Below are 54,039 nucleotides of genomic sequence, written 5' to 3' on the forward strand. Positions count from 1 at the left end.
GCGCGGTAACGGTCATATCGCCGCCGACTACGCCAGTGGAGTTTGCAGCTTCACCCACCGCGACCTTCCCTTGTGAACGCTCCATTGGATTGCGTGGTTGTGCGGGGTCTGCGCCTCTGGGCCCACGTGGGGGTGCTCGAGCATGAGCGGCAAATGGGCCAGTGGTTTGAGCTTGATTTCAGCCTGGGGTGCAACCTCTCTGCTGCTGCAGCAGCAGATGGCTTGGAGCAAAGCCTCGACTACAGCCTGGCGATCCAGGCCCTGCAGCTTGACGCTTCCAGGGTCCGTTGTCTCACCTTGGAGCATTGGAGCGACAAGATTTTTGAGGTGCTGGAAGATCTCTACGGCTCTGTGCCGATCTGGTTGGAATTGCGTAAATGCCAGGCCCCGGTGCCTGGCTTCTGCGGCATCGTGGCGGTGCAACGTTCAAGGCGTTGGCCGTCATGAGTCGTCCGCTTGTGCTCCTGCATGGGTTGTGGGACACGCCACGGCTGTTCAGGCGCCTCGAGGAGGAGCTGCTGCGACGCAGCCCGCAGCTGGAGATGTTTGCCCCCCACCTTCCCCATCGGTTTGGCGCGGTGCCGATCCGTGAGCTTGCCGCCCGGCTGGCTGACCTGATCGAGGCCCGCTTCGGTCAGGTCACGCCCTTGGATCTGTTTGGGTTTTCGATGGGTGGGTTGATCGGCCGCACCTGGCTGCAGGAGCACAGGGGCTGCCGCCGCACGCGCCGTTTTGTTTGCTTGGGCAGCCCTCAGAACGGCACGCTCACGGCTCAGCTGGTTCCCCGCGAGCTGTTGGCCGGGATCGCAGACATGAAAATCGGCAGTGTTTTATTGCGCGAGCTGCAGCGGGATCAGGCCCTGCTCGAGCCTGTGGAGTGCCACAGCTTATTTACCCCTACCGATATCACTGTGTTTCCCGGTTGGCGTGCCGTGTTGCCCCTGGGTAGCCGCCGGCCGTTGCCGGTGCTCACCCATCGCCAGCTGATCATGGATCCACGTGCGGTGCGTGCTGTCGCTGATGTTCTGCTGGCACCTTGATTTACAACAGACGCTTGCAGTGTGATTGCCAGGCTGCCATGGCTTGATTACGAAAGAAGCAGATCGCGCCAATGCATCATGTGTTTCTCGGCCTCAGCGAGTTTCACGGCATCCGCTGTTTTGATGCCCCTAGGCCTTTACAGCACCCATTTAGCCCGCACCAACAAGCAGCCCAACTACGTGCCCCTGGCTCTGGTGCCCTTCTTCTTCGGGGTTCAACAGTTTGTGGAGGGGCTCGAGTGGACGGCCCTCGATCAAGGCCGCATTGAACCGCTCACAACCCTGGCGGGGTTGGGCTTCCTCTTTTTCGCCTATTGCTTTTGGATGATCTGGATTCCGTGGAGCGCCTGGTCGATCAGTCGCAGCACTGATTCCCGGGGTCTGCAGAACCGGCTGCGTTGGGTTGCAATCGTGAGCACCGTGCTCGGCACTGCGTTTTATCTGCCGGTGTTGTTCAATCCGCCCGCTGTGCAGCCTGCCGTGCACAGCACTGGGCGGTTGCTCTACGACGTGTCCAATCTGCACAGCATCGTTCATAACTTTGTGAATACCCAACCGGTTGGTGAGTTGCTGTACTGGGGGTTCATCGTGCTGCCGCTGTTGGCTGTGGCCGATCGGGCTGTGAAGTTGTTTGGTGTGCTGATCTTTGTCTCGATCTTTCTCACCTGGCTTACCTATAGCGCAACCTTTAACTCTGTATGGTGCTTCTACTGCGCTGTTCTCTCGATTGTGGTGATCTGGATCGTGAATCGCCCGCAACTACGCTCCGCCGGTGCCTGAGGCCTGTGTGCTCTGGTCTGTTGTGGTGCTGTGGTTTTAGTGGAGTTTGAGCGAATCCTCGATGGCCTTGGTGGCTGGTTGATCCATGCCGACCTTGGTCTTGGGCTTCTGCTGGTGGTGGGATTGTCGATGTCTCTTTCCCATGTTTTTGCTCTCTTCGCCAACCGGCTCAGCACCCGTCAGATCCTTTGGCGGGTTCTATTGGATGCGCTTGTGCTCGCCGTAGCGGTGCTGTTGAGCAGCTCAATCGACATGGTGTTGCTCCGGTTGTATGCCTCCAACCCAGTGCATCCGAGCGCATTTGTTGATGGTATTGCCACCTGTCTTCTGCCGGCCTGTTTCTACGTTTGTGTGGCAGCTCCTTACATCGGCGAAACCATTGGCTTTGTGATCTGGGTGTTGACGCACCTGAACGTGGTTACTTTTGTGCATGTGCGTTTTGGCTTGCCCTGGGATCAGAGTTTGCTGCTGTGCACGCCTGGCTATGTGTTTGCTCTGGTGTTGGTGGCTTTGCTGTTTCGCCAGGGCTGGCAACGCAGCTACGCCATGTTGGCGTCGGAGCTCGCTGAGCCATGAACCAGGCCGGGCGCATCCAGCAGTGGAGCCAGCGGTTCAACCTGAGGTTGTTGATCCTGGTGTTGGCCATCGGCCTAGGCGTGAATGTGCTTGGGGTTGGACATCTGCTGGTGGCCTTCCGCTGGATGCTTTCCCCGGCTGATCTGCAGCTGTTGGTACAGCTCGGCGGTCTGTTGCTGTTGGTGTTGATCCCAGCAGCGGGTATCTACTCCTTGGTGAGCGAATTCGCCTTCTGGGAAGGCTGGCTGCAGGGCTTACCCACTCCGGCCAGCTTGTTTGAACCAGCGGTTGCTAGAGCGACCACTCATGACTGTTTCTTGGTGTATCTCGATGGCATTCACCAGCTGGAGCGTGATCACCCACCGCGCGTCTCCGACTTCCTGGCCTTGCTTGAGCAGCGCTTACCAGCAGATACCTTGCTCGTGCGGGGGCTGGAAACCTACACAGTGATGCCCGTAGCACTGGCAGAGGATGCGGGAAGCGCTTGGTTTTGGAGGCGTTTGTTTGCGCTGCAGGAGCACTACCCCAATCCATTGGTTCAGTTGATCGCAGCTGTGTTAGTACAGGCCAATAATGTGATCAAAGTGGGGATTTCTTCGGATCGCCGCTATGGACCAATCCTGAATTACGAGCTAGCCCTCAAAATCAGCTTGCGTTTAGCTGAAGCTGGTTTTCGGCCTGATTGCGGTTGTCGTATCGCACTGACCGGCTACAGCGGCGGTGCCGAGATGGCGATGGGTGTGGCCGACTACCTGCGCCGGATCACTCGGGCGCAGGTGAGCATCATCAGTTTCTGTGGGGTGTTCAGTGGCAACCAGGTGTTGCAGCAGTTGGCAGGCATCACCATGATCGTGGGTAGCAAAGATCCAGTGGCGGCTTTTGGACGCTTCGCTTACCCAGGTCGTTCACCACTGCTACCGCTGTCGAACTGGAATAAATCACTGGCTGCTGGCAGAATCGAACGCTGCGAAATAGCGGGCATGAACCACAATGGGATTCATGGACCCTTCTCGGATGCTTTTCGCTTGCGGGTGATCAAGTCGATCCTGGCGGCGCTTCAGCACTGAGCTGCTGTATGAGAGCGAATGGGCTGCTGCGCGGCTGGCACAGCAACATCCGCGCGCGTGCCTCTGTAGCTGCCACCCCATGCAGGCTGCCGTCGTGGGGTAAAGCGAGCAATGCCTCACTGTAGGGCGACAGCCAGCAACCCGCCTCCCGCTCCAGCTGGGCTGCGCGCTTGATCAGTCGTTCACGCCAGATCCCACCCATCAGCACCGGATAGAGCTGGCACCGACCTTCCATCACCTGTTGAATCAGGGCTGAGCTGTCGATGCAGAAACCCAACGCGCCGTAGCCGCCCCGCAGCAAGTGGCGATCACTCGCCTCCTGGTTGTGCACCATGGCGATCACCTCGCACAGCTCAGCGAGTTGCTGCAGTCGTTCTCCTTGATAGGTCTCCCCCAAGTAACGAACGGTCCCGTTACAGCGGCTGTTTTGCCATGGGCGCTCCAGATCATTGAGGGCTTCCCAGCCGCACAGCCCTTCGGTTCCCTGGTAGTACTGCAGCCTCAACAGCGCATCGCCGCCACTTAGCTCCAGTTCCAGGCAGCTGTGGGGCAGCAGTGAGCGCATCTCCTGGCCATCGCGTCCGAGCAGGCCGCAGCGAATGGGCAGGGCCAGCGGCACCTGACTCCAGCTGCCATCCTCAAGAGGGAGGCTGGCACCAAGACCAAAACTGGCCACACTGCAACGCAGCCGTGCCTGGGCCTGCCAGCCCCGCTCCTGCAGGTGTTTCAGCCAGGCGCCGCTGGTGCTGCAGCCATCAATGCTCCAATTGTCGCCGCCCAGTCGGTTGGCTGCCAGCCGGTTGAGCACCTGGGCACACACCCGGTTGCGTTCACGTGCATTGGCCGATTGTTCGTGGCTGAGGCCGGCGTTGTGCCAGAGCAACCCACCACTGAGCTGGCTGCCGGCTGGCGCTGGCAGCAGCTGCTCTGGTGTATCGGTGGTGATGTTGAGCAGAAGATCGAGCTGTTGCGGTAGCCCAGCACCCCCTTCACTGCTCCATAACGCCAGCGCATCGTTCGCCTCTGCAGGAGCCTCTGGCCACAGATGGGGGAGATCATCGGCCAAGGCCCCCAGCAGAGCGGGCGTCAGCAGGCTTCGCTCCAGCAAACCACCCAAGGCCTTCAAGCGGCCTGGCAGTTGTGCTGGCGCTAGCTTCCAGGGGCGGGGTAACAGCCAGAGCAGCGGCAGCAGCTGGGGTTTGCGCAGCTGTTCGGCTAGGCGTTTGAGCCAATCCGCCCGGCTTAGCCCTGATCGGAACACGCTCAGCTCGAGCGCCTGCTCGAAGTTGATGAGCGGTACGTCACAGGGCCATCCCTCTACCAGGGCCAAGGGATCCGAGTCGCCAAGCAGGAGAGCCATGCCGCCCTGAAGCTCTCCCCATGCTGCGCTGAATCAGTTCACACTGCCACCAGCCCTGAATGGCGAATCAGGGCTTCGCTACTCGGCTGCCGGCCGCGGAAAGCCTCGAAGACTTGCTTGGGATCGAGGCTTCCCCCAAGGCTGAGCACTGTGTCGCGGAAGCGTCTGCCTGTGTCTTGAATTTGCTCTTCGTTGGCAAGGCCAACCTCCTCGAAAGCGCTGAACGCATCAGCGCTCAGCACCTCGGCCCATTTGTAGGAGTAATAGCCCGCGGCGTAGCCGCCAGCAAAGATGTGACCGAAGGAGCAGAGGAAGGCGTCTTCATCGATCGGTGTGAGCACCGTGGTGGTTGAAGCGATTTGCCGGCGCAATTGCTCAGGGCTCTGACCACAATCTGCATGCCATTGGCTGTGGAGTTGTAAGTCCACCAGAGCAAAGTGCACCTGACGCAGGGTGGCTGAACCGCCCATGAAGGTGCGGGCCGCCAGCAGTTTGCGGTACTCGTCCTCAGGCAGGGATTCACCGCTCTGCCAGTGGCGCGCCATGCCCATCAAGGTGGTGCGGTCGTAGCACCAGTTCTCCATAAACTGGCTGGGCAGCTCCACGGCATCCCACTCCACCCCATTGATGCCAGCCGCCTGGGGACGCTCCACTGTGGTGAGCATGTGCTGCAGACCATGGCCGAACTCGTGGAAGAGGGTCTCCACCTCTTCAAAGCTCATCAGGCTGGGAGTCTCGCCGACCGGCGGGCTTTGGTTGCAAATCAGATACGCCACCGGCAGCACTGGTGTGCCGTCGCTGCTGCGGGATCGCACCAGGCATTCATCCATCCAGGCACCACCACGCTTGCTGCCTGGGCGGCTGTAGGGATCGAGGTAGAAGGCGGCCAGGGTCTCGCCGGCGCCTGATGGCGCCTGCTGCCCCTCCCGGATGCGGAAGTAGCGCACGTCGCTGTGCCAGACCGGCGCCTCGCCATCGGCGGCTTCAATCGTGATGCCAAACAGGCGGCTGCACAGATCAAACAGGCCCTCCAGCACCAGGGGTAACGGGAAGTAAGGCCGAAGCGCTTCGCTGTCGAGCTCGAAGCTTTCTTGGCGCAGCTTTTCGGCCCAATAGCTCACATCCCAGGGCTTCAGATCAGCGGCCTCGGCGGCGCCGTGGCGGCGGGCGCAGCTGGCGAGAGCCTCGAGTTCCTGCTGGGCCACCGGGTAGGCAGCTGCCCGCAACTCCTCCAGCAAGGCTTCAACAGCGGATTCGGAGTTCGCCATTTTGGCGGCAAGGCTCACTTCGGCCCAGTTCGCATAGCCCAGGCGCCTGGCCTGTTCACCCCGCAGGATGAGGATACGCTCGATCAGGGGCCAGTTGTTGAGTGGATGGCCGGCCTGGCCAGACGCGCGGCTGACATGCGCCCGATACACCTGCTCGCGCAGGCTTCGCTGGCGGCTGTACTGAAGAAAGGGCGCATAGCGCGGCATGTCGAGCCCGAGCAGCCAGGGGCCCGCCTCGGGCGTGGCGTCGCTGTCACCCGCTTGGCGGGCCGCCTGCGCCAACTGGTCCAGCAGGCTGGCGGGCAGGCCATCCACGTCCTCCGGTTGGCTGAGCTTGAGGGTCCAGCTGTTGGTGGCATCGAGGACTTGATTGCCGAAACGGGTGGAGAGTTCCGCCAGTTCCTGGCTGGCTTGATTGAAGGCTTCCTGCTCGCTTCCATCGAGCCCTACACCGCGCAGCTGCATGTCCCGTAGTTCGGCCGCGAGGATGCGTTGCTGCGCAGAATCCAGCTGTTCGTTCTGCTTCTGCAGCTGCTCTAGGGCCTGATAGATCACCTGGCTCTGGCCAGCGCGGTTGCCGAATTGCACCACTGCTGCTTGTTGGGCTGCGTGGGCCTCCCGCAGCTCCGGGCTGTTGCACACCCCGTTGAGGTGGCTCACCACTCCCCAGCTCCAGCGAAGCCGCTCCCCAAGCCGCTGCAGGGGATCCATCACAGCGCTCCAGCTCAGGCAAACGCCGCTATCCAGTGCGGTGCCGAGCTTCTGCTCCAGTGTGGTGAGTTCGGTATTGAGTTGCTCGATCAGCTCCGGAATGTGGGCGCTCACCGCTTGAGGGGTGATCGCCTCGAACAGGGGCAGGCCTTGGCCCCGCAGGATCTCGGGGCGGGCTGCTGTGGAGCTGCTCATGGGGCTGAGGATGGGCTCGGGGTTGTGCCGAAGTCCATTTCAGCCTGCGGATGACCCGAGCCGCTGTTCAGCCGAGGGCGGGAAGCCGAAGTGCCACCACGGCATATTGCGCCAGGTTGTCGGAGAGAGCGGTGGTAGAGGCCTCATAAAGATCAATGGCCACCCGAGGCCAGAAGCCGATCACCAGGGTGGGCACGAGCAGGGTGAGGCCGATCACGAGCTCGCGGGGCTTCATGTCTCCCAGGACGGCTAGAGCCGGAATCCTTGGTCCGAAGAACACACGCCGGCACAGGCTCAGCAGATACACCGGGGTGAGCACCACGCCAATGGCTGCCAGCACTACAGCGATCACACGGAAGCCCACTGTGAAGTCAGCATTGCTGGTGAGGCCGAGAAACACAGTGATCTCGCTCACGAAGCCGCTCATCCCCGGCAGCGCCAGTGATGCCAGGGAGCTGGCCAGAAAGAAGGCGAAGGTGATGGGAAGCACCTTGGCCAGGCCGCCCATGTTTGGGATGGACAGCGTCTTGGTGCGCTCGTAGAACACGCCAGTGACAAAGAACATCGCGGCGGCGATGAGGCCGTGGCTAATCATCTGAAGCATGGCGCCACTCATGCCAAGGCTGTCGATGGCGCCAATGCCCAGCAGCACGAAGCCCATGTGACTGACCGAGCTGCAGGCGATTCGCCGCTTCACGTTGTCTTGTGCGAAGGCGTTGAGGGCGCCATAGACGATGTTCACGATGCCGAGCACCACCAGAGCAGGCGCGAGCTGGAGGTGGGCTTCCGGCAGCATCTGCACGTTGAAGCGCAGCAAGGCATAGCCCCCCATCTTCAGCAGCACGCCCGCCAGCAGCATCGAGACCGGCGCATTCGCCTCTCCATGGGCATCGGGCAGCCACGTGTGGAGAGGGAACATCGGCAGCTTCACACCGAAGCCCACCAGGAAGCCGAGATAGCAAAGAAGGCCGAAGGTGCCGCCGGGTGAGCGTGCGATCAGCTCGCTCAGGTTCAGGGTGAAGGGTCCGTTGAGAGCCAGCGCCAAACCGCTCACGAGGATGAGTAGGGAGGCGGTGGCTGTGTAGAGGATGAACTTGGTGGCGGCGTACTGACGCTGCTGGCCGCCCCAGATCGCGATCAGCAGGTACACCGGTACCAGCTCCAATTCCCAGGCCAAGAAGAACAGGAGAAAATCTTGGGAGAGAAACACCAACGCCTGGGCTGAGGCCTGCACCAGCAGCAGGGCGAAATAGAGGCGTGTTTTCTTCTGGATGTCCCAGCTGGCCGCCACCGAAAGCAGGGTGACGAGTCCGGAGAGCACAACAAGGGGAGCCGAGAGTCCGTCGGTGGCGAGCGACCACTCCAAACCAATCGACGGAACCCAGGCAAACCGTTCCACCAGCTGTAGGCCCGCGACGGAGCCGTCGTAGTGCTGGCTGAACACATAGAGCATCAGGCCTAGATCCACCAGCAAGGTGACCAGGGCGATGGTGCGCGGCAGCTTGGGGTCGGTGCCGTCACCGGGTAGCACCATCAGCAGAGGTGCAACGGCGACCGGCAACAAGGCAATCAGGCTCAGCCAGGGGAAGCCGTTTGAAGCGGTGAGCAGGCCTTGAGCCAAGGCTGAATCACCGAAGGCAGAACTTGAAAGTGTTGTGGACGCGGCCAGAAGGGGCAGTGTGGCGTCCATGAAGACCTCATCCCAGTGATGGCTGCTCCCATCCCCCGATCAGGCCATGAGAGAGCTGAATCTAACAGCTGGGTATTTCTACTTAGGGCTTTGGAGCTTCAGTCGGGAATGGCCTTCCATCGGCTGCCGCTCTGCTGTAACTGCAGCACCTCCGAGCGTGAAGCCACCCCTTCCATTTCCCAAGCTCGCACCATGGCACGCCGCACTGCGCCGGCATGATCCCGGTTGGCTAGCGCCAGGATGCTGGGGCCGGCGCCACTGATCGCGCATCCCCAGGCACCGGCTTTGATGGCCGCCTCGTGAACCTGCCGGCCACCCTGGATCAGGCCCCAGCGGTAGGGCTCGTGGATGCGGTCATGCATGCCATCGGCAATCAGATCGCCATTGCCCGTCCTTAGGCCCTGTAGGAGCAGAGTGAGTGAGCCGAGGTTGGTAACCGCATCGGCGATGGAGATCGTCTTTGGCATGACCCGCCTTGCTTCGCTGGTGGAGAGGCGGATCGATGGGATGGCCACCACCGCCAGCACCTCCGGAGACCATTCGCAGCGCACCACCCGCCAGCGATGGGAGGCCGCCTTAGCAGTCATGCACAGCCCGCCCAACAGTGAGGGAACCACGTTGTCGGGATGGCCTTCGATATCGATCGCCAGCTCCAGCAACTTTTCGCGGCTCAGGGGTTCGTGAATCAGGGCATTGGCCCCCATCAGGCCTGCAACGATGGCTGTGGCGCTGCTGCCCAAGCCACGGGCTGGAGGGACCGCAAGCCGCACACGGGCCTCGATCGCAATGGGCTGCTCGCCCGCTTCCTTCCATACCCGCTGAGCGGCGCGATACACCAAGTTGTCGGGACCACCCCGCAGGTGGGAGCCTTCACTTCCTTCAATCACCAGCTCGAAGCGCTCACCATCGCCTTCGATGCAGCGCATCTCAAAGCGGTTGTTGAGATCCAGGGCGGCCCCCAGACAATCAAAGCCGGGGCCCAGGTTGGCTGTCGTGGCGGGAACATCCACCACAACCCCCTGGCCGATGCGGGGGCGGACCATACGGTCGGTTCTGCTGGGGCCAGTGTCCCACTCAGCCCATCAGCATCCGGGCGCGGCAGGCCGCACTGAAGAGCCCGGCCTCCGGATCGGTGAGGGCGAGCACGGGAACCTGTTCGAGCACCGGGCTGAGCCGACCCTTCTGCAGCAGCGGGCCCAGAAAGGCCTCGGATCGCAGTTCCTCCAGCAGTTTTCCCGCCGTACCCCCTCCCACCCACAGGCCACCGCTGCAGAGGGTCTGCAGGGCCAGGTCACCGGCGGTGCTGCCGTAGGCGCCGAGCCACAGATCCATGGCGCGGCGGGCCAGGGGATCACCAGCAGCCGCCGCACTGGCGGTGGCCGCGGGGCGGTCATTGCTGTCGATGCTCGCCAGGGGATGGCCTGCGGCGGCTGGATCGGTGGCCAGCAACCAGCGCATCACTTCCCCCAGGCCCGTGCCGCTCACCACCCGCTCGATCGAGACCCGCCCGATCTGCAGATCCTGTTTGAGCCAGCATTTCAGCTGCCATTCGGCCTCGTTGCGCGGTGCGAATTCCGCGTGGGAGGCCTCACTGGCCATGGCCTGCAGCCCCTGAGCGGTGGGCACACCGATCGCCACGCCCAGCCCCGTGCCGGCACCGAGGATCGCCACAGGAGCCTGGGGATCAGCGCCTCCCGCTGCAGGCTTCAGCAGGGTGTGTTGATCGGCTTGCACATGGGGTAGTCCGTAGATCAGCACGGCGAAATCATTCACCAGATCCACCTGCTCCAACCCGCAGCGGCTGGCCAGGGCTGTCTGCTCCAGCTGCCAGGGGAGGTTGGTGAGCTTCACCCGGCCTTGCCGCACGGGCCCGGCCACGGCGAAGCAGGCGTGGCTCGGGCGGCTCGGTGCGGGTTCAGCGGCCAGGAAATGATTCACCAGCTCGGCGAAATCGGCCCAGTCCGCCGACACGAAGCGTTCAGTGCGCTGCTGGCGGAGTTGGCCGCCATCGAGCGTGTAGATCGCCAGAAGCGTTTTGGTGCCGCCGATGTCGCCGGCCAGGAGGGTGGTCATCAGCCCAGGGGCAGACCTGCACTCCGATCCTGATTGGCGCGGCCCGCAGCCGCCACTAGATCAGCCACGGCCACGCTGCCGAGATCGCCATCACGCCGGCTGCGCAGGCTGATTTGGCCGCTCTCGGCCTCTTTGGCACCGATCACACCCAGCACTGGGATCTTCATCTGTTCGCCATTGCGAATCAGCTTGCCGAGGCGATCACCGGAATGGTCAATGCTGGCTCGCACGCCGGCGGCCTGGAGCTCGGCGGCCACCCCCGCGGCGTACTCACGCACCTCATCGGTGACCGGCAACAACCGGATCTGCTCGGGGGCGAGCCAGAAGGGGAAATCGCCGGCGTAGTTCTCGGTCATGATCCCGAAGAACCGCTCCAGCGACCCGAAGATGGCCCGGTGGATCATGATCGGCCGCTGACGCGTGCCATCGGCGGCCACGTACTCGAGATCAAACCGCTCCGGCAGGTTGAAATCGAGCTGGATGGTGGAGCACTGCCACATCCGGCCGATGGCGTCCTCGATCTTGAGGTCGATCTTCGGGCCGTAGAAGGCGCCACCGCCTTCGTCGATCTTGTAGGCCCAGCCCTTGCGATCCAGAGCTTCGATCAGGCCTTGGGTGGCCAGCTCCCAGACGGCGTCTTCACCGATCGATTTCTCAGGCCGGGTCGAGAGGTTGATCTCGTAGTGGCGGAAATCAAACGTGGAGAGGATCTGCTCGGTGAGGTTGAGGATCGCCAGGATTTCATCGCTGATCTGCCCCGGCAGACAGAACACGTGGGCATCGTCCTGGGTGAAGCCGCGCACGCGCATCAGGCCGTGCATCACACCGGGCCGCTCGTAGCGATACACCGTGCCCAGCTCGGCCCAGCGGATCGGCAGCTCCCGGTAGCTGCGCAGGGTGCTGGCGTAGGTGAGCACGTGGAACGGGCAGTTCATCGGCTTGAGCTGGTATTCCCGCTCATCCACCTGCATCGGCCCAAACATGCTCTCGCTGTAGAAGTCGAGGTGGCCGGAGGTTTTCCACAGGCTGATGTCGGCCACATGGGGTGTGTAGAGCAGCTCGTAGCCGGCGGCAAAGTGCAGGTCGCGCCACAGGTTCTCGATCAACAAGCGCATGCGGGCGCCGCGGGGGTGCCAGAACACCAGGCCAGCGCCGGCTTCGTCTTCGATGGAGAACAGATCGAGATCGGTGCCGATGCGGCGGTGATCGCGGCGGAGGGCCTCTTCCTTGCGGCGCTTGTATTCAGCCAGCTGTTCCGGGGTTTGCCAGGCCGTGCCGTAGATGCGCTGCAGTTGGGCGTTGTTTTCATCACCGCGCCAGTAGGCACCGGCCACGCTTTCCAGCTCAAAGGCCTTGGCATTGAGCTCGCCCGTGGTGGCCACGTGGGGGCCGGCGCAGAGGTCCCACCACTCCTTACCCAGGGTGTAGAGGGTGATCGGTTCGTTGATGCCCGCGAGGATTTCGAGCTTGTAGGGCTCGTTCTGGGCCTTGATCTTGGTCTCGGCTTCCGCGCGGCTCACCTCAAGGCGCTCGAGCGGAAGCTTTTGATTGATGATCTTGATCATCTCCTTCTTGATGGCCTTGAGATCGGCCTCGGTGAAGGGATCTGGGTTGTCGAAGTCGTAATAGAAGCCGTTCTCAGTCCACGGGCCGATCGTCACCTGCGCCTTAGGGAAGAGCCGCTGTACCGCCATGGCCATCACATGGCTCATCGAGTGGCGGATGCGAAGCAGCTGCTCGCTTTCGCTGGTTTTCGGCAGGTGGATGGTCGCCGCCTCCGCCGCCTCACCCGTGGCCGTGGTGGTTGCGACGCTGCCCGAGGAGCTTGATGCGGCTGAGCGGGTCGCGGTCACGGCGGTGGGATAGCAACCCCGATCCTACGCAGGGGATTTGGGGCCATTCCTAGGGTGATCGAGTGATGGATCCTTCCTTCCCGCCGACGCCGCCCTCGGAACCGGATTCAGAGCCGGCCCAGCTTCTCGACCACTTGCTCCAGTCGCTCTTCGACGACTTCTGCTTTTGGTTCGAGCGGGGGCTCGTTCTGCTCGATCTCACCCCTGAGAAGCTTTTGCCAGCCTCTGAACAGCAGGCCTTACGCCAACGGCTGGAGGAAGCGCTGCAGGCAATCGCGGCGACCCGAGCTTTGCGGGCGGCCTGCTCTACACCGATGGCGGTGGATATGGATGCCATGGCGCCCTGGCACCGCCTGATGATGCGCGTCTGGAACCTCTCGGCGATGCTGCGCATCGCTGGTGTGACTCTGCCGCCGGAGGTTCGTCCTCCGTCTCAGGCCTGATCGCTCAGTTGTTGCAAGTTGCTGCTGAAGAAGCGCTGTAGGTCTTCTGCTTGCTTCACCGGCTGGCCATAGGCACTGCGGCCGGCCAGGTTGGGAAAGGAGGCCCACTCCTTGGCCAGAACAGCCATGGCTTCACGGGTGAGGCCCTGTTGATCGATGTGATCGAGCATGCCGCGTCGATCCACCAGATAGAGAGCAGCCTGGTCTTGGCTGCGGGGATCGAAGCTGTTGAGCTCCAGCTTTGTGGCGGCCTCACGCCAGGTACCCGGCAGGAACTGATAGGCACCGGCAGCTGCACTGGTGTATCGCTTCACCACCACCACTTCAGGATGGCGGGCGAGGCTCTTGAAGCGACCGCCACCGTAGAGGGTGCGGTAGCCCTCCTGGCCCTGCTTCCAGGTGCCTTCGGCAAACCGGATCGTGTTGAGCAGAGCGCGTCTACGCGGAGTGATCGGATACGCGTCTGAGTTAGCCGGTTGAGTTGCGGTTGGGGATGCCTCGCCGGGCTGTTGGCGCCCCTGGGAAGGGGTGACGAGGGGACCGGCCGCCAGCAGCAGCAGCCCGAGGGCAGCGGCGCTGGTTGAGGTGGCAGACGGTCTGGGGCCGGAAGGCAGCTGGCGACGCAAACGCAAGGGCAGCACGACAAGGTCCGATGAGCCTGAACCGCTTCCCCCTCCCTCCACGAGCCATCGTGAACCGGTCTGGACAAATGAGACGCAGATGTGCTCTCTAGCCGGCATGCAGGGTGAGACCCGACTGCGACTGAAGGACTGGGCGTGTGACGATTCGGTTGCCGTCCTCGTATTGATCAGCTGCTTTTATCTTTTCTTAGCTTTTGATCAGGCGCTAGCGCTGCCCTGGGTCTTGGCTAGGAACCCCAGGGCCTCGCGGGTGCGCTCCAGGGTGGCGTCCGCCACTGCGTTGGCCCGCTCTCGGCCCTGTTGCAGCACGCGATCGAGCTCGGCGGGATCGGCGCTTAAGCAGGCGTGGCGCTCCTGGATTGGCCGTAGTGCTTCCACCATTGCCTCCGCCAGCAGGGGTTTGAACGTTCCCCAGCCCATCGCTGCGCATTCGCTGGCCGCCGCTTCGCGCCCCTTGCCGCTGAGCAAGGCGTAGAGCCCCAGCAGGTTGTCGGTCTCCGGTCGATCCGGGTTGCCGAACTCCAGGCCCATCTGCGGGTCCGTCTTAGCCCGCTTCACCTTCTTGGTAATCAGTTCGGGGGGATCCAGCAGGTTGATGCGAGATCCCTCGTTGGGATCGCTCTTGCTCATTTTGCTGCGCCCATCGGTGAGGCTCATCACCCTTGCGCCCTCTTTGAGGATCAACGGCTCGGGCACTTTCAGCACCGGGATGGGCTCGCCATCGCTGTCCTTCTTGGCGAACCGGGCGTTGATGCGTTGCTGGGCGATGTCGCGCGCCAGTTCAAGGTGCTGCTTCTGGTCTTCGCCCACCGGCACCAAGTCGGCGTCATACAAAAGGATGTCGGCCGCCATCAGCACTGGGTAATCCAGGAGTCCCACAGACACCTGATCGCCTTGCTTCACAGCCTTTTCCTTGAACTGGATCATCCGCTCCAGCCAGTTGAGCGGGGTGACACAGTTCAGCAGCCAACAGAGCTCGCTGTGGGCTGATACGTGGCTTTGCACAAACACCGTGGCCTTGGCCGGATCAATGCCACAGGCCAGGTAGAGGGCGGCGGTGCTGCGGGTGTCAGCCGCAAGCTGTGCGGGGTTGTGGGGAACGGTGATCGCATGCAGATCCACCACGCAGAAAAACGTGTCGTGGCTGTCTTGTAGATCAACCCAGTTGCGGATGGCGCCGAGCCAGTTGCCCAGGTGCAGTGATCCGGTTGGTTGAACCCCTGAGAGAACCCGGGCCCTTGGCATCTGTGATCGCTGGCATGTCGCCGGATTCTGCCTGGGGGCGTCACCGGCGATCCCGCCCGGGTGCGATCAGGCTTCAGCTTGAGCGGCTTCGCTGCTGGCTGGAGTGGCCTCGGCCTCGGATGCTTCGGGAGCGCTCTCGGCCGGGTTCTCAACCTCACTCACCACCTCAGGCGGCGTGTTCACGGGCTTGGCAGGCCGTGCAAAGGGGTTCGGGCGATTGGAGGCTGCGCGCTCACCGCGCTCAGGGCGTGGACCACGGCGTTCGCCGCCTGGACGACCACCGTCGTTGGTGCGGTGCTGCGCCACCACCTCATCCAGCTTGCCCTCCTCCAGCAGCTGGGCCACGGTGCGGATCGAGAGGCCCAGGGCTGCGACGGTGGAGCGCAAGCCGAAGGCTTCCTGCACCGCGCGGGCGGCACGCATTTCGTTGTCGCTCAGGCGGATACGGAAACCGCCGGGCTCGCGCCCGCCTCCATCACGGGGTCCGCGTCCGCCGCGGGAGCGCTCGCTTGTGTTGGACTGAAAATCACCGTCGGCCATGGCCGCACACCTGAATAGACAGGCGCAAGTGTGCCCTATGGCTGGTGGTTAGGGCCAGCACCACTGCAGTCGGTGGTGTTCAGCGCTGCCTTGTCGAGCCAGTACCAAGAGCGGGATGGGTGTGGGTCCCTCGGCCAGCAGCTGCTGGCGATAGCGCTCAAGGAGGTGGAGGTAGGCGCTGAAGGTCCAGCCGTGGTTGCCGCGCTCCTGGGCTTCCCAGAAGCGGCGTAAGGCCTGGCTGCAATCCAGCCGCCCGTATTCCTGCCAGCAGATTTCCTCAGCCTCAAGATGCGCCAGCCCCTGCTGCCGCAATTCCCTGAAACGCACCAGCTCCGGCGCTTCGGCGCTGCTGTCCGGGGGGAGCACTCCCGCCAGATCAGCCACGCTCACGCTTTGAAGACGGAGCCAACAGCGCTCGAGGATCAACACCGGCAAATCGGCGTGCCAATGGGCCTCTTGCTGCTGCAGAGCGACGAGTGCTTCCGTCTGCTGCTGCTGGCGTGGCGTGAGGCTGGCGAGCAGCTCAGCCATGAGTGCCGCGGAAGGTGATGGCGGCGATGGCATATTCCCGCGGCTCGAGGTGAATCGTGCAGCGCACGGCGCCGAAGCGTGCTTCTAAGTGCTCTTCCACAAGCTCGGTGATCCGGTGGGCTGTGGGCAGATCGTCGGCATCCACCACCATGTGCAGCTCGATGAACACCCGTTGGCCGAGCACGCCACGGCTGGCGATGTCGTGCACGTTGAGCACCCCGGGCACCCCCATGGCCACCTCGTGGATGGCTTCCGGTGCGATCGCGATCTGATCCACGAGCCAGGGCAGGTTGCTGGAGAGCACCTGCCAGCAGGCCCGCACCAGCAGAAGGCAGAGCGGCACCGCCATCGCCACATCGAGCCAGGTCACCCTGAACAGCAACACCCCGGCTAGGCCGACCAAAACCACCACAGTGGTCCAGATGTCGCTGGTGGTGTGCCTGGCATCAGCCAGCAGCAGTTGGCTATTCAGCCGTTTGCCCTGACTGCGTTCGTAGCTGGCCAGCAACCCATTGCAACCCAACACGATCAAAAGCAGCAGCAGCTCCTTGCCGTCCAGCCGGAGGGGTGGCAGACCAGCCGCGATCCGCTCAATGGCGCTTTTGAGGATCTCAAAGGCGGTGAACAGGATGAAGCCTGCGATGGCGACAGCTCCAAGCCCTTCGTATTTGTCGTGGCCATAGGGGTGATCACGATCCGGCTGGGGGTCCGAGAGTCCGTTGGTGAACAGCCCAAGCAGGCTGCTGAGGGCATCGGTTGCGCTGTGCATGGCATCGGCCAACACCGCGAGTGAGCCGCTGAGAAGGCCGATGACGAGTTTGAGCAACGTCATCGAGATGTTCAACGTCAGGGCAATCAGCAACACACGCTTCACGTCCCGACGCGAGTCCTGGCGCAGGGGCGACGTGGTGCCCTCAAGCCGCCCACTGCTGGTGACTCCCATCGCCACAGAGGCTTGCAACAGTTACCCCAAGCTATTGGGTCTGGGCAGTGTTCACCAGCTGAGCTAAAGAGAACCGGCGCATCCGCTGGACACTGCAGCCGTTGACCCCAACGCAGGCCCCATCCAAGGCAGCATCGGCTGCCGATCCCGCTGGAACCATGCTGAGCACGGCGTTGGGATCGCAGCTGCGCCGGGCCTGGCCTCTGGCCGTTGGTGTTGGCGGCGGGCTGTTGCTGCTTGAGAGCAGCCAAGGGGCCCTCTCCTCACTGGTCAGCCTGAGTGCCGCGGCTGCTGGGCTCTGGCTTCTGAGCGGTCGTTTGCGTCCCAGCGGCCGCAGCTTGCCCTCGAGTGTGGACGGCTGGCTGGAGCGCTGCCAAAGCGTGCTCGAGAGTTTTGATCGCCTAGATCTCCAAGGCGATCCCCATCAGCAACGCCAGCGGCGTCAGAAGCTGGAGCTCATCCGGCAACGCCAGAGCGAGGCTCATCTTGAGGTGGCCTTGGTGGGCTGTGCGGGGTGGAGCGAGATGTTGCAGGCTCAGGTGCTACAGCACTGCGCAGCGCCATTGCCGCTGCGGTTGTTGCGCAGCCATCCACTGCCTCCCAGCAGTGAGAACTGGCGCTGGCCTGAGGCTTTCCGCCGCTGTGATCTGATCGTTTATCGCCTCAATCTCCCCCTCAAGGCGTCAGATTTGCGCTGGCTTGAGGCCCTGCCGCAGGGGCAGCCTGTGTTCGTGCTGGTGGACCGACCAGCCGACAACTGGCAGCTTGGCCTTCGCCAGTTGGAGTTGCAGTTGCCTGAACATCTGCGCTCGCGCTGTTGGCCTTGGTCGCCCCAGCGGGCAGACCAGCTCGGTAGCGATCTTCAGCCATTGGCTGAGGCTTTTGCAGCCCTTAACGCTGAGCGGCGACGGCTGACGCAGCAGCGCTGCCTGGAAGACCTGCACACCGAATGGCAGGTGGCCTTGGAATCTTTACGCCGCAGTCAGTGGCAGCGACTGCTGCAGCGCACCCAGTGGACCGTGGCGGCTGGTGTGGTTGTAGCTCCCCTGCCAAGCCTTGATCTGTTGGTGCTGGCGGCGGCCAACGGCCTGATGCTTCAGGACATGGCTCGGCTTTGGGAGTGCCCCTGGTCGCTGGAGCAGCTGCAGGCGGCTGCGTTGCATCTGGCCAAGGCTTGTCTCAGCCTCGGTGTTGTGGAGTGGAGCAGCCAGGCACTGGCCGGTCTGGTGAAGCTCCATGGCGCTACCTGGCTGGTGGGTGGAGCACTGCAAGCGCTGAGTGCTGCGTATCTCACCCGTGTCGTGGGGCGGGCCATGGCCGATTACATGGCTCTGGCTGCAGGCGTGCCTGAGCATGAGCTTGAACAGTTGCTGCAGCAACAGGCGCCCTTGCTGGTGGCCCGGGCAGCGGAACAGGAGAAGCTCGACTGGGCTGGTTTTGTGCAGCAAAGCCAGCAATGGCTTCAACAACAACTGCAGCCCCAAAACGGCACAACAGCACTGCCTTGACCAACGGTATGAAGCCTTCATGAAGCTGTTCATGAAGTTTCTTTTTCTTCGGCGAACTTAATTTTTCCTTCCAGGAATTTTTTGCCTCGATCCTTAGCGTTGTTGTGCCACTTCCGTGGCATCTGTTCTCATCTGACTCCCAAAAGTCTGTTGATTCATGACCACTGCTCTTCGCAGCGGCCGCTCCGGCGCCTGGTCACAATTCTGTGAATGGGTCACCAGTACCGACAACCGCATTTATGTGGGATGGTTCGGTGTTCTGATGATCCCCACGCTGCTGTCGGCTACCATCTGCTTCATCGTTGCGTTTATCGCCGCCCCTGCGGTTGATATCGATGGTATTCGTGAGCCTGTTGCCGGCTCCTTAATCTACGGCAACAACATTATTTCCGGTGCTGTGATTCCCAGCAGCAACGCTATCGGCTTGCACTTTTACCCCATTTGGGAAGCCGCTTCGCTCGACGAGTGGCTGTACAACGGCGGTCCTTATCAGCTGGTGGTGTTCCACTTCCTGATTGGCATCTCTTGTTACATGGGCCGCCAGTGGGAACTCTCCTACCGCCTGGGAATGCGCCCTTGGATCTGTGTGGCCTACAGCGCTCCGCTATCGGCTGCCATGGCGGTGTTTCTGGTTTACCCCTTCGGTCAGGGTTCCTTCTCTGATGGCATGCCCCTCGGCATTAGCGGAACGTTCAATTTCATGTTGGTGTTCCAGGCCGAACACAACATCCTGATGCACCCTTTCCACATGCTGGGGGTCGCCGGTGTGTTTGGCGGCAGCCTGTTCTCTGCCATGCATGGTTCACTTGTGACCAGCTCGCTGGTGCGTGAAACCACTGAAACGGAGAGCCAGAACTACGGCTACAAGTTTGGCCAGGAGGAAGAGACCTACAACATCGTGGCTGCCCACGGTTACTTTGGTCGCCTGATCTTCCAATACGCCAGCTTCAACAACAGCCGTAGCCTGCACTTCTTCCTGGGTGCTTGGCCCGTTGTTGGCATCTGGTTCACCTCCATGGGCATTAGCACCATGGCGTTCAACCTCAACGGTTTTAATTTTAATCAGTCGATCCTGGATTCCCAGGGCAAGGTGGTGAACACCTGGGCCGACGTGCTCAATCGCGCCAACCTCGGCATGGAAGTGATGCACGAGCGCAATGCTCACAACTTCCCCCTCGACTTGGCGACGACCCAGTCGATCCCAGTGGCGCTGATAGCCCCAATGATTGGCTGAGCCAAAGCTCCCGTTTCTCACCCCCGCCCTGCGGGGGTTTTTTAATGCCTGCATGGCTGAAACTCTTTGCGATCCCCACGCGCGCCTGATCAATGGCCCGCCGGCCCCTGCCGCCACGCTTCTGCTGGCCCATGGGGCCGGTGCAGCGATGGATAGCCCGTTCATGCAATCGATCGCCATGGGTTTGGCGCGTTGCGGCTGGCGGGTCGTGCGCTTTGAATTCCCATACATGGCGCGCGCACGTCAAAGCGGTACACGTCATGGGCCTGATCGTCAGCCGTTGCTGCTGCAGTGCTGGCGTGATCAGGTGGCACTGGCTGCCACAGAGGGGCCGCTGTTCATCGGCGGGAAATCGATGGGCGGGCGGATGGCCAGCCTGCTGGTGGATGAGCTGGCAGTCGAACCTGGTGTGCGCGGCTGTGTCTGCCTGGGCTATCCCTTTCATCCACCAGGAAAGCCTGAAAAGTTGCGCACAGAGCATCTTGCGGCCCTGCGTTCACCCTGCTTGATCCTGCAGGGTGAACGCGACGCGTTTGGACGCCGGGCCGAAGTGGAGGGGTATGACCTGAGCGCGTCGATCCAGCTGGGTTGGCTTCCCGACGGTGATCACAGCTTCAAGCCCACAAAGCGCTCGGGCGTGGATGAACAGGCCAATCTCGCCTTAGCTGTTCAGCTCGCGGATCAGTTCATGGCTTCTTGTTGTCCAGATCGCTCGGGCGGCTGAGCACGAACACCACGCCGGCGGTGAGCGCAAGTCCGATCGCCACCATGGCCGTGATCGCGACGCTGTAGTCGGTCTGCATGGCGTCATTACGAAGTGTTACTGCAACCCTAGGTCACTGCGCCGATGCGAGCCAGCGCTTCGCTGAGTGCCATGGGCTCTTGCTCAGCTGAGCTCGTGATCTCCAGGATTTTGCCAATGGACGCTGGCGTATTCAGCGTTTCAAGGCAGCAGCGGGCCACCAAGCGCCTCGGAATCGAATTGCTCTCCTGTTGGTCGGGGTCGCTGTAGCAAATCCCTTCGCCGTCCAGCTCGTGTTCGCGCTCGGAGAGGCCCCCTGGGCGGATCACCGTCCAATCGAGGCCGCTGCTCTCCAGGGCCTGCTCGCCCACCCGTTTCCACACCAGAATCAAACCAAACAGGTTGAGCGGGTGACGCCAGCGGCCAGCGCAGAGTGAGCTCACCAGCACCACTCGCCGGATGCCCAGACGCTGGCAACTGTCAACCTGCCGCTGAACGCCCCAGGCATCCACGCGCATGGGTGCGCTTAGATCCAGTGATGGCCGCGCGCCGGTGGCGATCACCAGGGCATCGCAGCCGGCGAGCGCGTCATCCAGCGCAGCGCGATCGTCGAAGCGCAAGCGCCGCTGATCGCAGCCGTTCAACTGCTCGGCCAGCACCGAGCTCGGCTGCAGCAGCAGTCTTGGTTGCTCGCCTGCTTGCAGCAGTTCCTCGGCGATGCGGTAGCCGGTTTTGCCTGAGGCGCCGCTGATGGCAATGGTGCGGTTCATCGCGCCTGATGGCTTGCAATGGAACAGGAAGTATCGCCACCTCGCATGAGCCGTTGGAGTCAACCGCCTGAGCACGACGATGGCGACTGGCCGATTGATCGTGGCCGTCCGCTTGGCATGCGCCTGCTGGCCTTGCTGGGGGCGTTCTCATTTGTCATGCTCGGGCTGAGCAGCTTGGCTCCACTGCTTCACCCGCCCCAGCGCGAAGCACCAGCAACCGATACCGGGCCGATCGCCTTTGCGGTGCAGGCCTGATGGACGTCTCGTTTCCAGATCTGATCGCCCTACTGCTGTTGGCCACGGCGGCTGCAGCTTGCCTTGGACTAGTCATCCTGTTGCTTGGGTTGCAGCGGGTGTTTGCTGTGGCGCCGCGACTCAATCCTGATGGGGTGGAGGCTCCGCTCAGCACCACCAGCCTCACCGTGGTGATTCCGGCCTACAACGAAGCGCGCAACATCGGCGATTGCGTGGCCCACGTGCTGGCGAGCAAGCCGCCCTGTGCCACGTGGAGCCTGCTGGTGGTGGATGACGATTCCTCTGATGCCACACCCAGCTTGGCTGCGGCTGCGGCTGAGGCCTGCTCGATTCCACCGGGGCGGTTCAGCGTGCTACACGCAGGCCCCCGCCCGGTGGATCAACGCTGGGTGGGCAAAAACTGGGCCTGCAGCCGCGCCGCTGATCACATCACCACGGAGTGGGTGCTGTTCATCGATGCTGATGTACGCCTGCAAGCTGCCACCCTCCGCCGTGCCTTGCGCCAAGCCGAGGCCGATCAGGCCGACCTGCTGAGCCTGGCGCCCCGGTTGGCCTGCAGTTGCCTTGCGGAGTGGATGGTGCAACCGATCATGGCTAGCCTGCTGGGGCTGGGATTCCCGATTCAGGCTGCCAATAATCCCGCCAGTGAGGTGGCTTTTGCGGCTGGTCCGTTCATGCTGTTTCGGCGCAGCGCCTATGACCGGATCGGAGGCCATCGTGGCCTGGCCGGTGAAGTGGTGGAAGACCTTGCATTGGCCCGCCTCATCAAAGGAGGTGGGTATCGGCTGCGCTATCTGCTCGGGCTCGATGCCCTCGATCTGCAGATGTATGCCGACCTGGCTTCGCTCTGGGAGGGCTGGAGCAAAAACTGGTTCCTCGGCTTGGATGCCGACGTGGCCAAGGCTCTGGGGGCCGCCGCAGTCGTGGTGCTGATGTTCAGCGGTCCCTGGTTGTGTGCTGGTTCTGCCCTCGTGCTCTTGGGGTTACTGCCAGACCAGAGCCACTGGTGGCTCTGGTTGTTAGCCGTGGCTGCTGTGGGGGTGGCGTTGCAGCTGGCCCTGCGCCTGTGGACCCGCCGTGAATTTGCGGTGCCACTGAGCCACTGGTGGTTGATGGGGCTGGGCGGGCTACTGGTGGGTGGAATCGGCCCGACCTCTGTGATCCGTAGCCTCACCGGCGTGGGCTGGACCTGGAAGGGCCGCTCACTGGCCTGAATTCAGGGCAGAGCTAACCACCAAGTTGCTCTTTGATGGCCTGATTGGTGCTTGCCTTTTCGTTGAACCAGGCTTTGAGCAAATCCTTGGCCAGGCCCCGTAGGGCGGCCGGATCGCTCTGAGCGTCGATTTCACGCTTGAGGCGCTCCACCTCAAAGGATTGGATCAGGCTCAGTTCAATCGGGGCCATCGGTTCAAGACGATGGGACAGGTCAACGGTATGGCTGTTGGTTGAAGCAGGCGTAGCGGTCGTTACGCCCACCGGGCGCACGTCAGCAATCACCAACGGTGACGGTTTGTTAAACAGCGCCCATCTGGCCGGATTCGCCACGTAGCTCCGTTAGGACGGGCTGAATGAAAACGGTCTGATGCGTCTGAGCTGGAGCCAACACCTCATCGCTTCGCGCACTGTGCAGCAGGTGGGCGATGAAGAGGTCGGCACCGCTCTGGCGTTGATGGGCATGGCTTTGCTGATCCTGCTTCAGGATCTGGAAGCCAATGTCTGATCTCAGCCATGGGTAACAAGCGTCACACCTTCATAAAGTCTTCCGCTGCAGTCGTTGTTGTACTTGTACGAATGGGTGGGTTTCCTTCGTAGGGTTCGCGAACTTTCAAATTGCTGTCCGTGTCGGACCGTCATCGTTCTCTTCAGCCCGCCAGCTTGAAATGGCAGGCCGACGGTGAACTCTCACCGCAGGATGTATTCAACTTAATCTGCCGCCTCCGATCGGTTGAACCGGGTGAAACCAGTAACGAGCTCTGGAGGCTTGGCCAGAAATATCCCTCACGCGGCCCCCAGCAGGCTTAGGGCGCTTTGTTGCTCGCCCCAATCGGATGGGGCTTGAGCGACCAGATCCGCTCGGCATACTCGCTGATGCTGCGATCACTGCTGAAGAACCCGCAATTCATGGTGTTGATGATCGAGGAGTGACTCCAGCCTGCAGGATTGCGCCAGGCCTCATCTACGGCGTTTTGAGCTCGGCTGTAATCGGCAGCGTCGGCAACCACCAAAAAAGGATCGCTCTGGCTGAGATTTTCAAGCAGTGGGCGAAAAAGCTCACGATCGCCCTCGCTGAAATGTCCGCTGCCGATTAACTCCATCGCAGCTTTTAACGAAGGGTTCTGGTCTAGGAATGGTAGAGGGTGATAACCCTCTCCAATCAGCTGTTGTACCTCGGCACTGTCGCGTCCGAATAAAAAGAAATGTTCGGTGCCCACCCGCTCCCGAATCTCAATATTGGCGCCATCAAGTGTGCCGATCGTGAGTGCACCATTGAGTGCCATTTTCATGTTGCCGGTACCGGAGGCTTCTTTGCCTGCTGTTGAGATCTGTTCAGAGAGATCAACGGCGGGATACACCTGTTGGCCGAGGCTCACATTGAAATTGGGAAGAAAGATTACCCGCAGCCTGCCGCGTATGGCCGGATCAATATTCACCATTTCGGCGATCCCCACAATCAGGCGAATGATTAGCTTGGCCATCCCATAGCCAGGTGCTGCCTTGCCGCCGAAAATCACGGTGCGTGGCGGCAGATCCTCGCCATCGCGCAGCCGGAGATAGCGCTGCACGAGCTCCAGAGCTGCCAGATGCTGGCGCTTGTATTCATGGATGCGCTTCACCTGCACATCAAACAGCGAGGTGGGATCTACGAGTACACCGAGCTGGTGTTGGATCTGGCGCGCGAGCCGTTGCTTAGCTGTGCTCTTCACCTGATACCACCGCTCCTGGAAGGCGGGATCGTCCTTGTGCTGCTCGAGTTGCTGCAGGGTGTCGAGGTTGCGGCGCCAGCCGTCGCTGATCACGTCATCGAGCAAAGTTGCGAGGTCGGGGTTGGCCACTGCTAGCCATCGCCGCGGTGTGACCCCGTTGGTCACATTGGTGAACCGTTCTGGCCAGAGCCTGGCAAAGTCGGCGAGCACGTGTTGCTGAAGCAGGCTGCTGTGCAGTTCCGCCACGCCGTTGGTGTGGTGGCTGCCCACTACTGCTAAATGAGCCATGCGCACCTTGCGCTGGGTTCCCTCTTCGATCAGCGAAACGCGCTGTAGCAGTTCGGGCTGACCAGGATGACGCAGCCGCACCATGCGCAGAAAGCGAGCATTGATGTCATAGATGATCTCGAGTTGCCGGGGCAGCAACTGCTCAAACAGGTCGATTCCCCAGGTCTCAAGTGCCTCTGGCAGCAGGGTGTGGTTGGTGTAACTGAGGCTGGCGGTGGTGATGCTCCAGGCCTGATCCCAGCTGAGGCCCTCCTGATCGATCAACAATCGCATCAACTCGGCCACGGCGATGGCGGGATGGGTGTCGTTGAGCTGCACCGCGAACTTGCGATGGAAGGCGCTCACCGGCAACCCTTGGTTTTTGAGGATGCGCAGCATGTCCTGCAGGGAGCACGACACAAAAAAGATCTGCTGACTCAGGCGCAGACGCTTGCCTTGATCCAGTTCATCGTTGGGGTAAAGCACTTTGCTGAGGGTTTCGCTCTGCACCTTGGCCAGCACAGCTCGTGTGTAGTCGCCGGCATTGAACGAGGCGAAGTCGAAGGCTTCCGGAGCCATCGCCGACCACAACCGCAGCGTGTTGGCTGTGCGCACCTGAAAGCCAAGGATGGGTGTGTCGTGTGCGACTCCGAGCACGGTCTGATCTCCGATTCGCACCGGGTAGGTCCATTCCGGTCGTACTACCTCCCAGGGATTGCCGCGGGACAGCCAGGCGTCGGTGCTCTCCTCCTGACCCCGCGGGGTGATGCTTTGGCGAAAAATCCCGAACTCGTAACGGATGCCGTACCCGATCGCTGGCATCTCCAAGCTGGCTAGCGATTCCTGAAAGCAGGCTGCTAATCGGCCCAATCCCCCATTGCCAAGCCCAGGCTCTGGTTCGCATGCAATCAACGTATCCAGGTCGAGCCCAAGCTCCTGGCAGGCAGCCTTGGCTTCCGTGCGCAGGCCAAGGTTCACCAGGTTGTTGTCGAGGTGAGGACCTAGCAGGTATTCGGCTGATAAATACGCAGCGGTGCGTACACCTTGCTGGGTGTAGGCCTCCGCGGTCTCTACCCAGTTGTGCAGTAGGTGATCGCGCACCGCCAGTGCCAGTGCCATGTAGTAGTCATGTCTGGTGGCAAGCGAGGTTGACTTGGCCTGGCTGAAGTAGAGGTGGCGCTGGATTTGCTCCGCCAGGGGAACCTGGAGCACGGTGCGATCCAGTGCTCGGCCGGGTTCAGAGGTCATGGCAGAGCGCGAGAAGGGATGGTGATTGGACATCTCCTCCACCACAGCAAGTCTGCTGCGGATTGGTCGTGGCAATGATCACTTTTTGATTGTTGTCTCGTGTGCAAAGCCTGATGTGCGATGGAATAGGCTGTGAAATCACCACGCAGCTGCATCTGCGTAGCGACTGATACGGGATCGTGGCGTCAGCTGGTTAACTTTCATCACGCCTGAGCGGTGATTTCAATGCATGCCGATGTCGAACTGAGTGTTGGCCAACAATTTGAGATCGAGCGTTTCAATAGGGCCATTGATGCAACAACAGATGCGGCTCAATTGCGCGCCCTTGCCAAACAGTTGCTGCAGGCCTGGCACACCCAAAAAGCAGCCACCCACTGGGTGAGCAACCAGCAGCTCCCCTAAGGCCTTTCTAGGGTTAGGAATCTCAACTGCCCCTGTTTGGTCGCTCGACGCCTCCTCTTCGCCATCGGGGTGATCACGGCACTCCTGGTGGCCTGTGCCACGCCAAACCGGCGTGCTCCTGTCGCCACGGGTACGTCCAAACCGGTTGTACTCACCACATTCACCGTGCTGGCGGATCTGGCTCAGCAGGTGGCCGGTGATCGCCTTGAGGTGCGCTCGATCACGAAGCTGGGTGCTGAGGTGCACGGCTACGAGCCCACCCCGAGCGACTTGGAGAGCACCCAGGGCGCAAGTTTGATCGTCCAGAACGGCCTGGGCCTCGAGCGCTGGGCTGATCGTTTTGTCTCGTCTGCCGGCTCAGTGCCCACCGTGACCCTTAGCGATGGCCTGCAACCGGAGCTGATCGCAGGTGACGTTCACGCGGGTCAGCCCAATCCCCATGCGTGGATGTCGCCCCGCCGCACCGAGCACTATGTGGATCGGCTGGTCAAGGCCTTCAGCCAGCTGGATCCAGCGGGGTCAGCTTCGTACCGCCAGCGCGGCGAGGCGTACAAGCAGGAGCTCCGCCAGTTGGATCAGGAGCTGCGTCAGGCCCTCGATCAGGTGCCGCCCGATCAGCGCCTGTTGGTGAGCTGCGAAGGCGCCTTCACCTACCTGGCTCGTGACTACGGCCTTGATGAGGCCTACCTCTGGCCCGTGAATGCCGAAACCCAGGTCACTCCGCGGCGACTGGCGCGCTTGATCGACACGGTGAAACAGCGTCGTGTGCCGGCCGTGTTTTGTGAGAGCACCGTGAGCGATGAGGCGCAAAGGGAGGTGGCGCGTGCCACGGGTGCCCGCTTTGGCGGCACCTTCTTTGTTGACTCCCTTTCTGACAGTTCGGGTCCAGCCCCCAGCCTGCTGGCTTTGCAGCGTCACAATGTTGGCCTGATCGTGAAAGGACTCTCAGGCCAGGGGCCGCAGCAATGACGATGCCGTACAGGGTTGTTCCGTCTACTCCGCGCATTGAGGTGGAGCAGCTCTGTGTGGATTACAACGGCACCGTTGCCCTTTACGACGCTGATCTCACCCTGCCGCCTGGTTGTATCTGCGGCCTGGTTGGCATGAACGGTGCTGGAAAATCCACCCTGTTCAAAGCCCTCACGGGATTTGTGCGTCCGTCGCATGGACGCATCCGCATCAACGGCCAACCCGTCTTGGCGGCCCAGAAGGATCAGGCCGTGGCCTACGTGCCCCAAAGCGAGGGGATCGATTGCAACTTCCCGATCTCCGTCTGGGACGTCGTGATGATGGGCCGCTATGGCTCGATGAATATGCTGCGCTGGCCGCGCCAATCCGATCGTGTCGCCGTGCGCGACGCGCTGCAACGCGTGGATTTGCTCGCCCTTGCCCAGCGCCCCATTGGCGCGTTGTCTGGCGGCCAGCGCAAACGGGCTTTTCTCGCCCGTGCCATTGCCCAACGCGCCTCGGTGCTGCTGCTGGATGAGCCGTTCAATGGCGTTGATGTGCGCACCGAGCAGTTGATGGCCCAGCTGTTTCTGCAGTTCCGCCAGGAGGGGCGCACGATTTTGATTTCCACCCACGACCTCAGTCATATTCCTGAGTTTTGCGATTTGGTGGTGCTGATTAACCGCACCGTGTTGGCCTACGGCGAAACCAGCGCCGTGTTCACCCCGGAGAATCTGGCTCGAACCTTCGGCGGGATGGTGCCCAAGCCATGACTTGGCTGCTTGAACCCTTGAGCCACGCCTTCATGGTGAAAGCCCTGTTGGTGAGTGCCCTGGTGGGGGGCGTGTGCGGCTTGCTCTCCTGCTACATGACCCTCAAGGGCTGGGCCCTGATGGGCGATGCCGTGTCGCACGCCGTGATGCCAGGTGTGGTGGTGGCCTATGCCCTCGGCTTGCCCTTTTCGCTCGGTGCCTTTGTGTTTGGGGTTGGATCGGTGGCGGCCATCGGCTTTGTCAAACAGAAGTCGCGCATCAAGGAAGACACGGTGATTGGCCTGGTGTTTACCGGTTTTTTTGCCCTGGGTTTGGTGCTGGTGTCGAAGGTGCGCAGCAATATCGATCTCACGCATATTCTGTTTGGCAATGTGTTGGGGATTTCCAGCTCCGATATTCAGCAGACCCTGGTGATTTCAGCGCTGGTGGTTGGGGTGCTGCTGGTGTTTCGCCGTGATCTTCTGCTGTTCTGTTTCGATCCCACCCATGCCCGCTCGATCGGAATCAACACCGGCCTGCTGCACTACATGTTGCTTTCGGTGCTCTCGCTCACCGCGGTGGCGGGGTTGCAAACCGTGGGTGTGATCCTGGTGGTGGCCATGCTGGTTACACCCGGTGCTACGGCCTACCTGCTCACCGATCGCTTTGATCGCATGACGCTGTTGGCTATTGCGAGCAGTGTGCTCTCCAGCCTGATCGGGGTCTATGTGAGCTACTGGAGCGATAGCTCCACGGCTGGTTGCATTGTTTTGGTGCAGACCGGCCTGTTCGTGCTGGCGTTCCTGTTGGCCCCGCGCTACGGCATCCTGAGCTCCCAGCGTTCTCAGGCTCCGTAGGCGTGTCGGATCAGTCCTGGCCGTGGTGGCCTCTGCTGCCGCTCTATCCCTACGGGCGCCGCCGCACGTTGGTGCGGGAGCTGATTCCTGAGCAGCTTTGGAGCTTCGAGCAGCTTCAGGGTGTGTTCTATGTGGCTGTGCCGATCCGGATGACGGTGGCGCGGGTACCCGGTGGTCTGATGGTGTACGCACCGGTGGCCCCTACGGCTGAGGTACGCCGCGCCCTGCTGGATTTGGAGCAACGCTTTGGCCCGGTGATGAGCATCGTGCTGCCCACGGCCTCCGGGCTTGAACACAAGTTGCCAGTGCCCGCGATGGCCAGAGCCTTTCCCAACGCCGAGGTGTGGGTGACGCCTGGCCAATGGAGCTTCCCTGTGGGATTGCCCCTGGCTTGGCTTGGCTTTCCGGCCCGCCGCACACGCGTGCTGGGGGAGCAGGGCTATCCCCATGGCGATGCCCTGCAGTGGTGCTCCCTGGGGCCGATCAACCTTGGGCTCGGCCGTTTTCAGGAGCTGGCCTGCCTGCACCGCAGCAGTGGTGCCCTGCTGCTCACCGATGCCCTTGTGGCGATCAACCAGGAGCCGCCTGAGGTGTTCGATCTCGATCCCACACCGTTGCTGTTTCACGCCCGCGATCGCGGTGATCAGCCACTGAAGGATTCCCCTGAGCTGCGTCTAAAAGGTTGGCAGCGCCTGGCCCTGTTTGCCTCCTATCTGCGCCCAGAGGCGCTGCAGGTGCCGGGTGTGCGCACCTTGCTGGCGCAGGCTTTCCAACCCGGGATGTGCAATGCGCGGAGCTATTTCGGCCTCTATCCCTTCCACTGGCGCCGGAGTTCGGCCGAGGTGTTTCGCGAGCTCCAGCCAACACCGGGCGCTTTGCGGATTGCGCCTGTGTTGGAGCGGCTCGTGTTTCCCCGTGCCCAGGCCTTGATCGTGGCCTGGGTGCGCCAGCTGGCGGCTTTACCGGAGCTGCGCTGGGTTGTGCCCGCCCACTACGAAGCGCCGGTGCCCTGCCGTGCAGAGCAGCTTCAGAGCCTTGCTGATCACTTGGAGGGCAGAGCCTGGGCTCCCAGTGATGGTAATTGGGCTTACTTGGCGGGGATTGATCAGGCTCTGTTGCGTTTTGGCGTTGTGCCGGAACAGCCCGAGGTTGGCTGAAGTCTCAGCACTTCAGAGCTTCAGCTCTCCAGGATCTGCATCGGCTTCTGGAAAGAGCGTGTCTTCCAGTTCCATGCGCTGCTCCATCTGACGCAGGAAGTAACCCGTCATCATCGCGGAGGCGAGCAGCCCAGCGAGATGGTCGCGATTGGCCGTGATCTTCACATCAAAGTGTTCGCCGGGCAGGACGCCAAGGAGCCCCTGAACATTGTGGCGAATGATGTCTTGAATGTCGCTGCTGGCGGAGCGGGCCACACGCTGCAGAACATCCGGAGATTGCTCCTGCAGGTATTGGATCAATGAATTCGTGCTGATCGATTCACTGTCGCTCGTCAGGAACTCCGGGTTGAACATTCCGGTGTGCTCCGCGTCACGCCTGCACCCTACCCCAGCTGTTCATCGGCTTCGAGAAGGCCGAGGTCGGAGAACCGAATCGCCCCTACCCGCCGAAGCGGCCAATAACGGAACAGCGCCGTGCCGATCACCTCCTTGCGCGGCAGGGGGCCCCACACATGGGAATCAAGGCTGGCATTGCGATTATCGCCAAGCACCAGCAGTTCGCCCTCGGGAACGGTGATCGGGCCGAAGCTGTAATCCATGGCTTCAGATCGCCAGGGTTCGAGCACCGGATCACCATTGCGGAGGAGCTGGCCATCCCGCACTTCGATGTCGTCGCCCGGTTGGCCCACCACCCGCTTGATCAGAGCGGCTTTGGGGTCGTAGCCGGCCTCTACTAGCACCGTTGGTGCGTGGAACACCACGATCGTGCCATTGGGCAGCGGGCGATCCAGTTTCGGCCGCACCTTCTCCACCAGGATTCGATCCTGCAGCTCCAGGGTGGGAAGCATTGAGCCGGAGGGGATCCAGCGGGGCTCGATCACCAGCCAGCGCAGCAGCAGAGCCACACACAACCAGAGCACAAGCGAGCGCCAGCCACTCCACGTTGAGTTGCTGGTGGTGGGAGGCTCGCTGTTCATCGTTGTGCTTCGGTGAGCATGATCGCCACATCCTGAACAACAGCACCGCCGGTGCCTGCTCCCCCCGCCCACCGCTGCAGCGCTGCCGGCAATCTCCAGGCTGCCCTACACCTGTTGCAGGCCTTGCGGGCCCGAGGTCTGCGCCGGCTGGTGCTCTGCCCCGGCAGTCGCTCCGCTCCTCTTGCGGTCGCCGCTGGGCTCCTGGAGGCGGGGGGCCTGGAGTTGCTCACGGCGGTGGATGAGCGCTCTGCTGCTTTTCTCGCCCTGGGGCTCGGCCGGGCGGATGGTTTGCCGGCTGCGGTTGTGACCACGTCAGGCAGCGCTGTGGCCAATCTGTTGCCCGCGGTGGTAGAGGCCCACCACGGCACCGTGCCCTTGCTGCTGCTGACGGCTGATCGTCCCCAACGCCTGAAGGGATGCGGTGCCAATCAGACCGTGAATCAGGAAGCTTTTCTGGCCGCCTGTTGCCGTTGGTACGCCAGCGGTGCGCCTGATGGTCTGGCAGCCATGGCCGCAGCCAGCCTCGTTGAGCTGGCCGACCATGCCTGGATCGCTGCGTTAGGTGCACCAGCTGGTGCCGTGCACCTCAACCTTCCGTTTGAGGAGCCGCTGCATAGCAGCGCTCAAGACATTGAAGCCGCGCTTGCCTGCGTGGATCCGGCGCCCCCAGCCCCCGTGGTTCCCAGCGATCGGGGGTTACCCCCGATGGCAGCGCTGAGCGATCCACGGCTCGATCCGGATCGCCCTGGCGCCGTGGTGGTGGGTCCATGGCGTGGCACCGCGGCGGGCCTTGTGCCGTTTGCCACGGCCCTGCTGGCCTGGCAGCAGCGCACGGGTTGGCCGGTGCTGGCTGATGGTCTCTCAGGGTTGAGGGGCTGGCCGGGTTTGAGGGTGGTTCATGGCTATGACCTGCTCCTGGCGGAAGGCCACCGGCTGCCCTCGGCCCCTCAGCTGTTGCGGCTGGGATCCATGCCGGCCAGCCGGCGTTTGCAGCAATGGATCAGCGCCAGCGCAGGGCCTCAGTTGCTGATCAGCGAAGGCGATCCCCGCAACCTCGATGCCACTGCCACGGCCACCGAGCAGTTGGCCTGCGGGCTTGTTGCCTGGTGGGAGGCCCAGCAGCTGATGCTGGGCAACACCACGGCCAGCACTATGAGCCTGGCTTGGCTGGAGCGCTGGCTGGCTGCAGATCAGCTCCTGCAGAGCCAATTGGATCGTGAGCTGCAGCTGCAGTGCTCAGAACCAGCCCTCGCCAGAACCCTCAGCCGCTTGTTGCCAACGGATCAGCCCTTGATGTTGGCCAGTAGCTCACCAGTTCGCGATTGGGAAAGTTTTGCCGCCGCTGATGCCCCCCTGCGTCCGGTGTTCGGCTTCCGCGGTGCCTCTGGCATCGATGGCACGCTCTCGATCGCGGCTGGGCTCGCATTGGCCCATGGGCGCTCAACGTTGTTAACCGGTGATCTGGCGCTGTTGCATGACGCCAACGGTTGGTTGTGGCGCCAGCAGCTCTCAGCCCGAGGTGCTCATCTCACGGTGGTGTTGGCCGATAACGGCGGCGGCGGCATTTTTGAGCAGTTGCCGATCCGCGCCGGCCGGCAGCTGGATTTCGAGAGGCTGTTCGCCATGCCTCAAGCCCTCGATCACACCGCACTGGCTGCCGGTTATGGCGTTGCCACGCGCACCATCAGCAGCCTCAATCAGTTGGCCGAGGCCTTGGATTGGGCTGCGGACGAACCGATGGCGTTGATTCGGTTGTGCACGGATCGTCAGGCCGATGCGGCGCTGCGTCAGCACTGCCGCCGCACAATGGCCTCCTTCACCAACGGCTCCGATGGCGCCCAGCTGCTCCCCTGAGATCCATTGGCAGCCCCAGGGCGCCTATAGCGACATCCTGTTCGACCTCAGTGAGGAGGGCATTGCCCGCATCACGATTCATCGGCCCCACAAGCGAAATGCGTTCCGTCCACAGACGGTGAACGAGCTGTTTGATGCGTTCTCCCGTGTGCGCGACAACCCGCGCATCGGTGTGGTGTTGTTCACCGGCGCCGGCCCCGCCGCCGATGGTGGCTATGCCTTCTGCTCCGGCGGTGATCAGAGCGTGCGCGGCGATGGCGGCTATGTGGGCGATGACGGCCTGCCCCGCCTCAATGTGCTGGATCTGCAGCGGCTGATCCGCAGCTTGCCCAAGGTGGTGATCGCTTTGGTGGCCGGCTACGCCATCGGTGGGGGCCAGGTGTTGCACTTGCTCTGTGATCTCAGCCTGGCTGCAGAGAACGCTGTGTTTGGCCAGACCGGCCCGAAGGTTGGCAGCTTCGATGGCGGCTTTGGCGCTGGCTATCTGGCGCGACTGGTGGGCCAGCGAAAGGCGCGCGAGATCTGGTTTCTCTGCCGGCAATACGGTGCGGCTGAGGCGCTGCAGATGGGCCTGGTGAACGCGGTGGTGCCGCTGGAGCAGCTGGAAGCTGAAGGGGTGCGCTGGGGCCGTGAAGTACTGCAGCACAGCCCCACTGCTATCCGCTGCCTGAAGGCGGCCTTCAATGCTGAAACCGATGGCATGGCCGGGATTCAGGAGCTGGCCGGTCAGGCCACCCACCTCTTCTACCGAACCGAGGAGGGCCAGGAGGGTCGCAACGCTTTCCTGGAGAAGCGAGCCCCTGATTTTTCAGATTCTCCTTGGCTGCCCTAGTGCGTTGTGTTGGCTAGCAGTTGGTGAGAGTGCTCGTGTTGCTGTGACAGCTCCTCGTTCGTCTTCACCCTGGTGGCTGGGTTGGCTCATCGGCTCTGCCGCTTGCACCGTGCCCATGGTCGGCCCGGCCCTGGCGCGCCAGCCGGATCCCATCCCGCCCCCGGCACCACTGATCAGCGATGACGTGGCACTGAGCCGCATCCCTTCCGATCTGATGGACGACGAGGGCTTACATCTCGTACTTGATCGCAGCACTCGGCAGTTGATGGTGCTGAAAGATGGCCGCATGTTGCGGCGCTATCCCGCTGCGGTGGGTACCGACGGCTGGGAAACCCCGGCGGGTCGCCATCAGGTGCTGGAGATGGTGGCCCACCCGGTTTGGGAGCATCCCGGCAACGGGAAGCAGGTTGGTCCTGGTCCGAAAAACCCGCTCGGCTCTCGCTGGATTGGCTTCGTCCGTGATTGCACCCCGCGCCAAAACGCCTGGGATGGTGAGCGTTATCTCAGCGTGGATGGCTGCACCGTGGCCGGCTTCCATGGCACTCCTCACCGTTGGACCGTGGGACGGGCGGTGTCACACGGTTGCGTGCGGCTGTTTGAGGAGAACGTGCAGGAGGTGTTCGAGCTGGTGCAGGTGGGCACACCGGTGACGGTGCTGCCCTGAAACCACCCGTAGAGTTGCGCGCACTTTCAGCCGAACTTCCCATGCGGGTGCTGTTTGCCGCAGCCGAATGCGCCCCGATGGTGAAGGTGGGAGGCATGGGCGATGTGGTCGGTTCCCTGCCGCCCGCCCTAGCCCCCCTCGGCCACGATGTGCGGCTGATCATGCCGGGCTACGGCCGTCTCTGGAGCCAGCTCGACATTCCTGGTGAACCGATCTGGCGCGGTCACACCATGGGCACTGATTTCGCGGTCTATGAAACGCGGCATCCCGGCAATGGCCTTCCCCTCTATCTGGTGGGGCATCCGGTCTTTGATCCCGAGCGCATCTATGGCGGGGAAGACGAGGATTGGCGCTTCACCTTCTTTGCTAGTGCCACCGCTGAATTCGCCTGGAACCACTGGAAGCCCGACATTCTTCACTGCCATGACTGGCACACCGGGATGATTCCGGTGTGGATGCATCAGGACCCTGACATCAGCACGGTGTTCACCATCCACAACCTCAAGTACCAGGGGCCGTGGCGCTGGAAGCTCGATCGCATGACCTGGTGCCCTTGGTATATGCAGGGCGACCACACCATGGCAGCGGCCTTGCTCTATGCCGATCGCGTCAACGCTGTATCTCCCACCTACGCCCAGGAGATCCGCACCTCTGAATACGGCGAACAGCTGGAGGGGTTGCTGAACTACATCAGCGGCAAGCTGCGCGGCATCCTCAACGGCATTGATCAGGCCGCCTGGAATCCCGCCACCGATTCCACCTTGCCCGCCAACTACAGCGATGGCGACCTCGCCGGCAAGGCCGAGTGCAAGCGGGTGCTGCAGGAGCGTATGGGCCTGGCGGTGAACCCCGACACCTACCTGATGGGTCTGGTGAGCCGTCTGGTGGATCAGAAGGGCGTGGATCTGCTGCTGCAGGTGGCTGATCGCGTCTTGGCCTACTCCGACACGCAGTTTGTGGTGCTCGGCACCGGCGATCGCCACATCGAATCTGGCCTCTGGCAGATGGCAGCTCGCCATCCGGGCCGTTTCGCCGTGTTCCTCACCTACGACGACGCGCTCTCCCGGCTGATCTACGCCGGCAGCGATTCCTTCCTGATGCCCAGCCGGTTTGAGCCCTGCGGCATCAGCCAGCTGCTAGCGATGCGCTACGGCTCGATCCCGGTGGTGCGCCGCGTGGGTGGTCTGGTGGACACCGTGCCGCCCCATCTGCCCAATGCCCACACAGGCACCGGCTTCTGCTTCGATCGCTACGACCCGCTCGACTTTTACACCTCAATCGTGCGCTCCTGGGAGGCCTATCGCCATGGCGACAGCTGGCGCGAGCTGCAACGGCGCGCAATGACCGCCGACTACAGCTGGGATCGCTCCGCCCTGGAGTACGACCGCATGTACAAGGAAGTGAAGGGTGTGAAGGAGCCCACGCCCGATGCCGGGGCGGTGGAGCAGTTCTCCCGCGGCCAGGACGCTGACCCCAGCCTCCAGGGTGGAGGTCAGCCCCCTCGCGAGCCGCTCGAGGCGCCTTCGGCGGGCAGCAGTTTGCGCAATCCGCTCTCCCTGCTGCGCCGCCGCAGCGGTCGTTGATGCGCTGGGATGGCCCTGTCACCACCTGAGGGGCCGTCCCAGCAGTCAGCGCAGCAGCGCGATCTGCCGGCCACCTATCGCAACCCCTGGTCCACCCTGGGCGACAACCTCTGGGCGGTCGTTGCCGATGCCAGGCTGCGCGTTCAGGAGGTTGTCCGGCGCAACGGCCAGGGGAGCCTGTGGCGACCCAGCTGGTGGCCGGCGGATCTGGCACCCCTCTTCTGCCCGTTGCTGCTCGCGCTTGGGCTCACGCTGCTGGTGCTGCTGGGCCTGCAAGGCGCCTCAGCCCTGCGGCGCCAGACTCCCCCTCTGAGCCCGGCGATCGGTTCCGCTGCAATCGAGGCAGGGCCAGCGGAGGCTCCCGAGGCGGACGAGCCGCCGCCCGAGCCCCTCGCCCTCGAGCCGCCGTTGATGCCGGAGGCACCGCCTGCTCCCTCGCTCGATGGGGCAGGTGAGCTTGCTGAGGAACCACCGGAACTGCCTCTGGCTGAGATCCCTGCTGAGCCCGAACCGCCAGACCCGCTCGATGCACTCGTGCAGCGTTCCGATGCTGACGGATTGCTGCTGCAAGCCATGGCTTCGGCTGATCAGCGCACCCTGGTGCTGCAGGTGGCTCCGGCGTTTGCGGCGCTGAGCGTGGCGGCTCAGCAGCGTTACGCCGAGCAGTGGCAGCTGTGGGCGGCGGATCTCGGGTACGACCACCTGGAGCTGCGCGATTCGCGCTCTGGCCTGCTGGCCCGGGATGCGCTGGTGGGTGCCGGCATGATCGTGCTCAACGAGTCATCCAGCCCCTGATCCGATGCAGCTTGGCGCTTTGATCGCGTGCTGGGGAGAACCCCGCGGAGCTCAGGCCGCTGGCCTGGACACGGCTGCCCCAGTGGGTCCCATCTGCACCGATAGCCGCCAGCTGCAGGGCGGAGAGCTGTTTGTTCCCCTGGTGGGGGAGCGCTTCGATGGGCACGGGTTTCTGGGGCAGGCAGCAGCCCTTGGCGTCCAGGCGGCTGTGGTGCAACGCGGCCGCGCCGGAGATGTTCCCTCGGGATTGCTCCACTGGCTCGTGGATGACACCCTCGATGCCTACCAGCAGTTGGCGTTGCTGCATCGACGTCAACTTGTTGCACCGGTGGTGGCGGTGACCGGCTCGGCCGGGAAAACAACCACGCGCGAACTGATTCGCGCCGCCCTGGGGCCGTTGGGGCCGGTGATGGCCAGCAGCGGCAATGAAAACAACGACATCGGCGTGCCCCTCACGCTCCTGAAGGCCGGACCTGAACACCGGGCGGTGGTGGTGGAGATGGGCATGCGCGGCCTGGGCGAGATCGATCGCCTCAGCCGCACCGCTGAGCCGGATGTGGCGGTGATCACCAACATCGGCACGGCCCACATCGGCCGCTTGGGCAGCCGTGAGGCCATTGCCACCGCCAAGTGCGAGATCACCAGCCAGCTCAAGCCCGATGGCCTCTTGGTGATCCCAGCTGGCGACCCCTTGCTGGAGCAGGCGATTCAGGCTGTGTGGAGCGGCCGTGTGCAGCGGGTGGCACTGGCGGGCGACCCGGGCGTTGACCAGGCGGATCTGGTGGGCGAGCTCGATGAAACCAACGACCTGCTCAGCGTGCGCGGTGAATGCATTCGCCTGCCCCTGACGGGCCGGCACAACGCCCGCAACCTGCTGCTGGCCTTGGCCGTGGCCCAGGAACTGGGGGTTGGCCTGCCGGCCTTGGCTGAATTGGATGTGGAGGTTCCCGGCGGCCGCAATCGCCGGCTCCAGCTCGGCGGCCTCAGCGTGTTGGATGAGACCTACAACGCCTCACCGGAAGCCGTGTTGGCGGCCCTGGAGCTGTTGGTGCGTCAGCCAGGGCGCCGCTTTGCCGTGCTCGGTTCAATGCTCGAGCTTGGCGAGCAGAGCGTGGACCTGCATCGTGAGGTGGCGGAGCGGGCTGCGGCCCTTGGCCTCGATGGGTTGGTGGTGGTCGCCGGTGGCGCTGAGGCCCAGGCCATGGCGGCGGCCGCCCAGGGGTTGCCGCGCCTTGCTGTGGTGGCGGAGCCGGCGGAGGCGGCCGAGCCGCTCAAACTATGGCTGACCTGCGGCGATGTGCTGTTGCTCAAGGCCAGCCGTGGGGTGGCCCTGGAGCGGCTGATTCCCTTGTTGCCGGAGCTGCCGCTCAGCTAGGGGCCTGCCAGTTCTCCTTCACCAGTTGCTTGGCGCGGCCCAGGGCCAGGGCGCCGGCGGGCACGTTTTTGGTGAGAGTGGAGCCGGCTCCCACGGTCACGCCTTCGCCCAGCTCGATCGGAGCCACCAACACGCTGTTGGCTCCGGTTTTGCTGCCTGCGCCGATCACGGTGCGGTGTTTGTTCACGCCGTCGTAGTTGGCGGTGATGGTGCCGGCGCCCACATTCACCCCAGAGCCCAGCTCGGCATCGCCGATGTAGCTGAGGTGGTTCACCTTGCAGCCTTCGGCCAGGCTGCTTTTTTTGATCTCCACAAAGTTGCCCACGCGGCAGCCTTCAGCGAGATCAGCGCCCGGGCGCAGCTGGGCGAAGGGCCCGATGGCGCAGTCGCTGGCTACGGCGGCATCGCGCACCACGGAGTAAACGATCTCCACGCGATCGCCGATGCGGCTGTTGTCGATCAGGCTGCCTGGGCCAATGCGGCAGCCTTCGCCGATCACGGCGTCGCCGCGGAAATGGCATTGGGGCTCCACCACTACATCGCGGCCGAAGCGGGTGCCATCGCTGAGGGTGCAGCTGGCGGGATCCACGAAGCTCACCCCTTCAGCCATCCAATGGCGGCGCATACGCTCCTGAATCACCGCCTCGCATTGGGAGAGCTGCAGGCGATCGTTGATGCCGTTGATCTCATCGGCATCGGCCACCTCCAGGTGCATGGCGGGGCTGAGCATCGCCACGGTATCGGTGAGATAGAGCTCGCCTTGGTCGTTGTTGGTGCTGAGCTGCGGCAGCACCTCCGCCAGCTTGCGCCAGTTGAAGCAGTAGATGCCGGCGTTGATCAGGTTGTTGCAGCGCTGGGCCTCGCTGCAGTCGCGGTGCTCCACGATCGCCGACACCTGAGCCGCGTCATCGGCAAACACACGGCCGTAGCCGGTGGGGTCGGCCAGCCGGGCGGTGAGCAGGGTGACTGCCGCACCACTGCTGCGATGCCGTTCCAGCAGGTTGGCGATGGTCTCAGCCCGCAGCAACGGCACATCGCCGTTGAGCACCAACAGATCCCCTTGGAAATCGCTCAGGGGTTCGAGCAATTGCTGCACCGCATGCCCTGTGCCGTTCTGGGGCTGCTGCAGCACAAACTCCAGGCCGTGTTGATGGGCCAGGGATTGCTCCACGCGATCAGCCTGATGGCCCACGATCAGGATCTGCCGCTGTGGCGCCAGACCCTTGCAGCTGGCCAGCACGCGTTCCACCAATGTGGCGCCCGCCAGGGGCTGCAGCACCTTGGGCAGATCGCTCTTCATGCGGGTGCCCTTTCCGGCGGCCAACACGGCAACGGCGAGCATCAGCGGCAGAACAACTGGCCGGGAATCTACTGGTGGTTGCTGGAGCTCAATCCCCAGCGCCGCCGCCAGCCGCCGGTGGCTTCCACGCCACCGGCGGCCATGGCCGCTGCCTGAGCCCGCTGCCGCTCGCGCAGGATCGTGGCCCGGTCGCTGTGGCCACTGGGATCGCGGTATGGCTCGGCCGCATTGGTCACAAGGTGCTCCTCCTCCATCGGGCTCAGGGGCCTCAGCTGGGTGGCTCCCTCCAGGGAGCTGGGGCTGGCGGCGGTGCCGCCGCTCCAGTCGTTGGTTTGTTTGAGCAGGCCTGAAGGGGCGCAGATGCTGGCAATCTCCAGCCCGGCCAGGCGCAGCGATCGCCGGATCGCTGCGGCACTGCAATAGGTGAGCAAACGGCCGCTGGGCAGCAGCAGGGTCGCCAGACCACTCAGAAACTCCACAGTCCACAGCTGGGGGCAGCGGCTCGGGGAGAACGCATCCATCAAGATCAGATCAAAGCGGCCCCGCTGGCTGTTGAGCAGCTGAGGCAGCTGGCTGCGGGCATCTCCCCAGAGCATCTGCGGGCCGCTACTCATCTCCGCGAGTTGAGGCAGGGTCTCGGGTTCCCACTGGCTGCAGAATCCTGGATCGGCTAGGGCCAGAGCGATGGGTTCGGGGTCGAGTTCAAGGCCCCACCAGTTGAGCTTCAGGCCACGGGCGTTGCAGGCTTCGAGCAGGGCGGCGGTGTTGCAGCCCGTGCCCACACACACATCGAGCACCTGCAGTGTGCTGCCTGGGCTCCAGCGATCCAGTTGGGCCGGGATCACGAATTTGGCCCGCGCTTCACTCAGCGCACCGAGCCCACTGTGGAAGCCTTCGCCCACGTCGCGGCTGAACAGGCTGAAGCTGCCATCAGCCGTGTGCCGCGGCTCAAGCCTGGAGCCGCTCAAGGTCGCTCCAGAACTCGGGATACGACACCGCCGCGGCCTCCGGCCTGTGCAGCTGGGTGGCTCCCGTGGCGATCTGTGCCGCCACCGCCAGGCTCATCGCCACGCGGTGATCGGTTTCGCTATCCACCTCAGCGCCATGCAGTTGCACGCCGCCTTGGATGGCCATGCCATCGGCGAATTCTTCGATCTGGGCTCCCATCGCGCCCAGTTGGCGGGCCATCACCGCCAAGCGATCGGTTTCCTTCACCCGCAGTTCCTCGGCGCCGCTCACTCGGCTCACGCCTTCGGCGCAGCAGGCCGCCACTGCCAACACGGGGATTTCATCCACCAGGCGCGGAATCAGATCAGCCCCGATCTCAAAGGCCTTCAGCGGGCCGTGCGTGACCCGCAGATCCCCCACCGGTTCGCCCGCCACATCCCGCTGGTTGAGCACCTCGATGCGGGCTCCCATCTGCTCGAGCACGTCGAGGATGCCGGTGCGGCTGGGGTTGAGGCCCACGTTCTCCACGGTGAGATCAGCACCAGGGGTGATGGCGCCGGCCACCAGCCAGAAGGCAGCTGAGCTGATGTCGCCGGGAACCACTACGGCTTGGCCGCGCAGGCGATGGCCGGGCTTCACGGTCACCTCGGTGTTGCCGTGGCCGCCGACGCTCAGCTCCGCGCCAAAGGCCTGCAGCATGCGCTCGCTGTGGTCACGGCTCTGAACCGGTTCGATCACGGTGGTGGGGCCTTCCGCGGTGAGTGCGGCCAGCAGGATGGCGCTCTTCACCTGGGCTGAGGCCACAGGGGTGCGGATGGTGGCGCCGCGCAGGGTCTGGCCCTGAATCGCCAGTGGTGCCAGGTTGCCGCCGCTGCGGCCAGCGATCGTGGCGCCCATCTCAGCCAGTGGACCGCCCACCCGCTTCATCGGCCTGCGGCGCAGGGAATCGTCGCCGGTGAGCACGAAGTGGCGCCCGGCACGGCCCGCAAGCAACCCCAGCATCAGGCGCATGGTGGTGCCGGAGTTGCCGCAATCGAGCACGCTCTCCGGCTCCTGGAAGCCATCAAGTCCCACGCCTTGCACCGTCACGGTCTGTCCGGCCTCGATCGGTGACACGTCCACACCCATGGCCCGCAGGCAGGCCGCCGTGCTGAGGGGATCTTCAGCGGGAAGCAGACCCTCGATCGTGGTGGTGCCGTCGGCAATGGCGCCGAACAGCAGTGAGCGGTGGGAGATCGATTTATCGCCAGGTACGCGCACCATGCCCCTGAGGCTGCGACCTGCGGTGGTTCCCAGGGCGAGGGCCATGGCTGACGCGTGGAGTGCAGCGAGCGTAGGCATCGGCCTCAGCCGAGCATCAAGCCGCCGTCGCCGCTCAGGGTTTCACGGCAGCTGCGCAGATCAAACAGCAATTCTTCGAGGTTGAACTGCATCAGCTCCCGCTCCATGGCCCGTTGCAGCCGCCGGGCCATGGAGCGCAGCACCTGCTGTTCTGCCTGGTTGCTGTCAGGGGCGTCCGGCTCGACGAGCTGAATGTCAGCTCCCACCGCCGCCAGCACCTCCGCCACCGGGATGGCTGCGGGCTGCCGCTGCAGCCGGTACCCCCCCAAGCGCCCGCGGCGTGCCTCCACCAGGCCGGCACGGCGTAGTTGCAGCAGTAGCTGCTCGAGCATCGGCGCGGGCAAGGCTTGCGCTGCGGCGATGTCATTCACCGAGCGCCATTGCTGCGGGGCCTCAGCCAGCTCCAGCAGTGCCTGGAGAGCCTGCTGTCCGCTGCGGCGCAGCAGGCTCATCCCGCCTTGGCCAGCCGCTCGAGCACCTGTTCCAGCGCGTAGCCGAACAGGGCTGGGTCGGGATCGCTCTGGCCCACGTCCTCCAGCCCCAGCTCGGCCCAGCGGGCATCGAGGCGGGCCTCCAGTGCTGCCGGGCGGCTCAGGGGTTCGCCCCAGGGGTGGTTGCGTTCGGGGCCGAGCTTGGTGGTGGCGTCGATCGCCAGGCGGCCGCCGAGGCCGAGTTGCTCACTGGCGAAATCCAGCGTGTCGAAGGGGGTGTCCTCCACCACGATCAGATCGCGCTGGGGATCCACCAGGGCGCTGATCGCCCAGATCACCTGGCGCGGATCACGGATGTTGATCGCCTTGTCCACCACCACCACGAATTTGGTGTAAGTGAATTGAGGCAGGGCGGTCCAGAAGGCCATGGCGGCCCGCTTGGCCTGGCCGGGGTAGGCCTTGTCGATGGCGATCACGGCCAGCTTGTAGCTCAGGCCTTCCATTGGCAGGAAGAAATCCACGATCTCCGGGATCTGCTGCCGCAGGATCGGGGTGTAGATGCGATTCAGGGCGATGGCGAGCATCGCGTCCTCCTTGGGCGGGCGGCCGCTGAAGGTGGTGAAGTAGATCGGCTCGCGCCGCTGGGTCACGCACTGAATGCGCACCAGCGGTGAAGGCTCCACACCGCCGTAGAAGCCCATGTGGTCGCCGAAGGGACCATCGGCCAGCTCTTCGCCCGGGGTGATCGTGCCCTCGAGCACCACTTCGCTGTGGCTGGGCACCTCCAGGTTGACGGTTTTGCACTTGGCGAGCCGCACCCCTTCACCGGCGTAGAGGCCGGCGAACAGCCATTCGCTCAGCTGCACGGGGATCGGCGTGGCGGCAGCCATCACCAGCAGCGGATGCACGCCGATGGCGATGGCGATTTCGAGTGGTTTGCCCATGGCCGCCGCTTTGCGTAGGTGGCGAGCGCCGCCGCGCACGCTCAGCCAGTGCACGGTCATGGTGTTGATCGACTGCTGCTGCAGCCGGTACACACCCACGTTGGGTGTGCCGGTTTCGGGGTCTTTGGTGATCACCAGGCCCAGGGTGAGGATGCGGCCCCCATCGCCGGGCCAGGGGCGCAGCAGCGGCAGGGCATCGAGGTTCACCGCCTCGCCCTTGAACACCTGCTGGCGGCATGGGGGTGTCAGATCAAGATCTGGTCTGGCCTTCAGCACGTCTAGGAGTACTGAGCCAAAGCGCACGGCTTCCCGCGCTCCCTTCGGCGGGCGGGGCTGTTGCAGCAGGGCCAGGCGCTCACCCAGTGCTTCGAGCTCCTCAGGTCGCTCCATACCCATGCTCCACAGCACCCGCTCTTGGGTGCCCATCAAGTTGATCGCCACCGGCATCGCGCTGCCGATCACGTTTTCAAACAGAAGGGCCGGGCCCCCGCAACTCAACACCCGATCGGCGATGGCTGCTAGTTCCAGGTCGGGATCCACCGGTGCTGTGATCCTGCGGAGCTGTCCCCGTTCCTCCAGCAATTTGAGGAACCCGCGCAGGTCGCGCTGCGAACGCATCAGCCTCAATCCGCTGCCATGAGGTGCTTACTGTGACGCACCCCATCCGCCGCTGTGGCTGTGCAGATCTCTTATTTCCACACCTCTGAGTGTGTGCCGGCTCTACGGCCGGTGGCGGAGGGTGGCCCGGATGCGGCGGTGGTGATTGACGTGCTGCGTGCCACCACCACCATTGCCTGGTCGCTGCAGAACGGTGCCGAGGCGATTCAGGCCTTTGCGGATCTGGCTGAACTGAATGCCACCGCGGCAGCCTGGCCAGCTGAGCGTCGGTTGCGGGCTGGTGAGCGCGGTGGCCAGCGGGTTGAGGGGTATGACCTGGGCAATTCCCCTCTGGCCGTCACGCCAGAGGTCGTGGGTGGCAAACGCATCTTTATGAGCACCACCAACGGCACCCGATCGCTGGAGGCCGTGAAGGCGGTGCCGCTGCTGCTCACTGCCTGCTTACCGAATCGCACCGCCGTGGCACGGCGCTTGATCGAGCGCGACGCGCAGCGGGTGTGGATCGTGGGCAGCGGTTGGGAGGGCGACTACTCCCTGGAAGACACTTTGGCTGCGGGTGCGGTGGTATCGGCCGCTCTGGAGCTCGCAGTTTCGCCTCACGTGGGGGTGCGCTGCGCCAACGATGAAGCCCTGGCGGCTCTGGCCTTGTGGCAGCAGTGGCATCACGACACGGAAACTTGCCTGCGGGCTGCCAGTCATGGCCAGCGCCTGATCAGCATCGGTAATCACGACGCCGATTTCGCCTGCTGCGCCGCTGTGGACAACCTCACAATCGTTCCCACCCAAACCAGCCCTGGGGTGCTTCAGGCGGCCTGAGGCCCCTTGCCATCACCCTTACAGTGCCCGGGTCGGTAAAACGCAAGCGGTGACAAGCTTTCTGGCAGCAGCGATTCAGCTCACCAGCACCGCTGATCCCGACGCGAACTTCGCGGCGGCTGAAGAGCAGATCGACCTCGCCGCTCGTCGCGGTGCAGAGCTGGTTGGTCTGCCTGAAAACTTTGCCTTCATGGGCGATGACGACCACCGTCTGGAGATCGCCCCCCTACTCGCGGATCGGGCCCAGCAGTTCCTGATCACGATGGCCAGGCGCTATCAGGTCACACTGCTGGGCGGTGGGTATCCGGTGCCGGCCGGCGAGCGGCTCACGAGCAACCGTGCCGAGCTGGTTGGCAAAGATGGCCAGATCCTGGCCCGCTACGACAAGATCCACCTCTTCGATGTGGATTTGCCGGACGGCAACACCTATCGCGAGTCGGCCACCGTGCAGCCCGGTCATCAGTTGCCTCCGGTGGTTGAGGTGCCTGGCCTTTGCCGGGTGGGCCTTTCCATTTGTTACGACGTGCGCTTCCCAGAGCTCTATCGGTATCTGGCGGGTGCCGGTGCCGATGTGCTGTTCATTCCGGCGGCGTTCACTGCCTTCACCGGTAAGGACCACTGGCAAGTTCTTCTACAGGCCAGGGCTATCGAAAACACCGCCTATGTGCTGGCCCCGGCCCAAACAGGCAATCACGGCGGTCGTCGTCAGACCCACGGTCACGCCCTGGTGATTGATCCCTGGGGCACGGTGCTCGCTGATGCCGGCAGCGGCCCTGGCCAGGCTGTGGCTCCAGTGGACGTGCAGCATCGCCAGCGGATCCAGGCTCAGATGCCCAGCCTCCAGCACCGGCGCCCGGCCCTGTTCTGAGCCGTGAGCCCACGATCTCCATCCCGTTTGCGTGCCTGGTTGCCCAGCTTGCTGCTGGCTGCTGCACTCCCTGTGTCTGCACTCCTGACAGCGTTGCCGGCCTGGGCTGGTAGCGCTCTGGCGGCTTGGAGGATCAGTCGATCCGGAGATCTAGAGCTGCGAACCCCCCCCGGCACCAGCGTCGAAGCTTTCTTTGAAGAGGGCAGCAATGTGTTGGGTCCGCGGCTGTGGGTGGATCTCCCTGGCGCGCCATCGCGCAGTCGCACCATCCGCGGCAATGGCGCCATCCGCGAGGTGCGTGTGGGCAGGCCCACCGACAACACCACCCGCTTGGTGTTGGAGTTCAGGCCCGGCACCCGGTTGGATCCCAGTCAGCTGCGTTTGGTGGGCACGGGCCCTGATCGCTGGCAGATGGAGCTAGGCGGTGCGGTGAGCGGGCTGAGGCCTTTCGGCGAGGGTGATATCGATGCCCCCTCGGTGTCTGCGGTTCCCAGCTGGCGTGCCAATCCCCCCGCTGGTGGTTTCGTTCCGGCAGGCCCGATGCCCTCCGTGGAGGGATTGCCCAGCGTGCCGCGTGGTCGCTACAAGGTGGTGATTGATCCCGGTCACGGGGGCCCCGATCCCGGCGCTGTCGGCATCAATGGCCTGCGCGAAACCGATGTGGTGCTCGATGTGAGCCTGCAGGTTGCTCAGTTGCTCCAGGCCAAGGGCGTGCAGGTGCTGCTCACCCGTACTTCTGAGGTGGATGTTGACCTCCCCCCGCGGGTCGCTCTGGCCAACAACAGCCGCGCCAATCTGTTCCTCAGCATCCACGCCAATGCTTTGAGCATGTCGCGGCCGGATGTGAACGGCATCGAAACCTTCTACTTCCAAGACGGCGCTTCACGCAGATTCGCGGAAGCAGTGCAGATGCAGATGGTGCGGGTTTCGCCGGGTAGCCCGGATCGTGGTGCTCGCCCTGGGCGGTTTTTTGTGATCCGCCGCAGCGCGATGCCCGCTGCTCTCGCCGAGATGGGGTTCGTCACGGGCCGGCTTGATGCACCGCGCCTGGCGGATCCCTCGTTCCGGCGACGGATGGCGGTGGCCATCGCCACCGGCGTGCTGAATTACCTGGTTGCCAACCCGTGAGCAGCGCGCCCATCGGCATCTTTGATTCCGGCGTGGGGGGATTAAGCGTCTGGCGTCAGGTGGTGCATCACCTGCCTGGTGAATCGGTGATTTACCTGGCAGATCAGGCCCATGTGCCCTACGGCCAGCGTTCCGCTGCCGAGATCCAGGCCTATTGCGCTGAGATTGCCAGGCATCTGTTGGCCCTGGGCTGCAAGGCCATCGTGGTGGCCTGCAACACCGCCTCCGCTGTCGCGCTTGAGCCGCTGCGCCTGGCTTTGCCGCAGCTTCCGATCCTGGGGTTGGAACCTGCGGTGAAACCAGCCGTTGCTCTTACCCGTACCGGTGTTGTGGGGGTGATGGCTACACCGGCCACCTTTCAAGGGGAGCTGTATCGCGCCACGGTGGGACGCTGGGCCGGTGATGTGCGGGTCGTGGAACAGGTGTGTATTGGCCTGGCGGATCTGGTGGAAGTGGGTGAGCTGGAAGGAGAGCGCTGTGATGCCTTGTTGCGGAGCTTCCTGGATCCGATGTTGGCCGCCGGCGCCGACACGATCGTGCTGGGCTGCACCCACTATCCGTTCGTGATTGAAGCGATTCGCCGCCTGGTCGGTCCGGCCTTGGCCGTGTTGGATCCGGCCCCTGCTGTCGCCCGCCACCTGGGGGAGGTGCTGGATGGAGCTGGGCTCCTCAGCACGGCTTCCGGCAGCCCTCAGCACCGCTTTTTCACCAGCGGCGAATCAGGCAGCTTCGATCGTGCACTGGCTCGCCTGGTGGGCGCCAGAGCAGCCAGTGAGTGCGTGGCCTGGCAACACGGTCATCTGCAGCGCCTCTGACCCAGCGCCTGACCGACTGCGCCTCCTAGGATCAGCGCACCGCAGGGGGTCATGGCCACGGTTGCAGAGCTGCTCCAGCCCGTCGAGGCCGACCTCGAGGCTCTGCTGAGCGATCTGCGCAGCCTGATCGGAGCAGGGCATCCGATTCTTCAGGCCGCAGCGGAGCATTTATTCAGCGCCGGCGGTAAGCGTCTGCGCCCAGGCATCGTGCTGTTGGTGTCGAGGGCGCTGGGCACCGGTGGTGAGCTGGGTTCCCGGCATCGGCGCCTGGCCGAGATCACCGAGATGATCCACACCGCCTCGCTCGTGCACGACGACGTGGTGGATGAGGCCAGCACCCGCCGCGGGGTGGACACCGTGCACAGCCGCTTCAACCACCGCGTGGCTGTTCTGGCCGGCGATTTCCTCTTCGCTCAGGCCAGCTGGCACCTAGCCAATCTCGACGACCTCGAGGTAGTGAAGCTGCTATCACGCGTGATCATGGATCTCGCCGATGGCGAGGTGAAGCAGGGCCTGTTCCGCTATGACACGGGCCAAAGCTTCGAGACTTATCTCGAGAAGAGCTACTGCAAAACTGCATCGCTGATTGCCAATAGTGCCCGCGCTGCTGGTGTGCTGAGTGGGTTGCCCGAGCAACAGCTCGATGATCTCTATCGGTTTGGCCGCCAGTTGGGTTTGGCTTTCCAGGTGGTCGACGACATCCTTGATTTCACCGGTAGTGACCAGCAGCTTGGTAAGCCTGCCGCTAGCGATTTGGCCAGTGGTTATCTCACGGCACCGGCGTTGTACGCGCTCGAGGAGCACCCTGCCTTGGCCGGGTTGATTGAGCGCGAGTTCAACGAGGATGGGGATCTGGCTCAGGCCCTTGACCTTGTGCGTAGCAGCCAGGCCATTCCCCGTTCCCGTGCTTTGGCAGAAGGCTTTGCCAATGAAGCCCGCGAGGCCATCAGCTGGCTGCCTGCTTCAGAGAGCCGGAGCGCCCTTCTAGCCCTGCCGGAATTTGTGCTCAGCAGGCTCTACTGATCGCCCAGAGGTTTCCCTTAGTACAACTGCTCGATCACGTCGCAGAGGGTGGTGAGATATTGCTCGACGCCGGGATAGATCGTGCGCCGCTGCTCAGCATTTAGATGGGCTGGCGGCAACACATGCACATGGCACCCTGCAGAGCTGGCGGCCTGCACCCCCGCTGGTGAATCTTCAAACGCCCAGCATTGGTTGGGCTCGACACTCAGCCGCTTAGCAGCCAACAAAAACACATCGGGTGCTGGTTTGCCGCGGTTGAGCTGCGGGTCGTCTCCATGCACCCGCACGGCGATCAGCTCGAGCCAGGGATGGGGCGAAGCCTTGAGGGCCACCGCTGCTTTCGAGCTACTGGTGGCCAAGGCCATCGGCACCCCGAGCTCGGCGCAGTGATGCACCAGCTCCGGCGCTCCCGGCATCGGTGCTGCCTGCACCAGCAGCGCTTCGGCAATGGGCTGGCGAACTGCCAGCAGCTGCTCGCGATTGGGTGTGTGTTCCGCCCCGGAGAGGTTGATCCACTGCAGCACCTGATCGGCGCAGTCGTGCCGGCGGCGGCCCCGCAGGGCCAGAAGTTCTTCATCCTGAAGGGGCCTGCCGAAATGGCTGGCGGCCTGCTGCCAGGCTTCCGCGTGCAGCGGTTCGGTGTCGAGCAGAAGCCCGTCGAGATCGAATAGGCAGGCGGCGGGGCGGACCATGCTCCCCATCCTGATGCAGTGCTGGATCGACCGCTGTCATTACAGCGGTTGGGGTGGTGGGCTTTTCCTCGCTTGAATGGGGTCGCCTGCTCTTGTCCGCATGTCTGAGGCCCAGATCGAATCAGTGCTCCAGGAGCAGCGGGTGTTTGAGCCGCCGGCTGAGCTGGCAGCCGGGGCCCAGATCGGCTCATTGCAGGCCTACCGAGATCTGGCTGAGCAGGCGGCAGCTGATCCGGATGCCTTCTGGGGCGCCGCCGCCCGCCGTGAGCTTCATTGGTTTGAGCCTTTTCACACGGTGCTCGATTGGAGCAATCCGCCCTTTGCCCGCTGGTTTGAAGGTGGCACCACCAACCTCAGCACCAACTGCCTTGATCGCCATCTCACTGGCCCCCGTGCTGACAAGACGGCCCTGATTTGGGAAGGCGAACCCGGCGATACCCGCACCTTCACCTATCGCCAGCTGCATGCCGAGGTGTGCAAGGCGGCCAACGCGCTCAAAGCGCTGGGCATCAGCAAGGGCGACCTCGTGGCGCTCTACATGCCGATGGTGCCTGAGGCGGCGATCGCCATGTTGGCCTGTGCCCGCATCGGTGCTCCCCACTCTGTTGTGTTCGGCGGCTTCTCGGCTGATGCGTTGCGTGATCGTTTGATCGATGGCAAGGCCAAGGCGGTGATCACCGCCGATGGTGGCTTCCGTAAAGACAAGCCGGTGCCCTTGAAGCCGGCCGTGGATGAGGCCCTGGGCATCAATGGCGGGGCGCCGAGCGTGGAGCACGTGCTGGTGGTGAAGCGCATCGACTCCAACTGCGCCATGCAGTCTGGGCGGGACCACTGGTGGCATGAGCTTGTGGAAAGGCAGAGCGCTGACTGCCCGGCTGAGCCGATGGCCAGCGAAGACCGGCTTTTTGTGCTCTACACCTCAGGCTCCACAGGTAAGCCCAAGGGGGTGGTGCACACCACTGCCGGTTACAACCTCTGGGCCCATCTCACCTTCCAGTGGATCTTTGATATCCAGGAGAACGACATCCACTGGTGCACCGCCGATGTGGGCTGGATCACTGGTCACAGCTACATCGTCTATGGGCCTTTGTCGAACGGTGCCACCACCGTGATGTACGAGGGTGCACCGCGCCCGAGCAAACCCGGTGCCTTTTGGGAGGTGATCCAGAAGCACCGCTGCACCATCTTCTACACGGCACCCACTGCGATCCGCGCGTTCATGAAGAGCGGCCGCGAGGTGCCGGATCAGTACGACATGAGTTCGCTGCGGATCCTTGGCACCGTGGGTGAGCCGATCAACCCCGAGGCTTGGATCTGGTACCGCGATGTGATCGGCGGCAACCGTTGCCCCATCGTGGATACCTGGTGGCAGACCGAAACCGGTGGCGTGATGATCAGCCCCCTGCCCGGCGCCACGCCCACCAAGCCTGGTTCTGCCACGTTGCCGCTCCCCGGCATTCAGGCCGACATCGTCGACCATGACGGCAACTCCCAGCCCGCCGATCAAGGGGGCTACCTCGCCATCCGCCGGCCCTGGCCAGGAATGATGCGCACGGTTCATGGCGATCCGGATCGCTTCCGTAAGAGCTACTGGGAGGAGATTCGCCCCGCTGATGGCTCCTGGCTTTATTTCGCCGGTGACGGGGCGCGCCGCGATGCCGATGGCTACTTCTGGGTGATGGGCCGCGTCGACGACGTGATCAATGTGAGCGGCCACCGCCTCGGCACGATGGAAATCGAGAGCGCCCTGGTGAGTCATCCGGCTGTGGCTGAGGCCGCAGTGGTGGGCCGGCCGGATGATCTGAAGGGGGAAGGCATCGTCGCCTTTGTGACCCTGGAGGCCGGCCGCAGTGGCGATGATTCCCTGATTGCGGAGTTACGCGGCCACGTGGGCAAGGAGATCGGACCGATCGCGCGCCCGGACGTGATCAAATTCAGCGATGCTCTTCCCAAAACCCGCAGCGGCAAAATCATGCGCCGCATCCTTCGTTCCCTGGCGTCGGGCCAGGAGGTGAGTGGCGATACCTCCACCCTGGAAGATCGTTCGGTGTTGGATGCGCTGCGTGTGTGATCAGGCCGGTTGCCGGGCGGCCTGGCTCCACCACCGGCAGATCGTCTCTGCCAGAGCATCGATCTGCCGCTGACGGCTCGGGTCATCCGCCCAGCTGCCCAGCAGGTTCTGGCGCAGGCCTGCACTGGCGGGGGTGAGGTGATCACCCGGCAGCTCGAGCAGCTGGGTGTGATCGCTTGGCCGCTCTTGCAGCACCGCCTGAAGGCGCCGGCTCTGATCGATCCCGTCGCGGTTGAAGCGCACCAGCAGGTTGCGGGGTTGCCGGTAATTGGCTCCCGCCAGCCGCAGGGTTTCGCTGGGGGAGGGGCTGAATTCACTCTGGATCCCCAGACGCGGGCCGAGCTCCGCCAGCAGCGGCACGCTGCGCTCAGCGGAGAAGTTGTTGAAGCTCAGCGCGGCAAGACCGCTGCAGCCCCTGCCGTTATCGGGGGCTAGTAAATGCAGTTTGCAGCCGAGACTGTGGCCCAAGCGCAAAGCGGCTAAGGATTCCGGGCGTGCCGTGCGAAAGAGCCGCCAGGCTTCATTGGCCTGGGCCTGGTGATCGAACCCGGGCACGTAACTCCAGGCTTGGATCTCCAGTCCCTGGCGTGCAAGGGCTTCCAGGAGTCGGCGATAGCTGAGCTGGGGGGTGGCCGCTAGGTAACTGCCGCCAATGAACTGAATCACGCCCTTGGCCGCTTGCCCTCGCGGCTCCAGCATCCAGAGGCTTCCCCGCTGGCGCCAGCTCATGCGCTCTGCAGGAGCTTGAGCGCCTCGATCGCTTCGCGGCGATGGGCAGGCCCATCGAGCAGGTTGTTGAACACGTGGCGAATCACCCCCTCACTGTCGATCACGTAGGTGACGCGACCCGGCAGCAGACCGAGCACGCTCGGCACACCAAAGGCTTTGCGTAGCTGATTGGCTCTGTCTACAAGCAGCGGATAGGGGAGGTTGTGGCGTTCGGCGAAGCGCTGATGGCTGGCGGCGTCATCGCCGCTCACCCCCCACACCTCGGCGCCCATCGCCTGCAGATCGGCGTAGCTGTCGCGAAAGGCACAGGCCTCCATCGTGCAGCCGGGGGTGTCGTCCTTGGGATAGAAAAACAACACCAGTGACTTGCCGCCGAGTTGATCGCTGCGGCGCTCAGTGCCGTTCTGATCCGCCAGGGCGATCAGTGGTGCGCGATCGCCGGTGCTCAGGGCTGCTGGCAAGGGACAAAGAGAGGCTGGATCAACCCTAAGCAGTGCCTGGGCCGGCCTGGGATCATGGTGAGGATGCGCAGCGGCAGATGGTCCCGGCTGAACCCCCGCAACCCTGGGAGCAGGTAGATCTCCTGAGTCTGATGCAGGCTCCACCGGCAGAGGTGCCTGCCGCTGCCGCTGTTGAGTCGTTTGATCAACCCTTGGGTGAATCACTGCAAGTAGCGGCTCAACCACCAGCCGATCAAAGCGCTGAGGCTCTGCCCGCCCCTAAACCAAGGCCGACAGCAGCTGTGGGCGAGCCGCAGCGGCTGTTGATTCTCGATACCGAAACCACTGGTCTTGATCCTCAGTGTGATCGTTGCATCGAGGTGGGGGCTGTGCTGTTTGATGTGCCGCGCCGCTCAGTGCTGAGCCAGGTGTCGTTCCTGCTCCCCTGTGAGCAGAACCCTGCCCAGGCGGTGAACGGCATCGATCCGACCTTGACCCGTCAGCCCCAGCCCTGGCAACAGGGGCTGCAGTGGTTTGAAGCGCTGCTGGCTACGGCAGATCTCGTGGTGGCTCACAACGCCGCTTTTGATCGCCAGTGGTTTGGCATGGCGCCGCTGCCGCCGGTTGAGAAACCTTGGCTGTGCACCATGGATGACATCCGCTGGCCGGCCGAGCGCCATCTGCGTTCCAGTCCTTCTGTTCGCGATCTCGCCCTGGCTTACAGCGTGCCGGTATGGGCGGCCCATCGAGCTTTAACCGACTGTATTTATTTGGCTCAGGTGTTTGAACGCTGCAGTGATCTCGAGCAGCTGCTTGCTCAGGGTCTTGAACCGCGCCGCCTCTACAGGGCACGCTTGTCTTACGACGAGCGTCACAAGGCCCGTGAGGCCGGTTTCCGCTGGAATGAACCGGTGAACGGCGCCTGGAGCCGAAAGCTGTCTGAGCGGGAAGTGGCTTTGTTGCCTTTTCCGGTGGTTCCCGTGGATGGAGAGCAGCAGCGCCGTACGGCCTGATCGGCAATCTTGGCTGCTGCTCAGCACTGGTTTTGCTTCAGCAACAAGAAGGCGACATGCTGGTTTGGTGCAGCTCTGCCTGGAATTGCCATGGTGTGGATGAAGCTTTGCGGTGAGCATCCATGGCTGTTTCAGCGCGCGGTCATCCCCGCCATCCCCCAGGGGTGCACCAACGGGTGCAGCGCTGGCAGGACACCCGCACCTGGGCACGTCTGATCCGCGAGGCCGAGGCTCTCTGGCACGTGAATGTGCGTGACCTGCGCAGGCTCGGTGCCCTGGAGCTGTCCCAGCTGCTGGAGGAGGTGCCGCCGGCCCTGCGCCCCCGGGTGAATCGTTGGCTGGCTTGCTATCGGGTTCACACGCGCCTGCAGTAAGGCTGCCGGTGTTGTGTCCGGCATAAAAAAACCACCCTTGTGGGGTGGTTCAGGAGCCGGTTGAAATCGGAGCGGCGGGATTTGAACCCACGACCCCCACTACCCCAAAGTGGTGCGCTACCAAGCTGCGCTACGCCCCGGCCAGAAAGAAATTATCACAGCGCCTTCCCTCGCCTGGCCTGGATTTTGCGTAGAAGGGAGCTGCTCAGCTCCTCGCGATTCAGGCCGCTATAACCCCAAAGCCGTAGCTCCTTGGCCAGCTGGCGCAGATCCCTGAGATTCATGGCTGCCAGCCGCAGTTCAGGGATGCGTTGCCAGGCAGATGCGGGCATGGGCAGCAGGCTGCCTTCACGGCCCTGGCGTAGTCCGGAGAGCGCTCCATCAGCCA

57 protein-coding genes and 1 tRNA gene (2 of these 58 running past the window's edge) are annotated in these 54,039 nt (G+C 63.4%); 32 read left to right on the forward strand and 26 right to left on the reverse strand.

The genetic code is table 11. The features are described from left to right. From KJJ24_RS03200 to KJJ24_RS03225, 6 genes are all read left to right on the forward strand, one after another. Nucleotides 1-76, forward strand: the end of a protein-coding gene (locus tag KJJ24_RS03200; RefSeq protein ID WP_214340990.1) for a glutamate-5-semialdehyde dehydrogenase. The gene continues 1,256 nt to the left of window position 1, outside the view; the window shows 76 of its 1,332 coding nt (coding positions 1,257-1,332); the start codon falls outside the window, past its left edge; its stop codon occupies nucleotides 74-76. After that, the gene (locus KJJ24_RS03205; RefSeq protein ID WP_250544887.1) at nucleotides 73-447 is read left to right on the forward strand and encodes a dihydroneopterin aldolase; all 375 of its coding nucleotides are present in this window, start codon (nucleotides 73-75) and stop codon (nucleotides 445-447) included. Before KJJ24_RS03200 ends, KJJ24_RS03205 begins: the two co-directional genes overlap by 4 nt. Beyond that, entirely contained in the window at nucleotides 444-1,040 is a 597-nt protein-coding gene (locus KJJ24_RS03210) for a triacylglycerol lipase (RefSeq protein WP_214340992.1), read from the forward strand. The genes KJJ24_RS03205 and KJJ24_RS03210 overlap by 4 nt, the downstream gene beginning before the upstream one ends. Nucleotides 1,041-1,118: 78 nt before the next feature. Continuing rightward, nucleotides 1,119-1,820: a DUF6629 family protein gene (locus tag KJJ24_RS03215; RefSeq protein ID WP_214340995.1), complete on the forward strand. Its 702-nt coding sequence runs from the start codon at nucleotides 1,119-1,121 to the stop codon at nucleotides 1,818-1,820. Between the two features lie 39 nt (nucleotides 1,821-1,859). After that, complete coding sequence (locus tag KJJ24_RS03220) at nucleotides 1,860-2,396, forward strand: hypothetical protein (protein ID WP_214340998.1); 537 nt, start codon at nucleotides 1,860-1,862, stop codon at nucleotides 2,394-2,396. Continuing rightward, the gene (locus KJJ24_RS03225; protein WP_214340999.1) at nucleotides 2,393-3,463 is read left to right on the forward strand and encodes an alpha/beta hydrolase; all 1,071 of its coding nucleotides are present in this window, start codon (nucleotides 2,393-2,395) and stop codon (nucleotides 3,461-3,463) included. The genes KJJ24_RS03220 and KJJ24_RS03225 overlap by 4 nt, the downstream gene beginning before the upstream one ends. Here the strand turns inward: KJJ24_RS03225 and KJJ24_RS03230 are convergent. From KJJ24_RS03230 to thrS, 6 genes are all read right to left on the reverse strand, one after another. Continuing rightward, nucleotides 3,432-4,823: a hypothetical protein gene (locus KJJ24_RS03230; RefSeq protein WP_214341001.1), complete on the reverse strand. Its 1,392-nt coding sequence runs from the start codon at nucleotides 4,821-4,823 to the stop codon at nucleotides 3,432-3,434. The two genes, KJJ24_RS03225 and KJJ24_RS03230, sit on opposite strands and share 32 nt — an antisense overlap. A 38-nt stretch (nucleotides 4,824-4,861) precedes the next feature. Further along, complete coding sequence (locus tag KJJ24_RS03235) at nucleotides 4,862-6,997, reverse strand: M3 family metallopeptidase (RefSeq protein WP_214341004.1); 2,136 nt, start codon at nucleotides 6,995-6,997, stop codon at nucleotides 4,862-4,864. Between the two features lie 67 nt (nucleotides 6,998-7,064). Continuing rightward, on the reverse strand, nucleotides 7,065-8,687 hold the full coding sequence (locus tag KJJ24_RS03240) for an NAD(P)H-quinone oxidoreductase subunit 4 (RefSeq protein WP_214341007.1): 1,623 nt from the start codon (nucleotides 8,685-8,687) through the stop codon (nucleotides 7,065-7,067). Between the two features lie 98 nt (nucleotides 8,688-8,785). Then, on the reverse strand, nucleotides 8,786-9,730 hold the full coding sequence (gene thrB / locus KJJ24_RS03245; RefSeq protein ID WP_214341010.1) for a homoserine kinase: 945 nt from the start codon (nucleotides 9,728-9,730) through the stop codon (nucleotides 8,786-8,788). A gap of 31 nt (nucleotides 9,731-9,761) precedes the next feature. After that, nucleotides 9,762-10,760, reverse strand: coding sequence for a glucokinase (gene glk, locus KJJ24_RS03250; RefSeq protein ID WP_214341024.1), 999 nt, complete (start codon nucleotides 10,758-10,760; stop codon nucleotides 9,762-9,764). Beyond that, nucleotides 10,760-12,472, reverse strand: a complete 1,713-nt coding sequence (gene thrS / locus KJJ24_RS03255) for a threonine--tRNA ligase (RefSeq protein WP_214343227.1) — start codon at nucleotides 12,470-12,472, stop codon at nucleotides 10,760-10,762. Before thrS ends, glk begins: the two co-directional genes overlap by 1 nt. A 206-nt stretch (nucleotides 12,473-12,678) precedes the next feature. Between thrS and KJJ24_RS03260 the strand changes: the two genes are divergently transcribed. Next, nucleotides 12,679-13,056 (forward strand): DUF2605 family protein, encoded by a 378-nt coding sequence (locus tag KJJ24_RS03260; RefSeq protein ID WP_214341027.1) that lies wholly within the window; start codon nucleotides 12,679-12,681, stop codon nucleotides 13,054-13,056. On the opposite strand, the gene KJJ24_RS03265 is transcribed toward KJJ24_RS03260, so the two are convergent. The 5 genes from KJJ24_RS03265 to KJJ24_RS03285 all read right to left on the reverse strand — a co-directional run bounded on the left by KJJ24_RS03265 (nucleotide 13,047) and on the right by KJJ24_RS03285 (nucleotide 16,956). Further along, nucleotides 13,047-13,688, reverse strand: a complete 642-nt coding sequence (locus tag KJJ24_RS03265; RefSeq protein WP_250544888.1) for a glycoside hydrolase family 104 protein — start codon at nucleotides 13,686-13,688, stop codon at nucleotides 13,047-13,049. The two genes, KJJ24_RS03260 and KJJ24_RS03265, sit on opposite strands and share 10 nt — an antisense overlap. Before the next feature lie 207 nt (nucleotides 13,689-13,895). Continuing rightward, nucleotides 13,896-14,942 carry a tryptophan--tRNA ligase gene (trpS, locus tag KJJ24_RS03270; RefSeq protein WP_214341030.1) on the reverse strand — a complete coding sequence of 349 codons (1,047 nt, stop codon included), beginning with the start codon at nucleotides 14,940-14,942 and terminating at the stop codon, nucleotides 13,896-13,898. A 66-nt stretch (nucleotides 14,943-15,008) separates the two neighbouring features. Continuing rightward, the gene (locus tag KJJ24_RS03275) at nucleotides 15,009-15,482 is read right to left on the reverse strand and encodes a hypothetical protein (RefSeq protein WP_214341032.1); all 474 of its coding nucleotides are present in this window, start codon (nucleotides 15,480-15,482) and stop codon (nucleotides 15,009-15,011) included. A gap of 48 nt (nucleotides 15,483-15,530) precedes the next feature. Then, nucleotides 15,531-16,013 (reverse strand): hypothetical protein, encoded by a 483-nt coding sequence (locus KJJ24_RS03280; RefSeq protein WP_214341034.1) that lies wholly within the window; start codon nucleotides 16,011-16,013, stop codon nucleotides 15,531-15,533. After that, nucleotides 16,006-16,956 carry a cation diffusion facilitator family transporter gene (locus KJJ24_RS03285; RefSeq protein ID WP_214341035.1) on the reverse strand — a complete coding sequence of 317 codons (951 nt, stop codon included), beginning with the start codon at nucleotides 16,954-16,956 and terminating at the stop codon, nucleotides 16,006-16,008. Before KJJ24_RS03285 ends, KJJ24_RS03280 begins: the two co-directional genes overlap by 8 nt. A gap of 158 nt (nucleotides 16,957-17,114) precedes the next feature. Here KJJ24_RS03285 and KJJ24_RS03290 point away from each other — a divergent pair, with 158 nt between their 5' ends. From KJJ24_RS03290 to KJJ24_RS03300, 3 genes are all read left to right on the forward strand, one after another. Beyond that, nucleotides 17,115-18,464, forward strand: a complete 1,350-nt coding sequence (locus KJJ24_RS03290; protein ID WP_250544889.1) for a YcjF family protein — start codon at nucleotides 17,115-17,117, stop codon at nucleotides 18,462-18,464. A gap of 157 nt (nucleotides 18,465-18,621) precedes the next feature. Next, nucleotides 18,622-19,698 carry a photosystem II q(b) protein gene (psbA, locus tag KJJ24_RS03295; RefSeq protein ID WP_214341037.1) on the forward strand — a complete coding sequence of 359 codons (1,077 nt, stop codon included), beginning with the start codon at nucleotides 18,622-18,624 and terminating at the stop codon, nucleotides 19,696-19,698. 52 nt (nucleotides 19,699-19,750) lie between these two features. Next, on the forward strand, nucleotides 19,751-20,422 hold the full coding sequence (locus KJJ24_RS03300) for an alpha/beta family hydrolase (protein WP_214341039.1): 672 nt from the start codon (nucleotides 19,751-19,753) through the stop codon (nucleotides 20,420-20,422). A 107-nt stretch (nucleotides 20,423-20,529) separates the two neighbouring features. Here KJJ24_RS03300 and KJJ24_RS03305 read toward each other — a convergent pair whose 3' ends face one another. Beyond that, a complete protein-coding gene (locus tag KJJ24_RS03305) occupies nucleotides 20,530-21,210 on the reverse strand; it encodes an SDR family oxidoreductase (RefSeq protein WP_214341041.1) in 681 nt (226 codons plus the stop codon). 18 nt (nucleotides 21,211-21,228) lie between these two features. On the opposite strand from KJJ24_RS03305, the gene KJJ24_RS03310 reads away from it, so the two are divergent. Both KJJ24_RS03310 and KJJ24_RS03315 read left to right on the forward strand, forming a co-directional pair. Continuing rightward, complete coding sequence (locus KJJ24_RS03310) at nucleotides 21,229-21,465, forward strand: hypothetical protein (RefSeq protein ID WP_214341043.1); 237 nt, start codon at nucleotides 21,229-21,231, stop codon at nucleotides 21,463-21,465. Beyond that, the gene (locus tag KJJ24_RS03315; RefSeq protein ID WP_214341046.1) at nucleotides 21,465-22,679 is read left to right on the forward strand and encodes a glycosyltransferase family 2 protein; all 1,215 of its coding nucleotides are present in this window, start codon (nucleotides 21,465-21,467) and stop codon (nucleotides 22,677-22,679) included. Before KJJ24_RS03310 ends, KJJ24_RS03315 begins: the two co-directional genes overlap by 1 nt. Nucleotides 22,680-22,692: 13 nt before the next feature. Here KJJ24_RS03315 and KJJ24_RS03320 read toward each other — a convergent pair whose 3' ends face one another. Then, nucleotides 22,693-22,869, reverse strand: a complete 177-nt coding sequence (locus KJJ24_RS03320) for a hypothetical protein (RefSeq protein ID WP_214341048.1) — start codon at nucleotides 22,867-22,869, stop codon at nucleotides 22,693-22,695. 178 nt (nucleotides 22,870-23,047) lie between these two features. On the opposite strand from KJJ24_RS03320, the gene KJJ24_RS03325 reads away from it, so the two are divergent. After that, the gene (locus tag KJJ24_RS03325; RefSeq protein WP_214341051.1) at nucleotides 23,048-23,185 is read left to right on the forward strand and encodes a hypothetical protein; all 138 of its coding nucleotides are present in this window, start codon (nucleotides 23,048-23,050) and stop codon (nucleotides 23,183-23,185) included. Nucleotides 23,186-23,483: 298 nt separating this feature from the next. Here the strand turns inward: KJJ24_RS03325 and KJJ24_RS03330 are convergent, their stop codons facing one another. Then, on the reverse strand, nucleotides 23,484-25,904 hold the full coding sequence (locus KJJ24_RS03330) for a glycogen/starch/alpha-glucan phosphorylase (RefSeq protein ID WP_214341054.1): 2,421 nt from the start codon (nucleotides 25,902-25,904) through the stop codon (nucleotides 23,484-23,486). 225 nt (nucleotides 25,905-26,129) lie between these two features. Between KJJ24_RS03330 and KJJ24_RS03335 the strand changes: the two genes are divergently transcribed. The 5 genes from KJJ24_RS03335 to KJJ24_RS03355 are packed head-to-tail and all read left to right on the forward strand — an operon-like array spanning nucleotide 26,130 to nucleotide 30,020. Next, nucleotides 26,130-26,306, forward strand: a complete 177-nt coding sequence (locus KJJ24_RS03335) for a hypothetical protein (protein ID WP_214341058.1) — start codon at nucleotides 26,130-26,132, stop codon at nucleotides 26,304-26,306. Nucleotides 26,307-26,342: 36 nt separating this feature from the next. Beyond that, nucleotides 26,343-27,275 (forward strand): metal ABC transporter substrate-binding protein, encoded by a 933-nt coding sequence (locus tag KJJ24_RS03340; RefSeq protein WP_214341061.1) that lies wholly within the window; start codon nucleotides 26,343-26,345, stop codon nucleotides 27,273-27,275. Next, on the forward strand, nucleotides 27,272-28,027 hold the full coding sequence (locus KJJ24_RS03345; RefSeq protein ID WP_250544890.1) for a metal ABC transporter ATP-binding protein: 756 nt from the start codon (nucleotides 27,272-27,274) through the stop codon (nucleotides 28,025-28,027). The genes KJJ24_RS03340 and KJJ24_RS03345 overlap by 4 nt, the downstream gene beginning before the upstream one ends. Next, nucleotides 28,024-28,863, forward strand: coding sequence for a metal ABC transporter permease (locus KJJ24_RS03350; RefSeq protein ID WP_214341064.1), 840 nt, complete (start codon nucleotides 28,024-28,026; stop codon nucleotides 28,861-28,863). Before KJJ24_RS03345 ends, KJJ24_RS03350 begins: the two co-directional genes overlap by 4 nt. 2 nt (nucleotides 28,864-28,865) lie before the next feature. Beyond that, a complete protein-coding gene (locus KJJ24_RS03355; RefSeq protein WP_214341067.1) occupies nucleotides 28,866-30,020 on the forward strand; it encodes a DUF4336 domain-containing protein in 1,155 nt (384 codons plus the stop codon). 12 nt (nucleotides 30,021-30,032) lie between these two features. Here KJJ24_RS03355 and KJJ24_RS03360 read toward each other — a convergent pair whose 3' ends face one another. Further along, on the reverse strand, nucleotides 30,033-30,374 hold the full coding sequence (locus KJJ24_RS03360; protein WP_214341069.1) for a DUF760 domain-containing protein: 342 nt from the start codon (nucleotides 30,372-30,374) through the stop codon (nucleotides 30,033-30,035). A gap of 29 nt (nucleotides 30,375-30,403) precedes the next feature. Beyond that, on the reverse strand, nucleotides 30,404-30,997 hold the full coding sequence (gene lepB / locus KJJ24_RS03365; RefSeq protein WP_214341072.1) for a signal peptidase I: 594 nt from the start codon (nucleotides 30,995-30,997) through the stop codon (nucleotides 30,404-30,406). Nucleotides 30,998-31,048: 51 nt separating this feature from the next. Here lepB and menD point away from each other — a divergent pair, with 51 nt between their 5' ends. The 6 genes from menD to murF all read left to right on the forward strand — a co-directional run bounded on the left by menD (nucleotide 31,049) and on the right by murF (nucleotide 38,100). Next, on the forward strand, nucleotides 31,049-32,851 hold the full coding sequence (gene menD, locus KJJ24_RS03370) for a 2-succinyl-5-enolpyruvyl-6-hydroxy-3-cyclohexene-1-carboxylic-acid synthase (protein WP_214341075.1): 1,803 nt from the start codon (nucleotides 31,049-31,051) through the stop codon (nucleotides 32,849-32,851). Further along, entirely contained in the window at nucleotides 32,829-33,683 is an 855-nt protein-coding gene (gene menB, locus KJJ24_RS03375; RefSeq protein WP_214341078.1) for a 1,4-dihydroxy-2-naphthoyl-CoA synthase, read from the forward strand. Before menD ends, menB begins: the two co-directional genes overlap by 23 nt. Before the next feature lie 115 nt (nucleotides 33,684-33,798). Then, nucleotides 33,799-34,347, forward strand: a complete 549-nt coding sequence (locus tag KJJ24_RS03380; protein ID WP_214341080.1) for a L,D-transpeptidase — start codon at nucleotides 33,799-33,801, stop codon at nucleotides 34,345-34,347. A 41-nt stretch (nucleotides 34,348-34,388) separates the two neighbouring features. Beyond that, entirely contained in the window at nucleotides 34,389-35,930 is a 1,542-nt protein-coding gene (gene glgA, locus KJJ24_RS03385; RefSeq protein WP_214343232.1) for a glycogen synthase GlgA, read from the forward strand. A 9-nt stretch (nucleotides 35,931-35,939) separates the two neighbouring features. Continuing rightward, complete coding sequence (locus KJJ24_RS03390; protein ID WP_214341083.1) at nucleotides 35,940-36,725, forward strand: hypothetical protein; 786 nt, start codon at nucleotides 35,940-35,942, stop codon at nucleotides 36,723-36,725. A 4-nt stretch (nucleotides 36,726-36,729) separates the two neighbouring features. Then, entirely contained in the window at nucleotides 36,730-38,100 is a 1,371-nt protein-coding gene (murF, locus tag KJJ24_RS03395) for a UDP-N-acetylmuramoyl-tripeptide--D-alanyl-D-alanine ligase (protein ID WP_214341096.1), read from the forward strand. Here murF and glmU read toward each other — a convergent pair. The 5 genes from glmU to KJJ24_RS03420 are packed head-to-tail and all read right to left on the reverse strand — an operon-like array spanning nucleotide 38,093 to nucleotide 43,682. Continuing rightward, nucleotides 38,093-39,442 (reverse strand): bifunctional UDP-N-acetylglucosamine diphosphorylase/glucosamine-1-phosphate N-acetyltransferase GlmU, encoded by a 1,350-nt coding sequence (glmU, locus tag KJJ24_RS03400; RefSeq protein WP_214341099.1) that lies wholly within the window; start codon nucleotides 39,440-39,442, stop codon nucleotides 38,093-38,095. The two genes, murF and glmU, sit on opposite strands and share 8 nt — an antisense overlap. Nucleotides 39,443-39,468: 26 nt before the next feature. Continuing rightward, nucleotides 39,469-40,368, reverse strand: coding sequence for a tRNA (5-methylaminomethyl-2-thiouridine)(34)-methyltransferase MnmD (locus KJJ24_RS03405; protein ID WP_214341102.1), 900 nt, complete (start codon nucleotides 40,366-40,368; stop codon nucleotides 39,469-39,471). Beyond that, nucleotides 40,349-41,656, reverse strand: a complete 1,308-nt coding sequence (gene aroA / locus KJJ24_RS03410) for a 3-phosphoshikimate 1-carboxyvinyltransferase (RefSeq protein ID WP_214341105.1) — start codon at nucleotides 41,654-41,656, stop codon at nucleotides 40,349-40,351. Before aroA ends, KJJ24_RS03405 begins: the two co-directional genes overlap by 20 nt. A gap of 38 nt (nucleotides 41,657-41,694) precedes the next feature. After that, nucleotides 41,695-42,141: an Rrf2 family transcriptional regulator gene (locus KJJ24_RS03415; protein ID WP_214341108.1), complete on the reverse strand. Its 447-nt coding sequence runs from the start codon at nucleotides 42,139-42,141 to the stop codon at nucleotides 41,695-41,697. Beyond that, a complete protein-coding gene (locus tag KJJ24_RS03420) occupies nucleotides 42,138-43,682 on the reverse strand; it encodes a UbiD family decarboxylase (RefSeq protein ID WP_214341111.1) in 1,545 nt (514 codons plus the stop codon). The genes KJJ24_RS03415 and KJJ24_RS03420 overlap by 4 nt, the downstream gene beginning before the upstream one ends. A gap of 60 nt (nucleotides 43,683-43,742) precedes the next feature. Between KJJ24_RS03420 and KJJ24_RS03425 the strand changes: the two genes are divergently transcribed. The 5 genes from KJJ24_RS03425 (at nucleotide 43,743) to sds (ending at nucleotide 48,332) form a co-directional block, all read left to right on the forward strand. Further along, entirely contained in the window at nucleotides 43,743-44,498 is a 756-nt protein-coding gene (locus KJJ24_RS03425; RefSeq protein ID WP_214343234.1) for a 2-phosphosulfolactate phosphatase family protein, read from the forward strand. Nucleotides 44,499-44,547: 49 nt separating this feature from the next. Then, nucleotides 44,548-45,366: a carbon-nitrogen hydrolase family protein gene (locus KJJ24_RS03430; RefSeq protein WP_214341114.1), complete on the forward strand. Its 819-nt coding sequence runs from the start codon at nucleotides 44,548-44,550 to the stop codon at nucleotides 45,364-45,366. 72 nt (nucleotides 45,367-45,438) lie between these two features. Next, complete coding sequence (locus tag KJJ24_RS03435) at nucleotides 45,439-46,494, forward strand: N-acetylmuramoyl-L-alanine amidase (protein WP_250544891.1); 1,056 nt, start codon at nucleotides 45,439-45,441, stop codon at nucleotides 46,492-46,494. Further along, entirely contained in the window at nucleotides 46,491-47,309 is an 819-nt protein-coding gene (gene murI, locus KJJ24_RS03440; RefSeq protein ID WP_214341116.1) for a glutamate racemase, read from the forward strand. The genes KJJ24_RS03435 and murI overlap by 4 nt, the downstream gene beginning before the upstream one ends. Nucleotides 47,310-47,360: 51 nt before the next feature. After that, complete coding sequence (sds, locus tag KJJ24_RS03445; RefSeq protein WP_214341118.1) at nucleotides 47,361-48,332, forward strand: solanesyl diphosphate synthase; 972 nt, start codon at nucleotides 47,361-47,363, stop codon at nucleotides 48,330-48,332. Between the two features lie 17 nt (nucleotides 48,333-48,349). On the opposite strand, the gene KJJ24_RS03450 is transcribed toward sds, so the two are convergent. Beyond that, on the reverse strand, nucleotides 48,350-49,024 hold the full coding sequence (locus KJJ24_RS03450) for an HAD family phosphatase (protein ID WP_214341120.1): 675 nt from the start codon (nucleotides 49,022-49,024) through the stop codon (nucleotides 48,350-48,352). Nucleotides 49,025-49,124: 100 nt separating this feature from the next. Between KJJ24_RS03450 and acs the strand changes: the two genes are divergently transcribed. After that, nucleotides 49,125-51,095, forward strand: coding sequence for an acetate--CoA ligase (gene acs / locus KJJ24_RS03455; RefSeq protein ID WP_214341122.1), 1,971 nt, complete (start codon nucleotides 49,125-49,127; stop codon nucleotides 51,093-51,095). Here the strand turns inward: acs and KJJ24_RS03460 are convergent, their stop codons facing one another. Together KJJ24_RS03460 and KJJ24_RS03465 are read right to left on the reverse strand one after the other, a co-directional pair. Next, nucleotides 51,096-51,824 (reverse strand): DUF1350 family protein, encoded by a 729-nt coding sequence (locus KJJ24_RS03460; protein WP_214341124.1) that lies wholly within the window; start codon nucleotides 51,822-51,824, stop codon nucleotides 51,096-51,098. Beyond that, nucleotides 51,821-52,285 carry a peroxiredoxin gene (locus KJJ24_RS03465; RefSeq protein WP_214341126.1) on the reverse strand — a complete coding sequence of 155 codons (465 nt, stop codon included), beginning with the start codon at nucleotides 52,283-52,285 and terminating at the stop codon, nucleotides 51,821-51,823. The genes KJJ24_RS03460 and KJJ24_RS03465 overlap by 4 nt, the downstream gene beginning before the upstream one ends. Before the next feature lie 131 nt (nucleotides 52,286-52,416). Between KJJ24_RS03465 and KJJ24_RS03470 the strand changes: the two genes are divergently transcribed. Both KJJ24_RS03470 and KJJ24_RS03475 read left to right on the forward strand, forming a co-directional pair. Next, nucleotides 52,417-53,277 (forward strand): 3'-5' exonuclease, encoded by an 861-nt coding sequence (locus KJJ24_RS03470; protein ID WP_250544892.1) that lies wholly within the window; start codon nucleotides 52,417-52,419, stop codon nucleotides 53,275-53,277. 122 nt (nucleotides 53,278-53,399) lie between these two features. Then, nucleotides 53,400-53,651: a hypothetical protein gene (locus tag KJJ24_RS03475; protein ID WP_214341132.1), complete on the forward strand. Its 252-nt coding sequence runs from the start codon at nucleotides 53,400-53,402 to the stop codon at nucleotides 53,649-53,651. Nucleotides 53,652-53,717: 66 nt separating this feature from the next. Here the strand turns inward: KJJ24_RS03475 and KJJ24_RS03480 are convergent. Then, a tRNA-Pro gene (locus KJJ24_RS03480) sits at nucleotides 53,718-53,791 on the reverse strand. Nucleotides 53,792-53,806: 15 nt separating this feature from the next. Then, nucleotides 53,807-54,039, reverse strand: partial view of a Rho termination factor N-terminal domain-containing protein gene (locus KJJ24_RS03485; RefSeq protein ID WP_250544893.1) — the 3' portion only. The gene runs 100 nt beyond the window's last position; only the last 233 of its 333 coding nucleotides appear in the window; the start codon falls outside the window, past its right edge; its stop codon occupies nucleotides 53,807-53,809.

It is taken from the genome of Synechococcus sp. LA31 (assembly GCF_018502385.1).
In the GTDB taxonomy this organism is placed as follows: Bacteria; Cyanobacteriota; Cyanobacteriia; order PCC-6307; family Cyanobiaceae; genus Vulcanococcus.

What these genes read in the sequence shown, in the direction of transcription:
- sds (WP_214341118.1), top strand. Translation starts at nt 47,361, where the DNA reads ATGGCCACGGTTGCAGAGCTGCTCCAGCCCGTCGAGGCCGACCTCGAG.
- KJJ24_RS03275 (WP_214341032.1), bottom strand. Translation starts at nt 15,482, where the DNA reads ATGGCCGACGGTGATTTTCAGTCCAACACAAGCGAGCGCTCCCGCGGC.
- KJJ24_RS03380 (WP_214341080.1), top strand. Translation starts at nt 33,799, where the DNA reads ATGGTCGGCCCGGCCCTGGCGCGCCAGCCGGATCCCATCCCGCCCCCG.
- KJJ24_RS03450 (WP_214341120.1), bottom strand. Translation starts at nt 49,024, where the DNA reads ATGGTCCGCCCCGCCGCCTGCCTATTCGATCTCGACGGGCTTCTGCTC.
- KJJ24_RS03305 (WP_214341041.1), bottom strand. Translation starts at nt 21,210, where the DNA reads ATGAACCGCACCATTGCCATCAGCGGCGCCTCAGGCAAAACCGGCTAC.
- KJJ24_RS03390 (WP_214341083.1), top strand. Translation starts at nt 35,940, where the DNA reads ATGGCCCTGTCACCACCTGAGGGGCCGTCCCAGCAGTCAGCGCAGCAG.
- psbA (WP_214341037.1), top strand. Translation starts at nt 18,622, where the DNA reads ATGACCACTGCTCTTCGCAGCGGCCGCTCCGGCGCCTGGTCACAATTC.
- KJJ24_RS03330 (WP_214341054.1), bottom strand. Translation starts at nt 25,904, where the DNA reads ATGACCTCTGAACCCGGCCGAGCACTGGATCGCACCGTGCTCCAGGTT.
- glgA (WP_214343232.1), top strand. Translation starts at nt 34,389, where the DNA reads ATGCGGGTGCTGTTTGCCGCAGCCGAATGCGCCCCGATGGTGAAGGTG.
- KJJ24_RS03240 (WP_214341007.1), bottom strand. Translation starts at nt 8,687, where the DNA reads ATGGACGCCACACTGCCCCTTCTGGCCGCGTCCACAACACTTTCAAGT.
- KJJ24_RS03415 (WP_214341108.1), bottom strand. Translation starts at nt 42,141, where the DNA reads ATGAGCCTGCTGCGCCGCAGCGGACAGCAGGCTCTCCAGGCACTGCTG.
- KJJ24_RS03235 (WP_214341004.1), bottom strand. Translation starts at nt 6,997, where the DNA reads ATGAGCAGCTCCACAGCAGCCCGCCCCGAGATCCTGCGGGGCCAAGGC.
- KJJ24_RS03420 (WP_214341111.1), bottom strand. Translation starts at nt 43,682, where the DNA reads ATGCGTTCGCAGCGCGACCTGCGCGGGTTCCTCAAATTGCTGGAGGAA.
- KJJ24_RS03300 (WP_214341039.1), top strand. Translation starts at nt 19,751, where the DNA reads ATGGCTGAAACTCTTTGCGATCCCCACGCGCGCCTGATCAATGGCCCG.
- KJJ24_RS03345 (WP_250544890.1), top strand. Translation starts at nt 27,272, where the DNA reads ATGACGATGCCGTACAGGGTTGTTCCGTCTACTCCGCGCATTGAGGTG.
- KJJ24_RS03350 (WP_214341064.1), top strand. Translation starts at nt 28,024, where the DNA reads ATGACTTGGCTGCTTGAACCCTTGAGCCACGCCTTCATGGTGAAAGCC.
- menB (WP_214341078.1), top strand. Translation starts at nt 32,829, where the DNA reads ATGGCGCCCAGCTGCTCCCCTGAGATCCATTGGCAGCCCCAGGGCGCC.
- KJJ24_RS03260 (WP_214341027.1), top strand. Translation starts at nt 12,679, where the DNA reads ATGGATCCTTCCTTCCCGCCGACGCCGCCCTCGGAACCGGATTCAGAG.
- aroA (WP_214341105.1), bottom strand. Translation starts at nt 41,656, where the DNA reads ATGGCCCTCGCCCTGGGAACCACCGCAGGTCGCAGCCTCAGGGGCATG.
- KJJ24_RS03215 (WP_214340995.1), top strand. Translation starts at nt 1,119, where the DNA reads ATGTGTTTCTCGGCCTCAGCGAGTTTCACGGCATCCGCTGTTTTGATG.
- KJJ24_RS03210 (WP_214340992.1), top strand. Translation starts at nt 444, where the DNA reads ATGAGTCGTCCGCTTGTGCTCCTGCATGGGTTGTGGGACACGCCACGG.
- KJJ24_RS03280 (WP_214341034.1), bottom strand. Translation starts at nt 16,013, where the DNA reads ATGGCTGAGCTGCTCGCCAGCCTCACGCCACGCCAGCAGCAGCAGACG.
- KJJ24_RS03470 (WP_250544892.1), top strand. Translation starts at nt 52,417, where the DNA reads ATGCAGGCTCCACCGGCAGAGGTGCCTGCCGCTGCCGCTGTTGAGTCG.
- KJJ24_RS03290 (WP_250544889.1), top strand. Translation starts at nt 17,115, where the DNA reads ATGCTGAGCACGGCGTTGGGATCGCAGCTGCGCCGGGCCTGGCCTCTG.
- thrB (WP_214341010.1), bottom strand. Translation starts at nt 9,730, where the DNA reads ATGGTCCGCCCCCGCATCGGCCAGGGGGTTGTGGTGGATGTTCCCGCC.
- thrS (WP_214343227.1), bottom strand. Translation starts at nt 12,472, where the DNA reads ATGAGCCATGTGATGGCCATGGCGGTACAGCGGCTCTTCCCTAAGGCG.
- KJJ24_RS03460 (WP_214341124.1), bottom strand. Translation starts at nt 51,824, where the DNA reads ATGAGCTGGCGCCAGCGGGGAAGCCTCTGGATGCTGGAGCCGCGAGGG.
- glmU (WP_214341099.1), bottom strand. Translation starts at nt 39,442, where the DNA reads ATGCTCGCCGTTGCCGTGTTGGCCGCCGGAAAGGGCACCCGCATGAAG.
- glk (WP_214341024.1), bottom strand. Translation starts at nt 10,760, where the DNA reads ATGACCACCCTCCTGGCCGGCGACATCGGCGGCACCAAAACGCTTCTG.
- KJJ24_RS03310 (WP_214341043.1), top strand. Translation starts at nt 21,229, where the DNA reads ATGGAACAGGAAGTATCGCCACCTCGCATGAGCCGTTGGAGTCAACCG.
- KJJ24_RS03230 (WP_214341001.1), bottom strand. Translation starts at nt 4,823, where the DNA reads ATGGCTCTCCTGCTTGGCGACTCGGATCCCTTGGCCCTGGTAGAGGGA.
- KJJ24_RS03320 (WP_214341048.1), bottom strand. Translation starts at nt 22,869, where the DNA reads ATGGCCCCGATTGAACTGAGCCTGATCCAATCCTTTGAGGTGGAGCGC.
- KJJ24_RS03285 (WP_214341035.1), bottom strand. Translation starts at nt 16,956, where the DNA reads ATGGGAGTCACCAGCAGTGGGCGGCTTGAGGGCACCACGTCGCCCCTG.
- KJJ24_RS03335 (WP_214341058.1), top strand. Translation starts at nt 26,130, where the DNA reads ATGCATGCCGATGTCGAACTGAGTGTTGGCCAACAATTTGAGATCGAG.
- KJJ24_RS03325 (WP_214341051.1), top strand. Translation starts at nt 23,048, where the DNA reads ATGCGTCTGAGCTGGAGCCAACACCTCATCGCTTCGCGCACTGTGCAG.
- KJJ24_RS03475 (WP_214341132.1), top strand. Translation starts at nt 53,400, where the DNA reads ATGGCTGTTTCAGCGCGCGGTCATCCCCGCCATCCCCCAGGGGTGCAC.
- murF (WP_214341096.1), top strand. Translation starts at nt 36,730, where the DNA reads ATGCAGCTTGGCGCTTTGATCGCGTGCTGGGGAGAACCCCGCGGAGCT.
- KJJ24_RS03360 (WP_214341069.1), bottom strand. Translation starts at nt 30,374, where the DNA reads ATGTTCAACCCGGAGTTCCTGACGAGCGACAGTGAATCGATCAGCACG.
- acs (WP_214341122.1), top strand. Translation starts at nt 49,125, where the DNA reads ATGTCTGAGGCCCAGATCGAATCAGTGCTCCAGGAGCAGCGGGTGTTT.
- KJJ24_RS03225 (WP_214340999.1), top strand. Translation starts at nt 2,393, where the DNA reads ATGAACCAGGCCGGGCGCATCCAGCAGTGGAGCCAGCGGTTCAACCTG.
- trpS (WP_214341030.1), bottom strand. Translation starts at nt 14,942, where the DNA reads ATGCCAAGGGCCCGGGTTCTCTCAGGGGTTCAACCAACCGGATCACTG.
- lepB (WP_214341072.1), bottom strand. Translation starts at nt 30,997, where the DNA reads ATGAACAGCGAGCCTCCCACCACCAGCAACTCAACGTGGAGTGGCTGG.
- KJJ24_RS03315 (WP_214341046.1), top strand. Translation starts at nt 21,465, where the DNA reads ATGGACGTCTCGTTTCCAGATCTGATCGCCCTACTGCTGTTGGCCACG.